The organism is Gammaproteobacteria bacterium, assembly GCA_016199745.1.
In the GTDB taxonomy this organism is placed as follows: Bacteria; Pseudomonadota; Gammaproteobacteria; order Acidiferrobacterales; family Sulfurifustaceae; genus JACQFZ01.
In genome coordinates, this window is sequence record JACQFZ010000004.1 from 1 (window position 1) to 57,671 (window position 57,671).

Consider the following 57,671-nt stretch of genomic DNA (forward strand, 5'->3'; position numbering starts at 1 on the left):
GATGGGACACGATGTGGCACGGCTGGTCTTGCTTACAAGAGCGGCTTAAAGGCTATCAAATGAGCAAGCGCGCACGTGCTGAATTGTGATCAAGAGACAGCGCTAGGGCGGGGGAGGGAATGGATCGGTGGCGGCGGGTGGAAGGCAACTAACGGCCTAGTCGTTTTTGCGTTTGCTTTTCATCCCCTCCCCTGCGCAGCGGGGGGTGAGGCGGGGTTTTCGCGAGTGTCCAGTGGACACTCGCGCCGGCGAACGGGCGCGCTGAAGTTCGCGCGCACTGGGCGGGAATGGTTAGGGGTAGTTGCAGTTGCGGTTGTGGTTGTGGTTGCCGTTAATCCCCCGGTGGCGCATGCCCAAGCCTCGTAGGGTCTAGGCATAAGCCCGAAGGGGAGCCAGCGGGACGGAGCATCCCGCAATTTCATTTATTACTTTGACCCGCATCGCCCCACAGGGGCGATGCAACCCCAGCTTGCTACACCCCCACCCACCGACTAGCTTTTCCCTATGGGGCGCACGCCATTCCAAAAGAAATTCGCGCACAACGCACCCCGCTCAGGCGCCTAGCATGACCGCACCCAAACCTGCGACCGTTACTAAGTCGAACGCGCAAGCGCTCGCGCCTGGATATCGTCTAGGCGAATACGTCGTCGTCTCGGTACTGGGCCAAGGCGGATTCGGCATCACTTACAAAGCGCGCGACACCAAGCTGAGCACCGACGTCGCCATCAAAGAATATTTCCCGCAGGCCTACTCCGCGCGCCACGACCGTTCGACCATTATTCCGCGCACCGGCATCGACCTCGAAAACTACAACTGGGGATTGTCCGAATTCTTAAAAGAGGCGCAAGCGCTCGCTAAGTTCAAGCACGCCCACATCGTGCGCGTGCTGCGCTTTCTGGAAGCGAATGGCACCGCCTACATGGTGATGGAATACGAGCAAGGCGAAACGCTCGCGACCTATCTGCGCAACCACGGCGGCACGATCGACGAGCCCAACTTGTTACGCATCTTTTTACCGATCCTCGGCGGGCTGCAGGCGGTACACGACGCCGGACTGCTGCACCTCGATATCAAACCGGAAAATATTTACCTGCGCACCGACGGCCAGCCGATGCTGATCGACTTCGGCTCATCGCGCCTGGCGCGCGGCGATGAAGGTGTACAAAAAGTGATGCTGACACCGGGTTACTGCGCCATCGAACAGTATCCGGGACATGGCGATGTCGGCGCTTGCAGCGATGTGTATTCGATCGGCGCGTCGATGTATCGCTGCATCAGCGGACAAATGCCGATCGATTCGCTGCAACGTTATGAAACGTTTGCCCGCAGCCATATCGACCCGCTGCGGCCGGCGTTGTCGATCGAGCGGCCGTTCTACGGCGTGCACATCCGCCGCTGTATCGATGCAGCGTTGAAACTATCGCCGGGCGAGCGGCCGGCAACCGCTTACGTCCTAGAGCAAGGCATCATGGGCAAGGACATGGCCCAGGTCGGCAAGCCGATGAAACAGAACGTATACCGCCCGGGTACCGGCTGGATCGGCGTCATCCCGGCGGCGCAGGAAGAAACGAAAAAGCGCAAGCCGCGCACGCCGCTCGAAAAATTTCTGGCAGTGCTCATTTTCGTCGCAACGTTCGCCATCATCACGCCGAAATATTTGATCGACACCGGGCGACTCACGCCGAACGAGCTGTACGATTGGATCGATACGCAGAAAACGTCGATCGCCAGCAACACCATCGCCTTCGGCGATTTCGTCAACGAGCAGATCTTCCACGAACATCGTCGCCCGACGCCGACCGAACAGCGACCGCCGACAGTGCAAGCCAAAGCAGCCGTCGAGCCGGTGTCGACAACACCAGCAGTGGACGCGACGCTAACGCCTTACGGCATCGATAAACAAAAGACGCTCGAAATACCGTTGACCGAAGATCTGCTGCCGCGCGCACTCGGATTTCTCAAGCACGGCACGATTCTGGTAATCGTGACCGACGACGGTCTGGTGCATTTGTGGGACGCAAAAACCGGCGAGCCGCGGCTGACACTGCCGACACACGTGCGCAACGCCGCCGCCATTGGGATATCGGCGAGCAGCCAATGGCTCGCCGCCGGCGATCGCGACGAAGCGATCGTCGTGTTCGATCCGTTCGGTAACCGCGAATCGACGTTGCGCAACGATCCGCCGCATCCCATCGTGGCATTAGCGTTGTCCGCCAACGGTCGGCTGTTGGCCGAAGCTAATACCGACAGCGCGGTCGCCGTTTGGGAGCCGTTTCAAAATCGGCGCGTGTATAACCTTTCCCATGGCGAGTCCGGTGTGCACGCGTTGGCATTCGCGCCGAATGAACAGTTGCTGGCGGCTGGCAGCACCGGCGGCGGTTTGAGTCTATGGGACATGACGAGCGGTAAATTACGATCGTATCGGCAAGCGCATGAGCACGGCGTAACGGCGCTGGCATTCTCGCCGGACGGCCGCTGGCTCGTCTCCGCCGGCGACGGCGGCGAGCTAAAGCGCTGGAGCGCCGGCGAAGAGGCTGAGCCGAAAACGTTAAACAATGCTCCGACCAGCGTACACAGCCTAGCGTTCAGTCCCGACGGTCACTGGTTGATTGCGGTCGGATCGGACACGACGATCGGCGTTTGGAACGTCGAGACCGGCGAGCAAGCGCAACGCTGGAGCGCACACGATCGCCCGATCATCGCCCTCGCCGCGACTAACGACGGTCGCCGTCTGGCTACCGTCGGCGGCGACCGCGTCGTACGTCTTTGGGAGTAACGATGTCATTCGCGTTTAACAATGGCGCGTTATCGTGCACTGCCCGTTAGAGAGATGACGCACAATAACCACCGGGTTTCATGTTGAAGGCACGGCGAACGCCGTGCCTTTTTTATTCACCGTTTCATCCGCGCTTCACCGCCATGTCATTCTCGCCGCGTACGGTAGTGGTCTCGTCCTCTACAATAAAGGAGATCACGTATGATCCGTACCCGGAGTTTCATCGCCGCTACCGCGGTAAGCCTGTTGAGCCTAGTGACTGTGACTAACGTCGTTCACGCACAAGATAAGACCCCGATCGTTATTGCCCATCGCGGCGCCAGCGGCTATTTGCCCGAGCACACGCTCGCCGCCTACAGCGTAGCGATCCTGCAAGGTGCCGATTTCGTCGAGCCGGATTTGGTCATGACCAAAGACGGCCAATTGATCGCCCGCCACGACAACGTGCTCGACCTGACGACCGATGTCGCCAGTCACACCGAGTTCGCCAACCGCAAGACCACCAAAGTCGTCGACGGCGTCAGCATCACCGGCTGGTTCAGCGAAGACTTCACGTTGGCCGAGATCAAGCAATTGCGCGCGATCGAACGCATCCCGAACGTGCGCCCGGCGAACGCGCGCTTCGACGGTCAGTTCGAAGTACCGACACTGCAGGAGATCATCGACCTCGTTAAAGCACAGCAACAAGCCAGCGGTCGCAAGATCGGCCTCTATCCCGAAACCAAACATCCGACTTACTTCGACGGCCTCGGCTTGTCGATGGAAGAACCGCTGGTACACATCCTCCACCGCAACGGCTACGACGGAAAACACGATCGCGTATATATCCAGTCGTTCGAGATCGGCAATCTCAAAGACTTGCGGCACATGACCCGGCTACCGTTAGTGCAGCTACTGTGGTCCGACGGCAAGCCGTATGACGTCGAGACCGCCGGCGGTACGCTGACTTACGACCAAATGGCGACCGCCGCCGGTCTGAAGGAAATCGCCAAGTATGCCGATGCCGTCGGTCCGGAAAAAAATCACTTCATCATTCCGCTCGACAGCGCCGGCAACTTAAACCCGGCAAACGCGACCCGCTTCGTCAACGACGCGCACGCCGCTGGATTGTTGGTGCACCCCTACACCTTCCGCGCCGAGAACACGTTCTTGCCGACTAACTATCGCTCGACCGGCAATGCGAACGCGTTCGGCGATCTCGCCGGCGAGATCAAAGCGTTTCTCGCGACCGGTATCGACGGATTCTTTAGCGATCAGAGCAATATCGGCGTGCAGGCGCGTGACACGTTTGTTGCTGGGCAATAATTAAAGCTCCTTAGTTCCCTCTCCCCCGAAAAACACGGGGGAGAGGGAACAACGGGGCGCGGATTAAACCGACGCAACCACCAATCGCGGCAGCTGCGCAGCAACAACCGGCATCGTCACTGCTTTTTCCAATAGCCGCTGTACCGCATACTCCGCCGACGTCAGGCAGCCTTCCATGTTGTGCCCCTCCAGATAATCGCCGGCCAGCTCCAGATTCGGCACACCGTGCAAGAATTCGAACATGCGCCGCTTGATGCTCGTGAAGTTCGGCGCATAGCCGCAAATTCCGTCGCGATGGCGCGCGACATGATAAGTCATGGCCTTGCCGGGCAACGGCAAATAACGCCGAAAATTTTGTTCCGCCAGCGCCAACAGCTCGGCGTCGGTAGCATCGATCAGCGCGCGTCCACGACGCCCGGCGATGGTGTAGCGCACGGAGTTCTTTTTGTATTGGCGATTAGCGGAACAATGGCCCAACGGGCTGCTGCTATCGAACATGATCGAGCTGATGTCGTCGGTAAACACATCACGTTCGTATACGGCGTTGATTAACGCCACCGGCGAATAGCGAATTTTACCGAGCTCACGATCGAGCGTCTCGCCGACATCCAACATGTGCCGCAAGGCATGCAACGGCGTTGCGCAAATCAACCCATCCGTCGGCTCAAATGATGCACCAGCGCTATCGACCAACTTCACACCGCGAACCATCGAGCGATCGACGACGATCTCGGTAACGCGGGTATTCCGTCTTATGTCTTTGCCGGCGGTCAGTTTGGCGAACAAGGCAGCGGTGGTGTCGGGCAACGAATGGCCGCTGCCTTTGTCGAACCCGTTCAACGCTAGGCACAGATTAGAATAATGCATCTCGTCGGGCTCGGCGCCACCCATGATGATGGAAAACATGCGCACCGGGCCCCAAGCAGCGCGCCGCGAAAAATGCGCACTGAGCGGTGCATGATCATAGCGCCGCTCGATTTCCTCGATCAGCCCGTTGCTGTGATTCAACTTGCCGTAATTGGCCGATACCGCGCCGAGAAATTGACGGAACTGGTACGCCCCACGCGGACCGAGCGCGCGCATCATTTTCCAACCGCTCTGCAGCACTTTCTTTTTATCGAATTGCCACAACTTACCGTCGATGACAATATTGAAGCTGCCGTGCTGCCGGTCGAAGCCGGAGAATCCAAACTCGTTCAACAACGCCATGAAGCGCGTCCAGTTCGAGCCGAAATTTTTGCCACCGATCTCGAAGCGCTCGCCGCCCTGCTCTACCCAACCGGCTTTGCCGCCGACTTGATCGGTCGCTTCGAGCACGGTCGAACCGATGCCCTGCTGTGCTAGGTAATGCGCGCACGCCAAGCCGCTAATACCGGCGCCGACGATGGTGACATGTTTCATGGCTGCCTCGCTAAAATGGGGTTCACTTCCGTGTTCGACTCTGGCGTCGCCGTGAGCAACACGCCATAATTTCGTTGGAGATAATCGCCGACGGCACGGGCGATGCGTGCCGGCGGTTGCGTTAACCGGGTCTCGATCTGTTTGACTAGCGCGCTGCCGATCACCGCCGCGTCGACGCCGGTACCGTAGATCAATTCCAATTCCTGCCGTCCTTTAATGCCGAAGCCGACGGCCAACGGCTTGCTGGTCTCGGCACGAATGCGCTTGATCTGCGCCAGCGTGTCGGCATCGAAGCTGAAATTACCGCCACTGCGGCCGTAATGCGCCACCAGATAAATCATGCCGCGACAGTGCTGGTAACTCCATTGCCGCCGTTGCTCGTCGGAATTGAGATAAAAGCTAACGATCCACTCCAAGCCACGCTCGTCCAAAATCAACCGCGCCCTTTCGCGCAACAGCGGCGGCAACGCATGCACGAACACACCTTCGACGCCGGCGGTCACACAATCATCGGCGAAACGCTCTAGCCCCAGCGGTCGCACGCTGTGGAAATAATCGGCCAGCAGCGCCACCGGCACGCGTCGGGCGACACCAATGGACGCAAGCATTTGCAACGTCGCGGCGACATCGGCGCCGGCGGCCAATCCGCGGCGATGCGATTCCAATAGGGTCGGCCCGTCGGTCGGCGAATTCGGGAACGGCACGCACAGCTCGATCAGATCGGCGCCGCCGAGTTCCAGCGTTTCGATCAGTTGCTCGGTCGCCGCCATGCTCGGATCGCCGACGGTGAGATACGCCACCAATCCCGGTTTGTTGCGCGCACGATTGCGATAGAAATGCTGCTCAATGGGACCCATGGTTCACCGTTGCTCCTAGTAGAGTCGCTTGTATCAACTGCGCCAGCCGTTGCCCGCAAATGCCGCCGTCGCTACGCGCGGCCGAATCGATGTCGACGCCGGCAAGTTCCGGCCAAAGTCGCCTGAGCTCGCCGATGCGTTCTGCATCGACACCGCCGGCGACCAACGTCCTATCCGGACCGAGCCGATCGAGCCAACGCTGCAACGCCGCCAACGGAATCTGCCTGCCGGTACTGCCGAGCTGTAGTCGCGAGACGAACGTATCGAGAATAAAAAGATCGACGCCGGCGCGCTGGTAGTGCTTCAGCAACGACGCCTCTAGGCAGTCGAGATCTTTCACGTGGATCACTTTGAATATCGTTACGTCATCGCCGAGCGCGGCGCGCACACGACTGATCACTGCCGGCAGCTGAAAGCCATGCAACTGCAAATGACGTGTGCCTGAGTTGCGTAGCACGTTAACCATCGCCGCGACATCCTGCGAAAATGTCACGCACACCGGCCGCACATTCGCCGTCAGCGACTCGGCCAGCTGTACAAATCGTGCCGTAGAAAGATTGTGTGCACCATCTGTCATGCCCCACCACAATCCGGCGTAGCTCACCGCGCTAGCGTTCAACAATGCGCACTCTTGCGGGTTCGACACGCCGCATATTTTTAGCGCAAAGCTCATAACACCGGCTCAACGACACGATAGTCGTCCAGCGCCCGCTGCAGATTGGGCGCCAACAACAGCGATGTACCGACCAGCACGCCGTCGAAACCGCGCTCGATCAGTAAGCGTGCCTGCTCGGCGCTGTCGATGGCGCTGGCGCTGATCACCCGCAGCGCCACACGCTTGGCCAAATCGAGCAATGCGAGGCTGTTGGCAATGGTGCCGTCGTCGGTTTCGCGCTGGCCGATATCGCGGTTGTTGATCGCCAACAACGCGCCGGCCGGCAGCGATAAGTCGCGTATCTCATTCTCGTCCGCGACCTCGACAAACGGCGTGAGTCCGATCTGGAGGGTGTAATCGAGTAACGTCTGGAAGTGATCGGCCGTCATCAGCTTTCGCGTCAACAACACGGCGCTGGCACCGAGTTCCGCCGAACGATCGACTTCGCGCGCACTGATGATGAAATCCTTGCGCAGGATCGGCTTATCGACCACTGCCGCGACTTGTCGCAGCAGATCGACATGACCTTTAAACCATTTGCCGGTAACAACCGACAGGCAACACGCCGGCGAGCGTTGGTAGCTGTCGGCGATATGCTCGACCGAGCGCCCGTGCAGTAAATCGCCGCGTACCGCCGAATGCGCTTTGACTTCGGCGATCAGTGGAATGGCACCGGCACGAGCGGCACACCATAGCGCCTCGTTGAATCGCAACATGATCGCTCCGCGCTATCTGGTCGCCGCTGCCGGCGCGTCCACCTGCGGAAACGCCCGCAGACGCAATAGATGCTGGTGCACATGACCGTCACGAATCAGCTCGATCATGCGGGCGATTTCGGCGCGCAATACGATCGACTCGCCGCTGGCGATCCAAGCCACAAACGCCGCATTGAGCGCGACCGTTTCAATCGCCGCACGCGGAGCCACGCCCACCAGCACCGCCTCGACCATGGCGCGACTGTCCGCCTTCGAGCCGACCAACAACGTTTCCAGCGCACCGCTGTGCAATCCCAATACCTGCGGTGATAACGGTTCGACCGTGCCTTTGTCGGAGTGAGTCGAAACCAATAAGGCATCGGCCACACTAGCGAGCTCGTCCATGCCGTTGCGACAGTGCGCGAACCAATACCGCTGCAACCCCAGCTCGCAAGCGGCCTCGCGCAACACCGCCATGTCGCGTTCGTTGCTAACGCCTGTCAGCTGCCCGCGCAACGCGAACGGACACAACAGCGGACCGATCTTGTTGATGAAACCACCGATAGTGCGCAGGCTAAGCGGAAAAATGGTCTTGGCAATTTTCAGCGGTAGCTTCGGATAAACACCGACACCGGTGAAAGCGATACCGACGGCGTTCAGCATCGCCTCAACCTCGGCCGGACTATCGACCGTGCGCAGGCCCAGTCCCTCGACGGCATCGAGCGCACCGGAGACGCTTTTATAAGCGCGCGAACCGCTCTTGATGACGCGCACACCGGCGGCGCTCGCCACCAGCGATGCCGTCGTGCTGATGTTGAACGTCGCCGGCCCGCCGCCGGTGCCGACAATGTTGACCGCCGGCGCGCCGCGCAGTACCAACGGCGCCTGCGTCGCGCGCAGGTAGCGCAAGAATTGCAACACGTCGTAGGTCTGCAACGGCTTAGTCGACAACGCCGTCAGGAACGCGACGATCTCCGCCGCCGAAACGCGCCCCTGCTCGATCTGCGCGAGATAGTCGGCGTAATCGTCCGGACCGACACGGGTCGAATCGTGTAACAGTTGGCGCAACAGTTTAGTTTCCATGGCGCAGCCTCGGATGATGTACCGCACGCCGGTTAGGCGACGCGGATAAATTCGTAAATCGCGGCGACCGACTTGAACCGCTCAGGTGTAATGTCTTCCACCGGCACCTCTTTCTTCAGCTCGTTCTCGATGTGCGACACGATCTTCAGCACGCCGAGCGAATCGATGATGCCGTTTCGAATCAAGTCGATGTTTTCGTCCAAGCTATCGAGGCTGCTATCCGGAATAAACTGGTCGATGATGTATTGCTTCACATCTTGCAACGTCTTCATGTTCGTTTTCCTGTTAACGACGGTTAAGAATAGGACTGCGCCAGCAACGTCCGGTTGGTCTTGCCGGTGACGGTTTTCGGTAACTGCTCTTGGACGAATTTAATTTCGTGCGGGATCGCGTACTTCGGTAGGCGCTCGGCCAAGTGGCACTTCACGTCGAGCGTCGTCAGTTTTTCGCCGTCGCGCGTGCGTACGTACGCCACCAGCTTGCTGCTGATCATATCGTCGGCAACGGCGATGACGGCGGCTTCGGCCACGCGCTGGTTAGCCTCCAACGCGCCTTCGATCTCCAGTAAATTCACCCGATAGCCCGAGGTCTTGACGATCGAATCGCTGCGGCCGAGGTAATGCAGCAACCCATCGGCGTCTTCGCGGACGATATCCTTGGTGTCGTAGTAGCCGGCGCCGTCGGTCGCCGCGTCGACCGCACCGACGTAAGCTTGCAGCTGCGTCGGTCCGCTCACCAACAGCCGGCCGGGCGTGTCTAGCTCGACCGGTTCGCCATACTCGTCGACGATTTGGTAATCGACGTAGGGCAACGGCCGGCCGATCGGCAACGGCTGCGCGACTTCGGCGAAGTTAGTCGGCAAACGGTAATAGAAGGTGTCGTTGGTCTCGGTGCAGCCGTAGATATTATTGAAGACCGCGTTCGGAAATTGGCGATAAGCACCGGCTAAGGTCTTCAGCGGCATGCGCTCGCCGGCGAACAGTACTTCGCGCATACCCGGCAGCACGGCATCTGCATCGGTATGCACCATCAGCGTCAGCGCCGACGGCACCGATTGCCAGACGGTAACGCCGCTGTCTCGAATTAGCCGCGTGAGTTGCTTGCCGTTGGCGGCCCAGGGCTCCGGCACCAACACCAAGGTGGCGCCGCTGGCAACAGCGGCATAGATGTCGAGCAACGACAGATCGAATTGCCACGGCGCATGACTGACGAGCACGTCTCGGTCGGTCAGCTTGAAAGCATCTACCACCCACTCGACAAAGCAACGGATCGCCGGATGACCGATCATGACGCCCTTCGGCACACCGGTGGAACCGGAGGTAAAGAAGATGACCGCGGTCGCGTCCGCGGCTATCGACGTGACGGCACTCGTGCTCGGTGTCGACTCGCTCAATTCCTGTAAGGTCCACGACGCTACCGTCCGCGTCAGCTCGGCGCTGTCGGCAAGCGGCGTCAACGTTGGCGGAACGCCGATGACACCGCGGATGTCGGCGCTACGACAAATCGATTCGATGCGGCTAACCGGACTACCGATGTCCAACGGCACGTAAGTGGCGCCCAGCTTCAACACACCGAAGATAGCTGCCAGCGCCAACGGCGATTTCGGTAGCAACAAACCGACGCGATCGCCGGCGTTGATGCCGCGTGTACCCAAGCTCAGCGCCACCGCATCGGCGACCCGTTCCAACTCGGCGTAGGTCAGTGAAGTTCCCTGAAATACGACCGCGGTCTTGTCCGGCGCACGTTGCGCCGCTTTTGCTAACAAATTCGCAATGTTCATCGTTATAACCCCAGCATGGCGGCGATGTAGTTCCGCTGCATTTCGTTAGTGCCTGTGTAAATCGTGCCGGCGACGGCGTCGCGCAATCCGCTCTCAATGCCGGACTCGACCATGTAACCGGCGCCGCCGAAGATGCGAATCGCCGATAACGCCGATTCGACGTTGAACTCGCTCGCCGCCACTTTGGCGATGGCGACTTCAGCCGTGATATTTTTTCCGCGCTGGAACATGGCGCCGGTGTGGTACAGCCAATTGCGCGCCAACTCCAAACCGATCTTCATATCGGCCAGCTTGTGCGATACCGCTTGATACTTGCCGATCGGCTGGCCGAAGGTTTTGCGCTGGCGCACGTAGTCGATGCAATCGTTCAACCGCCGATCCATTTCGCCGCAATTAATCACAAACGACAGCAGCACTTCCCACTTCATGACGTAATTGAAAATGGCGAAACCCAAACCGGCTCGGCCGATAATGTGATCGGCCGGTACGACGACATCGTCGAGAAATACCTCGGCGATCGGCCCGGTACGTTGGCCCATCTTCTTCAACGGATTGCCGACGCTGACGCCCGGTGTACGGCGATCCACCAGAAACGCCGTCAACGCATCCAGCGCCGTGCCGTCGGGATTAGTGATGGCGTATACCACCAGCAGATCGGCGATCGGCGCGTTACTGATGAAGGTCTTCGAGCCGTTGAGCACATAGCGGTCGTCCTTGAGCACGGCGCGCGTACGCATCGCCATGGCGTCCGAGCCGCTGTTCGGCTCAGTCATCGCGTGGGCACCGATCAAGCGGCCGTCGCAAACCGCCGGTAGGTAGCGCGCTTTGAGCGCATCGCTGCCGAAACGGTTGAGCGGCACTCCGGTGCTAACGAGATGCGTCGACACCGCTTGGTTGAAGCCACCATCACGACAACAGCGACCGAGCTCTTCCAGCACGTACATCGTCGTTAACACATCTTGCCCAAGACCGCCGTAGGCCTCGGGAAACGGCAGTCGGAACAAGCCCAGCTCTGCCAACTTCTGCCAACCGTCGCGCGGAAATTCGCCACGTTCGTCACGGGCGATACAGTCCTTATTAATAGAGTGCACGCATTTTTCGATCGGCTCGCGTAGCGCTTCTTGTTCCTCAGTCCAGGTAATCATTGCTCTCCCCATCGCCGCATGGCGCGACTTAGTAATCCAGAAACGATTGTGGCAACGCCGCTTCAGCCGGTCGTGCGAACAACAAGCTCACGTTGGTGCCGCCGAAGCCGAGCGAGTTCGACAATGCCACGCGCACGTTTCTTGCCACCGGTTTATCGAGAACGGTTTGAAAATGGGCACGCGGTTCGAGCTTGTTGACGGTCTTCATCGGCGGGATTTGCTGGCGCGCAATCACCAACGTCGTGATCAACGCTTCGATGGCACCGGCGGTGCCTAGCAGATGACCGGTGACCGACTTGGTCGAGGTCACATGCACGCCGGAAAGATGCTTGCCGAAGGTGCGATCGAGCGCATCGATCTCGGCGACATCGTTGAGCGGTGTACCGGTGCCGTGGCAGTTGACGTATTCGATGGCACCGACGTCGATCTTGGCGTCGGCGATCGCCATCGCCATGGCGCGCTCAATGCCACTCGGATCGGGCGCGGTCACATGGCTCGCGTCAGCGCTATAACCGGCGCCAACGAGCTCGGCATAAATACGGCAACCGCGCCGGCGCGCGCTGGCGCTGGATTCGAGCAATAAAAATGCGGCGCCGTCTGCCATTAGCACGCCCTTGCGGGCGACATCGAATGGCCGGCAGGTGTCGGGAGCAACGGCGCGAATCGCGTTGAAGCCGCCGAAGTCGGCCGGCCGCAGCACATCGCAGCCACCGACCAATGCTATGTCGAGCGCACCACTACGAATTTTTTCGTAAGCGAAAGCGATGGCGATGCCGCTGCTGGTGCAGGCCGAAGAAACGACGTGCGCCGGCTGGTCCAGAAAAAATTCGCTGGCGATCGCCGCCGCCGCGCTGTGTGCCTCGGCATAAGCGAGCGCATCGGCCGGTAACGCCATCGAGCCGTCGATGGCGGCGCCGACGCGATCGATCTCGCCGCCGCTGGTGGTGCCGACGAATAATTCCGCCGACGGCGGCAGACCCTCGAGTCGTGCGTCGAACACCGCCTGCCACGCCGCACGGATGCCGCGCTTGGCGCATTCGTGACGCTCGCTGCCGCCGCCCGCCATATCGTCAGTCGGTTGACTGATGGCCGCATGGCCGACGCGAAAACGTTGTCCGTCGGCCCACTCCGGTTGCCGCAATACCGGCTCGCCGTCGAGCAGGCCAGTCCAAAAGCGATCGACGCCGATACCAACGGCGCTGACCACGCCCAAACCGGTGATGGCGACGTCGTGTCGTTGTGCCATTACACCGCCTCCCGATACGGCGCGACGTCGTCATCGTCACCGATGTCCGGCAGCGCCAGCGTCAACGCGTATAAATCGGTAACACCGAGCATGTCGACATAACGCAATTCGTTATGGCGCCCATGAACTGCCACCGCCGGCGTCGCACCGATATCGGCAAGCACGCCGTAGTGACGCATGCCGCGGACCAGCGCCGCTTCGCGATGCTCGAGCAACACGCAGCAGCACGACTCGGCGACGGCGGTTGGCGTCGGCGAATGGGCACTGCGATCGGCGACCACCGCTTGCACCAACGGGCACAGCTCGTCGTAAGCAACCACCAGCATGCGCTCGGCCTTGGCCGATTCCAGCAGCAATGTGGCGAACGCCAGCGCGTCGCGGCCAGCATGATTGCCGGAGACGAACGCCGTCAACGGCCCACGCAGTCCGAAGTCGACCGATGCCAGACTGACCGGATAGTTGTGCGTCGCCTTAGAAAATTCTTGTGGGTCGATGTGTGCCGGCCCGCGCTGCTGCAAACAGCGACGGACGCCGTCGATGCAATCGACCGCACCGAATGCCGACGCGCCGACCAGGCCAGTGCGTTCGTTCAATGCAGTTCGTCCTTGCAGCTGCGCCCGCCGCAATACGTGCTCGACGACCGTCGAAACCAACAACGACAACCGCGTATGCTTGACCACTGCCGAGCCGCTGACCCGCTTGAACCAACTCGTCGGGATATATTCGAATCGATCGTCAGCGCGCGCATTCTTGGTCGGCGCGGTTGCGCCGTCCTGCGCCAATCCCAGGCTATTGCTCCACGGTGTCAAATAGCCGTACCCGCTCACTACCACTTGGCTTTGCATGACCACCCACCCCTCTGTTGCCACCAACCGCCCCGCCGATTCCCTTCGTCCACTGTCAGCGAAGGATTATGGCGAGACGGTCAGCGATGACGTCAGTAACTCGAACTGTCGTCGCCGTTCAAACGGTGCTTCTCGCTGCCGTTCAACGGCGGGTTGAATACACATACCAAACGCAAGTCGGTCTTAGCGTTGAGCACGTGCTTCTCGTGCTTGTCGAGCGCGTAGATCGTGCCCGGCGTAATGGCGTGGGTCTTTTGGGTCGTGTAGTCGACCACTTCGCCCTCACCCTCGACGCAATAACACGCCTCCAAATGATTTTTGTATTCGAGCAGCGACGAGCTGCCGGCCTTGACCAACGTATCGGTCACCGAAAAACCCATGCCGTCCCGCGCAATCAGGAAACGCCGGCTCTGGCCGTTGCCCCAGGCGATGTCGCGTTCGGTTCCGGAAATTTCCTCTAGCTTACGAATAATCATCTCCCACTCCTCACTGGTTGATTGAAAAGTCATCGTGAAATGGCGTAACGCACGCCGACAAAAAATCGATCGCTATCGCCGATGCCGTTGTAGTTGCTGTAAGTGCCGGAGCGATAATTCAACAGGCCGCCGTACAGCATGAACCGGTCACTGATTTCATAACTCGCGTCGGTACGGGTGTAGCCGCCGCCGTCGCCGTTAGGACCGAACGACGCATAATCGACATGCAACACCAACCGGCTTTGCAGCAAAGTAAAGCTGCTGCCGAGCAACCACTGATACTCATCCTCGAATCGGCGCGACACCGGGCTCAGCTGACCGATCCGCTCGTCGTAATCGTTGATGTGATAATTGCGGGCGGCGGCGGTTAGCTTGATGTCGCGGGTGATGCCGTACTCGGTTTCGAACATACTGTCGAAGCGACTGAACTCGGTATCGAGCGTGCCATAGCGCAAGCCCTGCAAGTACGCAAACTCGGTGATGAAAATCCAATCGCCGCTGGTGCGCGTTGCTCCCAGGCCGAACATCGACACTTTGTTGTGAAGCAACTCGATCGCGCCACCGACGCGCTGTTGATAGGTGGTGTCGTCGAAGTAATGCGCACCCATCAGCAAGAAGTCGGTCCCCAGCCCGCGCAACACCAGCTGCGCCGCAACACCGGTGTCGCTGAAGTCGTCCGGTATCACTTCGGTCGGCCGCGGCCCGGGCGCGATATAGAAATCGCTGCCATAAGCCGGATATTCGTCGAAGCGCCATTCGTGAATGCCGGCGACGCTGAAGCGAGTGTCGGCGGTGTGGTAATTGACCGTGCTCATGGTCGTCGCTCGCCGCAGATCGGCCGGCGAACGCACGAATTGCGGGATGCGATAGTCGTGCGGATTGAGCACGTCGAGCACGCTCAAATAATTACCGAATGTCCAGTTCAGTATTTGCCGGCCGAAGGCCAGATCGAGCCGGTCCGACGGGCGCCACACGAACGCCCCTTCGGAGACATCGAAGTCGCTTTTGTGTTGCGACTCGTACTCCGCGGGATAATCCGTGTTGGAATGAAACGCGAAGTTGAGGTCGTGCTCGGCGCGTATGCCCCATTTGAACTGCACGCGCTCGGACAAATCGTGATCGGCCGACAGCGTCAATATTTGTTTCCAATGACCCAATTCGCCGCGCGATAACAAGGTGCTGCCGCCGTCGTGCGTCCGATAAATCGCCACGCTATCGAACGCGCCGTTGACGATTTGCGGCTCCTTCCCCAACCACTGATCCTGCTTGGCGGCCGAGTCGCGCCAACCGTCGTCGCGTAGAACATCGTCGTACTCGCCGGCCGTCGCCAGTCGCGCGCAAACGATCAGCAGCAGCGCGACGCCGACACGCGCGGCCATTCCGCTATGAGTCATCGGTAGCAACACGATGATTATCCGGTAACGCGCGCGACGCATGTTCTCACCAGCGGTGCCAGCAGAATGACCAGCGGCACCGAAATCGGGAACGACACGGTAATCGCCCGCGCCCAGCGCAACAGAAACTGGTGGTCGAGGCCGGTGTTGATCCACAGGATCGCGCCGGACATGAAGATGGACATAAAAAATCCCATCATGGCGGCGAACAACAGGTTTTGATATTTGCTAGGTATTTTCATGAGGCACCAATTGCTTGTTGATAAGCCGTACGGTCTCGATCGAGAACCGACCGATCGTTATGCCAGCCGTCGTTAACGCCGCCTGCTCGACCAGCGCTTGCCCGCGCGCATGCTCGTCAAGTCGTACCGGCGAAAACGCCAGCTCGCAAAAAATACCGCGCGTTATCGGCCGGTCGATGCTGGCCGATAGCGAAGTAATGAGCGCACGCTCACCGGCCAGCGCCGCGCCGTTACGTTGATGCGCGCGATAACGCACACCTTGGCGAAACGCTTCCACCAGATAGCCCAACGGCAAATGGTCGGTCGGCGCTAGTTTCGCGAAGTGCGGCTGCTCGGTAAGCGGCACCAGCGCAAAGCGATCCGAATCGAGCGGTGCAATGAACACGTTGCGCGCGTCGCTCTTGTTGACGGTGTGTTTCGCCGCCGGTACGACGTCGTCGATAGCAGGTAGATCGCCGATAACGTCGTCTGCCGGCTGCAACATGATGTCGGCGGTGCACCGCACACGGTCGCCGACAATCACGCCGCTGTAGAAAAACCGTCTGGCCGGTGATTCGCCGCCGAAGCGTAGCTCGCGCGCGAACACTTCGTTCGGTGCATCCAGTCGGATCAACTCCTTGAAATCGATGTGAACCGATGTCGGTAACCAGGTTTGCGCGGTGGTCGATGGAATCTGTTGCAACAAGGCGAAGATCGACTCGGCCGCCTGAATACCGGACACGTGGTCGAGCGGGTGATCGAAGAAAAACGGATGCGTTTGATCGACGAACAACGGCGCGCGCCATTCGCCGGTCGGCAGTCTTTTTCCGGCGCCGACCAAACGCGCGCCGTGCGCAATCGTCGGTGCCGTTACCGCTGACACTGCGACGACGGTTCGGTCGGTCCGACCGTGTTCGATGAGTTCGGCAAAAGTACGTGCATTGACCAACGCATCGAGCGGCGCCTGCTTAGTGGCATAGCGACCGACCCACTCGGCGGCAATCTCGGTGCGATCTATCGAATCGATGTCCAATTCGTCGATCGGTGTATGAAAGTCGTCAGTCGTTATTTCGCGATTAGTAACGCGGCGGACGATGTCGATGACGACCGATGCCCAATCGACCGCAGCAACTATCGGCGCAATCGTCGCGCCGCCCTCGGTCAACAGCCGCGCGATGGCGGCAATACTCGCGCTGTCTTCCAGCTGATCGAGCGTCACTGTCAAGGCGGGCAAACGCGCCAGCAGATCGTGCGCAATTTCCGTACGCGTCACCGAGTCGATGCCAGCGTCGTCGAACGTGGTTTCGTCGGTAAATTTTTCGTCGTCTAATTGCGCGACTGCCTTTACCCGCTGCCGGACGAGCGTCAACAAATCGCCGGGGTCGGTTGGCACTGGTGTCGGCGCGGCAATCGATTGGACGCTATCTTGCGTAATGGTCACATGCTCGTGGCGGAACAACTTGCCGAGTAGCGGTGCTAACGGCGCGGCGACAATCCGTGCATCGGCAAAACCTAACAACGGCGCGACGTCGACGCTGCCACCGCGCAGATAAAAAAGTACGCACAAGGTCGCGACCGCCTGTTGCGGATCGGCGAGGGTAACGACCGGTATGGATTCGACCGGCGTAGCACCGATGCCGATGCGTACACGGCGGTCGACAGCGTTGATGCTCAATCTGGCGATCGCGTCGCGCAGCGGCACACCTTCGAGGTCGCTCAACAAAATGCCATTCAACGTCGCGGCTTTCGGCATGGCATTGGGTCGCGTGCACGATATCTGCTCGGGCGTTATCAACGCCAATCCGCTCAACAGCAACGGCAAACACTCGACCGAGCATTCGTAACGATCACCGTAGATGCCGGCATCGGCCAACGCCGCCAGCAAAGCGACTGCTGTCATTTCTGTTGTCGCGGATCGGCCAGCACTCAGCGCATCGTAGGTTCGGCGCCAAGGACGGCACGACGCCGGTAGTGCATCGACAGCAACATCGAATGCCAGCTCGACGACGCGCGTCGGTGCTGACTCGCCGGCGTAATACATTTCCGGCAGATGCGATTCGACAGCCGCGGCTTCGGCGAAGCGGGTGAACGCCGTCCGCGCTGCCGTCGCGTTGACCGCAACGACACCAAGTCGATAACCCATCGGCTCACGCGCCTGCCAAGCGGTACGCATCAGATCCGCCGCATCAGCGCCTGCATCAAGACGTGCGGCCCACTTCCCGGCCAGCACTTGCAACTGTGCCGGTGTGCGCGTGGAAATCACCAATGCCAGCGGGCGCTCGGGGTCGGCGACCGTTGCCGGGGTAGCGTCGGCTTCCGTCACAATCGCGTGCGCATTGGTGCCGGACATACCGAACGAGCTGATGGCGGCATAACGCGGGACCGCTTGCCGCGGCCACGGTATGTTGCGATCGCACACACGTAGATCGGTGTTGGTTAAATTGATGAAGCGATTGAGCCGGCGAAAATGCAAATTGGCCGGTATCGTTTCGTGCTGTAGCGCGAGTGCGATCTTGATGAGACCGGCGATACCAGCGGCCGGCTCCAAATGGCCGATGGCGCTCTTGACGCTGCCGAGCACGCAACTACGTCCCTGCCGGTCATCGCCGACAAAAACATTCTTCAACGCCTTGGCCTCGATCGGATCGCCGAGCGCAGTACCGGTGCCGTGCGCTTCGATGTAGTCGATAGCACGCGCCGGTAACTCAGCATCCTTCAGCGCTTGGCGGATGACGGCTTCTTGCGCCTCGCTCGACGGCGACGACAAGTTCGCCGCCTTGCCGGTGTGATTGACGGAGGTGCCGAGGATTTGCGCGTAGATCCGTCGGTGATCGTTGCGCGCGTCGACTACCCGCTGCAACACCAATACACCGGCACCCTCGCCTGGGACAAAACCGTCGGCGTCAGCGTCAAACGACCGGCAGCGGCCGGTCTTCGATAGCGCCCGGAATTGGCTCAAGGCGATGTAATGCTCCGGCCACAACATCTGCACCGCGCCGACCAACGCCGTATCGCACACGCCGCTGCGCAGATCCCGCACTGCCATGTTCAGCGCGACTAACGACGACGAACAGAAGGTGTTGGTGTAAACCGATGGCCCGACCAGATTGAACAAATGCGAGATGCGATTGGCCAATACCGTGTTGTTGTTGCCGAGTAGGCCGAACGGCGTAATGCGTTGCGCGCTCGGCAGTCCGTGCGCGTAGTAATCCCAACCGCCGGCGACATAAACGCCGGTGCGACTGCCGCTGATACGTGCACGCGTGTAGCCCGCGTCCTGCAGTGCCAAGAATGCCTCTTCCAACAAGATGCGCTGTTTCGGATCGATAACCTCTGCTTCCCGCTCGGAGATGCCGAACAACTCGTTGTCGAATGCGAATGGCGCGGTCATGAAACCGCCTTGGTCGCAATACGCCTTGAGCGGCGCCTGCGCATCGGCGCTGTAGATGCGCTGATGCTCCCAACGATCGGCCGGCACCGCCGTCACGCAATCGCGCTGGCTCATCAAGTTTTGCCAAAACTCGTCGAGATTCGACGCCTGCGGAAAGCGGCCCGACATACCGACGATGGCAATGCGATTGTCTCTAGCGACGTTCATGTCCCTACTCCTCGACGCGCAGTTGAACGATCAGCTATTCGGCTGCAATGCCACTCCTTTGCTCTGCAGGAAATCGATGATCTCGTTCAAGCTGTTCAACTTTTCGTATTCCTCGTCCTTCACTTCGACGCCGTATTCGTTCTCGATCGCGCTGATCAGCGATAGGTGATTCACCGAATCGGCTTTAAGCTCACGAAAGAAATGCGTGTCGAGACCGATCTCGATCACATCCAAGCTCAGCTTCTCGCGTACTACCTTGACCAAACTGTCCAATCGGCTCATGGCTCACCTCCTCCTGACTCGTTGTTAGCAGCCAAAAATCCATCGATAGTGCCGCCACCGGCTGCCGACGATGGCGATGTTTGCGTTTCTTCGGGTCGAGCGCGACCGCACGAAAGTTTCGACGAACTTTCGCGATGCCGTGATCGGCATGAAGAAATTTCTTGGTGGAACTAGTTTCCGGCTTGCGACGGAATTACGGACGGATGTGCATTCCTAACTACCCCCTCTTGCCGCTCCCTAATCGTTTCACTTTAAATAGTGGATCAACCGCTATACCTGGCTAATTTACGTTACACGTTAAACCACCATCGGCGACGATCACCTGCCCGGTCACATACGACGCTGCCGGACTACAGAGAAAACAAACCAGATGCGCCGTATCTTCCGCCTGCCCCAAACGCCCCATCGGTATGCGCTTGCTGATCGCCTGAAATTTCTCCTCCGGCATACCGGCGGTCATTTCCGTCTTTACCAATCCAGGCGTCACGCAATTGACCGTGACCCCAGCGCGTCCGAGCTCGTTCGCCAAGCAATGCGTCATACCGATCAACCCGGCCTTCGACGCCGCATAGTTCGCCTGCCCGGGCGACCCTTTATGCGCGCTGATCGAGGTGATGTTGATGATCCGGCCATTGCCGGCCTTGAGCATGGACGTCACGCTGTGACGGATGCAGTAGAACGCGCCGTTGAGGTTGGTAGCGATAACGCGGTTCCACTCGTCGGCACTCATGCGGAACACCGCCTTGTCGACGCCGATGCCGGCGTTGTTGACGAGCACGGATATCGAACCGAGCTGCTGTTTAATCGTCTGCATCATGGCAACGACCTGCTGCTCGTCGGCAACATCGGCCCGCACGACGACACCGTCGCCGCCCGCTGCCTTGATGTCGTGCAACACGGCATTGGCACCGTCGAGCGAACGGTTGTAATTGATAGCGACGGCGTAACCGTCGCTTGCCAGTGCTTTCGCCACCGCCGCACCGATGCCTTTGGAGGCGCCGGTCACTAACGCTACCGGTTTACCGCTCGACTTCATTGACCTCTCCCAGTACGGTCTCCGTTTTTTTTACATCCGGCTCTTTGACGTAAATTTGCAGCGAACCCGACGCCACTTTTTCACCCTCGACCGACAAGATGGTGTCGGCGAAGATCACGTTACGGCGCCGACTCTTTTGCCGTACCTCGATCTCGAGCAAGCAACCCGGTTCCACCGCCTTCTGAAACTGAAACCGTTCGACGCCGACGATACGCGCCATACAATCGCCGCCGATGTCGACCAAAAAGCCGGCAACCTGCGATGCCGCTTCGATCATGACGACCGCCGGCAAAATAGGTCCATCGGAAAAATGTCCCGGAAAGTACGATTCGTTGTAGCTCACTGCTTTAACGCCTTTGACATATTCCCCTAGTACGCGCTCGATAATCCTGTCAACGAACACAAACGGGTGTGAATGAGGCAGTGCCGACAAAATACTCTTGGTCGTTAACATTTCCATTAGCTATTAGTACTAGTTCCAACATCACTCGGTTCAATGCAAGACGCCGCTACTAAGGCATCAACCTTCCAAGGCAGTTGCGCGGAAATCGTCCGGGCGCAAATGCTGGTTGTACTTCAAACCGATCGCGCGCACGTTCGTGCGACTGACGATTTCATCGCCGCGCTTGGTCATGAACGAATACTCGAGCTGCGTCCAAATGCCGTCGACCTTCGCCAGCTTGTACACGTCGAAGTATTTGAGCAGGTCGGTATCTTTGACCCAGAAGACGCTGCGGATCGCCGTGTTGCTCTCTTTGTCGATCCACAAAAGCGCCTTGGTGTAACCGAACTTGTCGACCTCTTGCGGCGTCTTCGGAATCATCTCGATCACCCAAGCGTTGCGGCCGTTGACCGCCGCGTGCTTGATGAATTTGAAGTTGTAATTACGCACCTTGCGCTCGGTGAGATCGGCGAAAGTAATATCGGATCCCATGAAGCTCGCGGTCTTGTCGGTGCTGGCGATGCGTTTCACCTTCTTCAAATCGTTCAGATAAATCCACTGCAGATCGTCGGCATCGGGCTCGTCGAAGTCGTAGCTCAAAATACGTGTGCCTTGCAGCGACTGCGGGTAGTCGACATTGATGAACGTGTATCGATCCGATCCACTCTTGCCGAAGTCCTTTTGCTTCACGTGCATCTTGCGCCGGCGCTCGCTACCGGTGCGATCGATCAACAGCATCTCCAGCTCATACGTCACGTCGTCACCGTCGTCTAAGTTCTCGACCCGCAGCATGACGTCTTCGACTTCTTTCGGTGTCAACGGCGCCAACTCGTCGGCGCTCCGCGCCACCGTCATGCAAGCGACGATACCGAGCAAAACTGCCGCCAGTTGTTGTGATGCCTTTTTCATATTCTTCCTACTCCTGCCGATTTTTTAGCTCGCTCGCGACGTCGCCGGCGCCGCGCCGGGCGCAACGTCAGTAACGACGACATTTTTGCGTTTTTCGGAAATTGCCAACAACGCCGGTGACAACACTAAATCGAGGAACAGCGCGACCATCGTCGTGGTCGCCATGAGAATCCCGAAATTGCGGATGTTGTTCATCGATGACATGCAGTAAAACAAGAAGCCCAAGGCGATCACCAAGGCGGTGATGACGATCGGGCGTCCGGTTAAACCGATCGTCCGCGCCAACGCGTCTTCGAACGAGATGTTGCGCTCGCGCAGCTGGCGGAACGTCGCGAACAAGTGCACGGTATCGTCCACATACAGACCGAGCGCGATACTGCCGATTAGAATGGTGAATGTGTCCATCGGAATAGACAGCAAGGCCATAACGCCCATCGCTGCCACCACCGGCAGTTGATTGGGAATCATACTGAGCAGACCGAGCTTAATTCCGCCAAGTACCACCATCATCATCAACGCAATCATCACGAACGAGCCGATATAGCTGTCGCGCATACTATTAAGCATTTCCACCGAGGTGCGCGACAACAACGCCATGATGCCGGTGAGCTCGACCTTGGCCATGTCGCCGATACGCTCATCGGCGATTTTCTTGATCGACTCCATCAGCGACGTGTAATAGGCCGCATCCATCCACGAGACGCGCACGGTAAGTCGAGCCTTGGAGTAATCCGGATCGGTGAAGTCGGACATGTCGTCCGAACCGCTGCTCTCGAACAGGAACAAGGCGCCGCCGATACCATCCGCCGACGGCAATCGATATTCCTGCTTTGTGCCGTCGTGCAGCGCCGAATTGATTTCCTTCAGGAGATCGGTGATCGCCAAGGTCTTGCCGACGGCGACCGGCTGCGCCGGCAATGCCAGAATGTCGCTGGCGGTCTGATCGATACGTTTTAACAACTCGACATTCTTGAGCCCGTTTTCCTTACCGGTATCGATCAACATTTCCAAGTTGACCGTGCCCTTCATCGCGGCATCGATGTACTGCGTGTCGACTCGTGCCGGGTGATCGGCCGGCAACCACGTGAGCGCGTTGTGCGCAAACTTCACTTGGGTCGCCAATATAAAGAGTGGAATGAACAACGCCGCCGTCAAAATCATTACCGCCTTGGCGTGACGAGCGGAGAACAATCCAAGCGTCATCAGCTGCGTATCGATCCAGCGATCGAGCCCGGTCGTCAAGTTGCCGCCGTGCGACCGCAGCCGGAACAACCGCAGAATGACCGGCACGAGCGTGAACGACAGTACCATGATGATCAGCACCGACAACGAGCCGAACACGCCAAGCTCGGCAATCGGCGCGAGCCGCGAGCTACCGAAAGAGATCATGCCGGCGACCGTTGTCAGATTGGTGAAAATAATAGCGACGCTGCAATCGCTGATAGCATGGTGCAGCGCCTCGTGTTTGCTCTTGCCCTCGTCGAGACTGTTGAAGAATGTAGTCAGCAAGTGCATGGTCGAGCAAATGCCGGAGACGATGATGACCGACAACAGCACTTGGGTCGGCGGCTTGATCGACACGCCAGCAGCCGCCATCGCGCCGAAAGTGGCGAGCAACGTGACGACGACGATCAATCCGGGCACGACCAAAAACGTGAAGCGCCGGGTGAACACCAGCAGCAACACGGCGATCGCCAACAAGCTAAGGCGCGTGTATTGCGGCATGTCGGCCGCCATCTGACCGACGATGGTGGTGCTTACCACCGGCGAGCCCGATACGTGAATCCGAAAATCCGGCGTATCGTACTGGCGCGCGAGCGCGACCAGCGCCTTGCTCATCTCCATCAACGCCTGCGGCTTCAAGAATTCATGGCTGCTACCTAGCGATTGGGTAAATTGATCACCGGCGACGAACTGCGACTCCGGATCGGTCACCGGCCGCGGCTGATAGCGACTCGGTTTGATGCTGATATTGGTGTGTTTGCCGTCTTCCGACACCAATAAGTTTTTGTAGACCGGATGCGTCAGCACATAGCGCCGCAATTCCGCCATTGCCGCGGCATCTTTGGGCATGGTGTACAGCAGATCGTTGACGCTGAATTCGCCGTCGGCATTACCGTGCACGCGGCGGGCGTTGTAGAGGCTGGTGATGTCCTCGACGTGCGGCACTTTGCCGACGATGTCCTTGTGAAAGCGGATCAGTTTCGTCAGGAACTCCGGCGTGAACACGTTTTCCGAGTGGACGTTGACGATGATTTCACCGTCCTGCCCGAACTGACGTTTAAAGTTGTTATACAGCACCATTTCCGGGTCATCGGGTTTGAAAAATCCCTCGATCGAACCATCGACAGTGATTTTGGATAGGCTGGCGATCGGCACCGCCAATATCGCCAATAACAACAACGACGAGACCAGCGGGCGCGAAAAGCAAAAATTAGAAACCGCGGTGGCCTGCCGTTCGACCCAAGCCATAACTTTCTTGACGCTCATAAGCTCCCTGACTCTAATCTCGGCGGCCAACGATGCTGGCGGACGCTCGTTTAAATCTCATGACGAAAAGATGACAACAGATCGCTCGCGCTGAACGGCCGGTACCGATGAGCGTCATCGTGCGGAACTCGCATTCAATTTTTTGTTTGCTATTTTTCTAATTATTATTCGATAGGTCATTCGCTAATTAAATGGATGATTCAATACGTTGCAAATCTTCCATCAATGCTTACAAAAATAAAATATAGCGTTACATCTTGTTACAACTTGTTTCAATGTTTAAACACATTTCGCGTAGTGCTTCGGTAACCTGCATTCGCTCTTAACGTCGCATTTGACCAAGACGTGGCCATTCACAATGATGAAATCGACTAATACCTATGTTCTGTCGTTGGATCCTCATCACAACGACCAACCCGTCACCGTTGCAAGGTACGAAAAAGTGAACAGTCATGTCGCTACGCTGACCGACGTCGGCAAAAAATATCCAATGGGTGAGGTGCAAGTGCGCGCATTGGAAAACATTGATCTTTGTATATACCGCGGACGATTTAACTTCGTTGTCGGCCCTTCCGGCAGCGGTAAGACGACGCTGCTCAATCTGTTGGGATGCATCGACAAATCCGACAGCGGCAACATCCATCTGCTCGATCACGATATAGCCACACTCAACGACAATGCGCTCTCCGACTTTCGTAGTAACCATATCGGCTACATCTTTCAGCACTTCAATTTGATCCCGGTGTTGAGCGCTTACGAGAACATCGAGTATCCGTTATTGCTGACCGGCATGGCGCCGGCGAAACGAAAACAGCGAGTGACGGAGGTGCTGGCCGCGGTCGGACTCGACGGTCTGACGCAGCATCGGCCGAATCAGCTCAGTGGCGGGCAGCGGCAACGCGTCGCCATTGCCCGCGCATTGGTCAAGGCGCCGGCGTTGGTGCTCGCCGACGAGCCGACGGCCAACCTCGACACTCAAACCAGCCTGGAAGTCATCGAGCTGATGAAGCATATGCAACGGCAATATGACACGACGTTCGTATTCTCGACCCACGACGTCGAGCTGATGCCGTTCGCCGACGTCATCATCCGCTTACGCGACGGTCGTTTGGAGAATGTCGAAACGAAGGGTGCGCGGCAACAACAGCGAGGCCATCAATGAATTCGCTCAACATCGCCGCGCGCAATGTGTGGCGAAACCCGCGACGGTCGCTGATGACGACGTTAGCAATCGTTATCGGCACATTAGCGATATTGTTGTTCGGCGGTTACGTCGCCGCCATTTTTGCCGGCATGCAAACTAATATCGTCCGCGCCGCCGGTCACCTCCATGTTCATAAGAATGGCTTCTTCGATTTCGGCGCCGGCAATCCGACGGCGTATGACATTGCCGACTACGAATCGGTCGTGCAGGCAATCGCCGACGACACGGTGCTGCGGAAATATCTGGCGGTCGTGACCCCTACCCTGCAGTTGGTCGGCATCGCCAGCCAATACGATAAAAACACCTCTACGACTTTCGTCGGTCAAGGCGTCATTCCGGCGGACCAGCAGCGTCTGCGGCAATGGGACGGTTTCGCTCTCGGTCTGCCGGTAGAACCGTATCCGCTGACCGGTACGCCGAGCGGCGCCGGCGTTATCGGTGTCGGTCTGGCGCGCATCTTGGAGCTATGCGGATCGCTGCCGATCTCGGGCTGCCGTCAACGGCCGAGTACCAGCGTCGATAACACCACGGTCGACGCAAAGTTCGCCGCCGATATTCAGCAACTCGTGGAATCGCCGGCGACGACAACTACCGGCGGCGCGACCCTGGATCTGTTATCGGCAACAACGAACGGCGCGCCGAATGTGGTGTCGCTGACCATCGCCAAAACCGAGCAACAAGGCATGAAGGAGCTCGACGATCGTTATGTCGCCATGCACCTGCAACAGGCGCAAAAGCTGCTCTACGGACGCGCGCCGGGCCGCGCCAACACATTGATCCTGCAACTGACCGAAACGACGGCGTTAGCCACCGTCGTCGATCGATTGCAACAGCTGTTCAAGGAGAAACAGCTGGATCTGGAAATAAAAACCTTCGACGAATTCGTGCCGCTCTATAAGCGCGTGAATGGATTGTTCTTCGGCATCTTCGCCTTCATCGCCCTCGTCATCGGCCTGGTAGTGCTATTCACGGTGATTAACACCATGACGATGTGCGTCATGGAGCGCTTCAACGAGATCGGTACGCTGCGCGCGCTCGGTTTGCGGCGTAGCGGCATTCGTACGTACTTCGTGCTCGAAGGCTCGATTATCGGCATCGTCGGCGCCACCGCCGGCTTATTACTGGCGCTACTCGCGGCTTACGCGATCAACCATGCCGGACTCAGCTGGCAACCGCCAAGCAGCAGCACTGCCCAACCGCTGCAAGTCCGCCTCGCCAATACGCCGGCGCTCATCGTCGGCTGCTGGCTGATTCTGGTCGCGATCGCATCGGTGTCATCGATGTTACCGGCCAACAAGGCAGCAAAAATGACCGTCGTCGACGCCCTACGCCACGTTTAATCATGAAAAAAATTTACGCCCTAATGCTGGTGCTGGCATGCCTGATCGCCGGACCGATCGCCGCCGCCGAGCTGCAACCGCAGGAGATCGTCGCCAAAACCGACGAGCTGCGTAATCCCGGCCACGCCTTCTCGGTCACGGCCAAGCTGACCGAGTACGATCAAGGCAAAGCGCGCGACAGCCTGATCGTTCAGGTGTATTCGAAACGGCAAACGCACGGCGGCCAATATCGCAGTCTGGTGCGATTCCATGAACCGACTAAAGATCGCGGCAAACTCATGCTGCGCAACGGCACTAGCTTGTGGTTCTACGATCCATCAGCCAGCACTAGCGTACGCATTTCGCCGCAGCAACGTCTATTAGGGCAAGCCGCCAACGGCGATGTGATGACGGTCGATTTGGCGCTCGATTATCGCGCCAACAACGCCGTGCGCGAATCGATCGAAGACGGCAATCGGCAACCGCGCGATTGTTATCGCATCGATCTCACGGCGCAGGCCGACGGCGTCACCTATCAACGGATCGAGTATTGGATCGACCGGAATAACTATCAGCCGGTGAAGGGAAAGTTCTACGCCGATAGCGGCCGGCTGCTGAAGATCGCTTACTACCGCAACTATCGCTCGCAACTCAATGCCATGCGGCCGACCGAGGTCATCATCATCGATGGCGTCAATCCGAACAAAGTGACGCGCCTGCAATTTTCCAACTACCAATACGTCGAGATCCCGGAAGCCTGGTTGCAACGGGAATTCTTGCCGCAGTTCAAAACGTCGTAACACCTGTCGCTTGTGACCACGGAGCATCGCTCTTGGGGGTTATCGTGCGCAACCTAGTCGCCGTGTCGTTGATGCTCATCGCCGGCGAGCGGGCATGTGCCGCCGGACAAGACAGCGATCTCGATAGCATTCCGGACGCGCTGCTGTCGCCGACGGCGAACGATACGCCGACTGAAACCCCTACTTTGCCGGCGGTCCGTTGGACGTTGCGCAATACAGTGCAGTACAACGCACCCCGTTCGGTCGACTTCGCGCCAGCCGGCGCGAACGACGACGCGCTATGGGCCGGCGCGGTACGCGTCACTGCGCACGCCGAACAAACGGTTTCGCCGAACTGGCGCATCGTTACTGACGGCTTCGTGCGCGCCGACATGATCGAAGCGCGTTCACCGCTAATGTCGGAAAATCTCGTGTGCCAGCTGCGCGAAACCTACGTCGACGACACCCTGTCGTTCGCGCGCTTTTTCAGCCTGGGCCGACTTAACGTTAAGAACGGCGTTGCCCAAGGCTTCAACCCGACCGACTACCTGCGCCGTAATACGTCGACCGATACGACCGCGCGGGATGCGCGCGAACGCCAGAACGAGCGGTTAGGCTCGCTGATGGTGCGCTACAAATCCCTGTGGGACGACGGTGCCTTTAGCATTGCGCTGCTGCCGCGAATTAACGCGCGCGCCGGCCACTGGTGGACCGACGCCGATGTCTACGGCCAACAGTTCGATCGTACGAATCCGGACAACGCGCTGCTACTGACGGTCAGCCGGCGCGTCGGTGCCGACGGCGAGGCGCAGCCGGTGTTGTTCTACGAGGACGACACGTTACACCTCGGCTTCAACTACAGCGCCACTATCGGCAACAGCGACATTGCCTATGTCGAATGGAGCGGCGCGCGCCGTGCGGCCTGGCATCGGCAAGCATTGACCGCATACTGCGACAGCACGACAACGCCGCCGGCGGCACTGCAATCGCTTTGTACGTCCGGTGAACGCCGCTTTCGCTCGCAACTGGCGGCCGGTATCGCCCATTCCACGGCCAGCGATATCACCACACACATCGAGTATCACTACAACGAGCTCGGCCTGACCGACGATCAATGGGACGCTTGGGTAACAGCAGCAGAAACCGCATCGATGCAAAACGATAGCGCCATGCTCGGCGCGTTATGGAGCATGCGGCGCACCATTCAAGACAACCAAGACACACTGCCACGGCACTCGCTGTTTATCCGTACGCATGCCAACGATTTTCTAACCGCCGACCTCGGGTTGACGCTGATCGGCCGCTTGAATCTACAGGATCGCAGCCGAATGCTGCAGCTCGGTTTGGATTATGTGCACACGCCGTCGACCACCAGCGAGATCACGATCGCTATTTTTACCGGCGATCGGCGCAGCGAATTCGGCAGCGTTACCGACGATTTCACGCTGACCTACCGGCTCAATCACCATTTTTAACTTTAACGATTGAAGAAATATTACTGTCAAGGGAAACACTTATGACTTCCAGGACTACAACGGCACTGCTCGCACCGGTTCTACTATTATCGTTCGGCGGCACAATACACGCCGCCGACGATTCAGCGAGTCGTCCTAATCTGATCGGCGGTGGTATCAAATATCAGCAATCGATATTTCGCGGCGGCGACGATGAAGTACGGCCGAGCGTAGTGGTGGAATACGGCAATTTCTTCGTTCACGGACCACAAGTCGGATATCGCTTCTACTCGACCGATCGTTGGGAGTTCAACACCGGTATTGCGCTGTCGTCATTCGGCACCGATCGTGGCGAAGGTGTCGAGCCGATCGATCATTGGGTCGATGCCTTCGTCGGCACGGCCTTTACCTCTGGTATGCACCAATGGCGTCTGCGCGTTAATACTGATACCAGCGATAAGCACGACGGCCAATCGATCCATACCGAGTATGGCCTGCGATTCCCAGGGGAACGGCTGCAGGTGACTCCTTATGTAGGGGTTAGCTGGTGGAGCAAGAAGCTAACCGACTATGTGGTCGGCGTAGACGGCGGCGCTAACGATTATCAGGCGGACGCTACGGTCAATAGCCATATCGGCGTTCGCGTCAATTGGGCGCTGACGCGGCAACACCTGCTTCAGTTCGATCTGCAGGGCACAAAGTACGGCAACGAAGTTACCGACAGTCCACTGGTGGACAAAGATCGATCGAGTCATCTGTTGCTCAATTATGTGTATCGGTTCACTTCGCCATGAACGAATACATACTATCGTACGGTCGACCGTGGCGAGTCGAACACGGTAATATTCGCGCCCATCGAATACGCCCCGGGATGCCAATGGCCTCAGTACTACTGATCGATGATGACGAACAGCTGGGAGAAGCGCTGGGAATGTATCTATCCCAGTTCAATTACGATCTCACTTGTGTCACTAAGCCATCGGCCGCCTTTCGCAATCTGGAACAGCGCTTACCCGACATTATCCTGCTCGACATCATGCTACCGGAGCAAAGCGGCTTTGCCGTCTGCCAAGCACTGCGCCGCAGCCACAACAGCATCAACATTCCCGTGATCATGCTAACCGCACGGTCGGACATCAACGATCGCATCGTCGGTCTCGAGATCGGTGCCGATGACTATTTGGCGAAGCCGTTCGAGCCGCGCGAGCTGCTGGCGCGGATGAATTGCATGCTGCGCCGACGCCAACCGCCGGCGCCGCCGCAAACACCGGCGAACGGCCACGGTATCGTCATCGACAGTAAGCGGCGCGAAGCTTGGCTCGGTAAAAAATTGCTTGAGCTGTCGTGCATGGAATACGAATTACTCTTGTTGTTTCTGAATTACGTCGGTAAATGCTGGACCCGCGATGAGCTGCTGTCCGAGCTGCGCGGGACTGACGCGCAGCTCTATACCCGCTCCGTCGATATCCTCGTCAGTCGGTTGCGCAAGAAGCTCGGGGATCTCCACAAGGAACCACGCTTCATCAAGACGGTTTGGAGAAAGGGTTACATCTTTCTGCATTCGTAAAATCGGCGGCGCGCTTCTCGGCTCGCACGCGACCAACCGCTGGTGTTTGTCGGTATGCGCTCGCAGCGAGTCGCGATTAGCACTTGCATTACGACCCGCACGGACGAATAAGACTGTGACAATCAAGCTGCCACTCCCGTATCGGCTCGCGGCCATCTTTGCGCTTACGTTGGCGGCGCTGACGGTAATCGCGTTTACCACTTTTCGTATCACCGCGCAGGAACAGCCACACAGCCAAGCGGCGGTACGACTGTTCAACCGCATCGCCGCCAGCATCGGCGCGCCGCCGCGAACGGAACGGGCCGCCGAGTTGGCGCGGATACTCGACATCGGCGTCGTCATCCGCGGTGCCGGAACTTACTGGAGCAGCGACCCTAACCTGCCCGATTTGCGCCATATCGGCGTCGCCGATGGCGGTCAGAGCGGTATCGCATTCGCCAACGTGCACGGCACTAAAGTCATGGCACTGCACAACGGCGCTTACGACACATTTATTTTCGGTCTCAACGATCCGTACTTGAGCGCCGGCGGTGTGCTCCGGCTCGTGGTCGGCATCTTTTTGTCGTTGCTGGTGCTGGTCTTCAATTATCTAGCGCTACGTCGATTGTTCGCGCCGATGCGTACGCTGCATCTAGGCATCGATCGCATGCGCGGCGGCGATCTGAACTACCGCGTCAAAGTCACGCGCCAAGACGAGCTCGGCGAGCTGATTCGTGACGTCAACGAAATGGCGAATTGGATCCAGCAGAAACTGCAATCGCAACACCACTTACTGCTCGCCATCGGCCACGAGCTGCACACGCCGCTGACCCGAGCGAAGGTACTACTGGAAATGGTCGAGCCCGGGCAAATCAAAGAAAAGATCAACGACAATCTGGACAAGTTGAACGGTTTGATAAACGCCCTGCTCGAAGCCGAACAGCTCGACTTACACGCCAAGATTCTCAACCTAACGACGTTCGATTTGTTGCCGTTTTTAAAAACCATTATCGATGGCTTTGCCGACGCCGACGTAGTTCGCTTCAGCCACAGTGGCACCACTACGCCGGTACAAGCCGACGAGCTGCGGTTCAGCTTACTAATCCACAATTTGCTGGCCAATGCGATGAAGTACCGCGACGGCAAGCCCATACGCGTTCATGTAAGCTACGAGAAAGATTTTTACTCGATCGACGTCGAGGATCAGGGCTTGGGAATCGACAAGGAACATCTCGAACACATTACTGAGCCGTTCTATCGGACCGATTCGTCGCGCAACCGCGCGACCGGCGGTTTCGGTCTCGGGCTCTATCTCGCCGCTGCCATCGTCAAGGCGCACAAGGGCGAGATGATTATCAACAGCACGCCCGGACAAGGAACACGCGTCACCGTCCGGTTTGCACCCACCGTGCAGTAACGACGCTGTCCATGAGTCATTCCATTCGCTTGATTAGCGATACGTTTCCCAACGACGCGCTCGATCGGTTGCAGCTGCCGGCCGATGAAGTGCATGTCTGGCAAACCGATCTCGAACCCGCCGAATCCGAGGTAACGATACTGCAGGAGCTGCTGTCGACCGATGAGCAGGAGCGTGCGCAGCGATTTCTGCGCGCGCAACATCGCCAATACTTCACGGTCGCGCGCGCTACGTTGCGACGTCTATTGGGGTTCTACCTTGGCATCGATCCGCGGCACGTCCGCTTCTCCTACAACGCCTTCGGCAAACCAGCGCTCGCCGAATCGACCGACTTACAGTTCAGCGTTTCGCATTCGAGCAAGGTGGCGGTCTACGCCTTTACTCGCGGTCGCGAGGTCGGTATCGACGTCGAACGCGTTCGTGCCGACTTTCAGTGCGAACCCATCGCGCAACGATTCTTCGCCGCCGCCGAGTATCAGGCGCTGTGCAACGTTGCACCCGCATTGCGGCCGCAGGCGTTTTTCGCCGGCTGGACCCGCAAAGAAGCGTTCATTAAAGCGGTCGGTCAGGGCTTGTCCTATCCGCTCGATCAATTCGAGGTGTCGTTAACGCCCGGCGCGCCGGCACAACTACTGCGCATTGGCGCCGATCCGAATGCCGCAAAAGACTGGTCACTGTGGTCCATTGCACCGGCGCCGGGCTATATCGGCGCGGTCGTTATCGCACCACCCGTACCGCTCGACTAACAGATCCAGACCGGCGTCCCCGTATTCGCATTCGCTTTCTACCCCAGCTAATGCACCGATTCGCTGATCCGCTATCCGCAAGCTAAGATCGAGCCACCATCATCAGCGCGATCGCCAGTGCCCAACCGTCACGTACCCACTTCGCCCGGCAAGTTATCATCACCCTGGACACCCCTGCGCCAACCGCTATTCCGAGCGCTATGTATCGCCGCGTTCGCCTCGAACATGGGGACATGGATGCATGACGTCAGCGCCGCCTGGCTCATGACGACATTGGCGCCATCGCCGGCGATGGTCGCACTGGTGCGCAGTGCCAGCACCATACCGATGTTTCTATTCGCACTGCCGGCCGGGGCATTGGCCGATGTGGTCGATCGCCGACGACTGTTACTGTTCACTCAGTCACTGATGCTCGCGGCCGCCGGCACACTGGCGATCCTGACGCTGCTCGATGTCACGACACCGCTGCTGTTGCTGGCCCTCACTTTCGCCTTGGGCCTCGGCACCGCGTTGAACGCGCCGGCGTGGCAATCGATCCTGGTCGAGCTGGTGCCGCGGTCGCAGATCGCCGCCGCGATTGGTATCAACAGCGCTTCGATCAATCTGGCGCGCTCGATCGGTCCGGCGATCGGTGGATTACTGATTGCCGCCCTTGGCCCGGCGGCCAACTTCGCGGTCAACGCCGTCTCGTTCTGCGGCGTGATGGTCGTACTCTATCGCTGGCGCCGGCAACCGGTCGAAAGCGTACTGCCGGCCGAGCGCATTGTCGGCGCCATGCGCACCGGCTTGCGTTATGTGCGCCACGAACCGGCGGTGCTAGCAGTGCTGGCACGTTCGAGCACTTTCACGATTTTCGCCAGCGCGTTGCTAGCGCTATTGCCGGCGCTCGCGCGCTTCGAGCTGGGTCGCGGTCCGGCCGGCTATGGTGTGCTGCTCGGATTCTTCGGCATCGGCGCTGTCATCACCGCCACCCAACTGCCACGATGGCGCGAACACTTGCCGGCCGAGCGCATCGTCGCCTTTACCACATTGCCGTTCGCCGGCAGCATGCTGGTATTGGCATGGACGCCGTACCCGGCGCTGGTGGATACGGCAGTGTTTGTCGCCGGCGGCTGTTGGCTGACGCTGGTATCGACGTTCAACACCAGCATCCAAGCGGTAGTTCCGAGTTGGGTCCGTGGACGCGTGCTGGCCGTATCGATCCTGGTGTTCTTCGGCGGCATGGCCAGCGGCAGCGCGCTGTGGGGTTTCGTCGCCGCTGCCTTCAACTTATCGACCGCGTTCGTTGCCGCCGCCATCGGCCTACTCGTCAGCCTCTACGCGACCCATCGCCTCCGCATCGCCCGCGGCGAAGCGCTCGACTTGTCGCCGTCGGCACATTGGCCGGCGCCGAACGTCATCAAAGCATTGGCCCACGATCGCGGGCCGGTAGTCGTTACCGTCGATTACCGCATCGATCCGCAAAAACTCCGGCACTTCCGGCGCGTCATGCAACGCGTGCGCCGTATCCGCCGGCGCGACGGCGCGATCAACTGGGGATTATTGGCCGATGTCGCCGATGCGGCACATTTCAGCGAGACCTTCGTCGTCGAATCCTGGTTGGAACATCTACGTCAACACGAACGCGTCACTGTCGCCGATCGCGCGGTGTTGGACAAAGCGCGTTCGTTCCATGTCGGCGACGATCCGATACCAGTGACGCACTACATTGTCGAACCGCTTTCGTGATCGATGTTATTCTAGCGCCATGACAACTCGGAAACCGGCAATGGCGAAGAAACGCCTCTACAAAGTTATTTTCATGAACCAAGGAATTGTGTACGAGTTGTACGCGCGCCACGTCGGCCAGAGCGACCTCTACGGTTTTATCGAGATCGAGCAAATCGTGTTCGGCGAAAAATCCGCGGTCGTCATCGACCCCACCGAGGAGCGGCTGCGCTTAGAGTTCGATGGGGTCAACGTTTCCTATATTCCGATGCACGCGGTCGTGCGTATCGACGAAGTTGAAAAACAAGGCGCGGCGAAAATCGTTTCGCTGACCGGCAAAGGCGACGATTCGGTGACGCCGTTTCCGTTTCTAGCCGGTGGTCCGGGACCCAAGAAGAGCGGGCGCGATTGATACGTCGGCGGTCGTCGCGAACTGCTGCAGTTGTGGGAAAAATTCGAAGAAATGCGCCTGTAGCGGCGCGTAATTCCGTTGTAGCTCCTCCACCGCCGTCGCCAACGGTGCGGCACGCTCGCGGTAGCGGCAACGACGCGCCAAACCGTTGAGGGCAGCGTCGATCGACTCGATCTCGGCGTACGCGCTCAGCCAGTCGTCGTTGGCCATGCGCGGCAAAACATACTGCAAGCGCTCCGGAAAATTCGCCAACTGCGGCAACAGCACGCGATAGACAGCCTGCGTGAATACGATCAATGGTCGCGCGCTGTAACGCGACCAATATCGCGCCAGAAAATGATCGTAAAAAATATCGACCAACACACCGGCGAAGCGGCGACGCTCGGCGCTGATCAACCCACAGCTCGCCCGCACCAACGGGTGTCGGTCGGTATACCGATCGATCGCGCGGTGCAAAAGAATCGCCGTCCGCACTTCTGGGCCCCACTGCTCCAACGCACGGCCTTTCACGAAGTCGCCTAACAACGCGCCGGTCAATGCCTGCGGCGTCTGCTGCGACAGGAAGACATGCGCCAGATAATTCATCGTTATTTTTTCTCTTCTTCGGGAAACAAATTCAATTCGCCGGAGCAATAGGCGAGCGCGCCGTCGATGAGGCGCGCCGCCGACGTGTAACGATGCGGCTGCGTACGCTGCGCGTCCATGATGTGGAACACCTCGACATTGCGTACCTTCAAATAATCGGCGATCAACGACCGATGGCACCGCCACCATACCGCCTCGGCGCACAGCAACGCTGCGCGCTCGTCCATGGCGATCACCGCGACTTGCTCGATCGCCTGCTGGAAATCGGCTGTCTCCATATAATCAGCGTAGCCGCGAAACGACAGATCGCGCCAACCGATGTTGCGCGAGTCCGGACGCGGCAGCCGCCGGCCGCCGAGCTCGGGCATGGCGTGATAACGAATAGTCGCGGCGGCGAGATCGACCGCCAGCGGCTCGCGATTGAAATGCGGGTGACGACGCGACGCCGGAAAGCGGCGCACGTCGATCAGCGTCTGAATATGATGCGCTTGCAACAACGCCAGGAACTCATCGAAGCTACGCGTCGAATGGCCGACGGTCCAAATTATGAAGCCCATCGGCGGTTACCTTTACATGCGATCCTGCATGCCCTCCACGCCACCAACCTCGGCGCAGTGCGCGCAACAGTAAAACGCACCGCCGTGCTCCGTGCCGTGGCCGACAATACGGCAGCCACAATGCGCACAGCGCGGCGCCAAGGCGTGAATCGCACACTCCAACGAATCGAAGGTGTGACAGTCACCATCGACCATTAGCACCTGAAACGCCTTGTCGTAATCGTTGCCGCAGACTTCGCATTGGGCCATTTCTGCCTCCTTGGCATCAACGACGGCGCAAAGACACTGCGATGCACACCGTCGCCGCCCATCCTAAAGTGCGCCAGAGGTTAGCACGGCACATTCCAACGAAAACAGATGAGGGACATTAGGGTGAACGGTGGCGCATGCCGGCAGTTTTTGAAACACCTCAGCGATCGTGCTCGATGACATTGGCGCTCTAGCTGTTTCCGCCGATTACACCACGGACCAGTCAACAAATGGTTTGCGCAGTGTGAGGTGCCCTATTAAGGTAGTGTTGACTGAGATCGACAACATCAAGAAGGCCGATAGGGTCAAGTTGGAAACAGAATCCAAGATCAAATGTCTGATGGAAGGGGCAAATAAGGCACGCGACGCCGCCTATAGCCAGCGCCACGACATTGGGCGACCTAATGACAGCGGAGAACGAAATCGAACTGGCGGATTCTTGCGCTAGGTAAAGTCAAGGAACTTCTACCCAAAGGAGGTCAGACATGAGCGAACCTAACATACAGCTAATTTTGGCTGTTTTGCAGGTCAGCCTGCGGACATCGAATGAACTGACTGTGATGTTGGAGCGCGCTCAGATGGAGAAGCGAGACATTACCGATCAAGAGATCGATGACCTTAAGAACGGCAATGATATCTTGAGCGAAGACCTGATCAGACGGTTGCGGTCCACTCCGCCGGCTGACTGAAAAGGCACCTTTGTCGATTATCAGCCAGTAGCAAAGCATGAGCGCAACCGGGCAAAATAACCGATCACAATAACGGGGACCCGCTCGATGATAGCGACCACCGCTGGTTTGATGCCGTAAAGCACACCGGCGACTGCCGGCACATCACCGACGGCGAGGTAAATCCAACTGAGTGCGATCAAAATGAAAAGCGACGGCAACACGAACAACGCGCCGGCGACGATGCCGCCCCAGGCGCCATGCATCAACCAACCGATATACGTCGCCAGCTGCTGCGCCTCCGGCCCAGGCAGCACCATGCAGTAGTTGAGTGCATGCCGGAAACGCTGTTCGGAGATCCAACGCCGGCGCTCGACCAATTCTTGATGCATGAGCGCAATCTGCCCGGCTGGACCGCCGAAACTGATAAAACCGAGCTTCAGCCAGTAACGCAGTGCCTCGCCGAACGATATATGGCGTGGTTCGGCAACGACAACAGTGGATGCCAACGACACAATCCCCCAAACAGAGCGAGCGCGAATACGCCGTGCGCGCGTTATGGCAGGGGCCGCTGACAGCAGAAAGACGAATCGCTTATTACCTAATATGAAACCGCGAGCGCACCGGTTTACCGCTGCTCATCTCGATCTTGCGCCAGCCGCCGTCGTCGTTCATCGTCACCCAGCGTCGCTCTTCCTAGCGATAGAACCAGTCCTTGTCCATCTCGTAGTACAACGCGTGCACGATCCGCTCGGCCGTCGCCTCCTCGCCGACGTGATAAGCCCAGATATTTTTGCACCGCATCACCGAACTAAAACTGATTTACAGCAGATGCAATCGCCCTATTCCTACGGGCGGGCCGACGCCGAGTGGTGACTAAACGGTCGGCTTGCGCTTGACGACAATGATGGGATTGGTGAAGAGCACCGAGTTCGGAATGAGCACGCGACTGACGTCGTTGTCGAGCGTGGTATAGCGCAGATCGATGGCGATCACCATGCCTTCTTGGCCGGTGACATTGACGCAGTCATTGATGTCGAACGGTCGGTAGATCAGCAACAACACGCCGGCCAGCACGTTGGAAATCGTATCGCGCAACGCGAAGCCGAGCGCAAAGCCGGTGAGGCCGAGGCCAGCGACCAATGCCGAGATATTGATACCGAGGGTACCGATAGCGGTGACAATGCCGAACGTCACCAACACGATGTGGACGGAACGCGAGCACAGCGACACTACCAGCGCATTCATCCGCAAGCGCCCCACTACCCGTCCCAACGCCCGGTCCGACAGGCGCGCCGCTAACCAGAAGATCAGGAAGATCAGCACCGCAACCAGGACGCGCGGGCCCCAGGTAAGCAGCAACTCCAGTGCGCGTTCACTGGTGGCATGAAAAAAATCGTTCATTGAGTCACGCACGACGGATCCATTCCCTAATTTGAGTTGTGGTTTTGGTAATGCCACTGACGGAGGGATTGTGCAGTACATCGTCGAACCGCGGAAGCGGCAAGATCCGCATTCCGCAGACTAAAAATCCCCGTCAACAAAGGGCCTTATGTCTATCACCAGCGTCGGTACGTAGGAAGAGTTAGATGCGGGTAAAAAATAACGGCACTCGATACTACCCCCACCCTAACCCTCCCCCGCGCCGTTGCGGGGGAGGGTTAGGGTGGGGGTATTTTTTAAGGCAGCTCTTAAAAATTCTACAAATCTACGTTCGCTTGCGGCGATCAGCGCCCGCTGGTTTGCGGCGAGTTGTCGATGAGTTATTGCGCCCTCTAATCGGTGCGGCTGATCGGACACGCGAAGACGACTTCTTCGGCGCCGTCGGTGGGCGCAGATCGACGCTGCGATAAAGCTCGTCCATGACTTCCTTATCGAGATCGTCGAACCGCCCCGGCCGCACCAGTCGCGGCAAGGTCGCGACGCCGTAACGTACGCGGATCAATCGACTCACGGTCGCGCCGACCGCTTCCCACATGCGTCGTACTTCGCGGTTGCGCCCTTCGCGAATGACCACGTGATACCAATGATTCGCACCGGTGCCGCCGGCATCGGCGACGCTCTCGAAACGCGCCGGACCGTCTTCGAGCGTTACGCCTTCGGTCAGCTGCTTGATCATCTCCGGCGTCACTGCGCCCAACACGCGCACGGCATATTCGCGCTCGATCTCGGCCGACGGATGCATGAGGCGATGCGCTAGATCACCGTCGGTGGTGAACAGCATCAATCCGGAGGAATTCATATCGAGCCGACCGATAGCGATCCAGCGGCTATTGCGGAGCGTCGGTAAATTGTCGAACACCGTCGGCCGACCTTCAGGATCGTTGCGCGTCGTCACTTCGCCCTCGGGCTTGTGATAAACGAGCACGCGCGGCTTCGGCGTAAACGTCGGCTTCGGCAGCACCCGACCGTCGATGCGCAGGATTTGCTCCGGACCGACGCGATCGCCGAGCTTAGCCGGGCGGCCATCGATGGTGACGCGACCTTGCTCGATCCAACGTTCCATCTCGCGGCGCGAGCCGGCGCCAGCGCGCGCTAATACTTTTTGCAGTTTCTCGCCGGCGGGAGCGTCAGCGGCGGGCGGGCGATTTTTGAAAGTCATGATGATCTCTGCGCAGGCATAGACAAGTCGGTCGGACCGAGCACAACGAATCTAAAAAACGTTAATGGATAGTGTATCGGCCTGCCGCAGGGAGCCACGAATGTTGCGACTAAAGGAACAGTCGTTCGGCCCTACCTGCCCCCGCGCGAACGCGCTAGTTCTACTCGTCGGTCGAGCTGGCGGAATGCACCAACTCTGGCGTCGGTTCGGCCTCGGCGGTTTCATCGCTCGCCGATGCATAGGTCGGCGATTCGTTGGCGGTATTGCCGTCGCCGGTCGATTCGTTATCAGCCGTGGACGCCTCGCCTCGAGCCACTGCCTCGCCGGCAGCAGCGCGGGCATCGAGCTCGGCACCGATAAGGGCGATGTCGCGCAACTCGGCCAGCGGCGGCAACTCATCGAGCTTGCCTAAGCTGAAATATTCCAGAAACTCGCGGGTTGTACCGTAAAGCGCCGGCCGGCCAGGAACTTCTTTGCGGCCGACTTCGCGAATCCAATCGCGTTGCATCAACGTCTTGATGATCTCGGTGCTGACACCGACGCCGCGGATGTCTTCGATATCGCCGCGCGTCACCGGCTGGCGATAAGCAATGATGGCAAGCGTCTCGAGCAACGCCCGCGAGTAGCGCGCCGGCCGCTCTTCCACCAACCGCGCCAACCACGACGAATACTTCTCGCGCGTCTGCAGGCGATAAGCTTTTTCAATCTGCTTAAGCTCGATGCCACGCTCGGCGTATTCCTGTTCCAGTTGCTGCAGCACGTCGCGAATCTCGTCGCGCGTCGGCCGCGAATCTTCCGGAAACATTGCCGCCATGCGATCCAGCGTCAACGGTTGGCCGGCAACCAGCAACGCCGCTTCGACGATGTTCTTCACTTCGGGATTGACGGCGCTCGCGCTCGTCTCGGGAGGGGTTTCAATCTCACTCATCGATATGACTCACCTAGGCAGCCGCCTTCACGTGAATGGGCGCATACGGTTCTTGTTGGATCGCGACGATCAGCGATTCTTTAAGTAATTCGAGTATAGCTATGAAAGTCACGACCAAACCCAATCTTCCTTCGTGCGGTTCGAACAGCGACTGGAAGCTCAAGAATTCTTGCGCCTGTACCCGCGCCAGGATTTCGGTCATGCGCTCGCGCACCGACAACGGTTCGAGTTTTACTCGATGGTGCCGATGCAACGCCGCCCGCTCCATCACCTGCCGGAACGCCTCGACCAGATCGTCCAATGCCACGTTCGGCGGCGTCTTGGTCCGCGGGATGTGATCTGGATCGGTGACGACTAAGTGGATATCGCGGCCAACGCGCGGCAACTGATCGATGCCTTCGGCCGCCTGGCGGTAACGCTCGTATTCCTGCAACCGGCGCACGAGCTCAGCGCGCGGATCGGTCTCTTCGGCCGCGACCGCCTGCGGCCGCGGTAACAGCATGCGCGATTTGATCTCGGCCAACATCGCCGCCATCAGCAGGTATTCCGCGGCGAGCTCGATCTTCAGCACCACCATGAGGTCGATATAGCGCATGTACTGACGCGTTACCTCGGCGATCGGAATGTCGAGGATGTCGAGATTTTCTTTGCGGATCAGATACAGCAACAGGTCGAGCGGGCCTTCGAAGGTCTCCTCGAGGAACACCTCGAGCGCGTTCGGCGGGATATACAGATCTTGCGGTAACTCGGTATAGGCATCGCCGCGTACGAGCGCAATGCGGGTCGCTAACGGTGCTTCGATCGGCGTATCGGTCATGCGTATCCTAGCCCCATCACGTTGCGCACTTCGGATAATGTTTCTTCGGCGATGTCGCGCGCGCGCCGGCAACCGTCGGCGACGATGCTGCGCACGCCGGCGGCATCGCGTGCGAATTCGGCGGCGCGCTCTTGGATCGGCTGCAGCTCCTTGAGCACGGCATCGATCACCGGTTTCTTACATTCTAGGCAACCAATGCCGGCAGTGGTGCAACCTTCACGCACCCAGGCTTTGGTTTTCTCGTCGGAATAGACCGTGTGGAATTCCCAGACTGGGCACTTTTCCGGATTACCCGGGTCGGTGCGACGCACGCGCGCCGGATCGGTCGGCATGGTCTTGAGCTTGGTTTCGACTTCCTGCGGCTCGTCGCGCAGCGAGATGACGTTGTTGTACGACTTCGACATCTTGCGACCGTCGAGGCCCGGCATCTTCGAGGATTCGGTCAATAGCGGTTGCGGTTCCGGCAGGATGATCTTGCCGCCACCTTCGAGGTAACCGTAGAGTCGTTCTTTATCGCCGAGGGCAATGTTCTTCTGCCGTTCGAGCAACGCATGCGCCCGGCCGATGGCGTCTTGCTCGCCCCGCTCCAGATACGCGGCACGTAAATCGCGATAGAGCTTGGCGTTCTTCTTGCCCATCTTTTGGATCGCCTCTTCCGCGCGCGCCTCGTAACCGGGCTCGCGGCCATACAAATGATTGAAGCGACGCGCGATTTCGCGCGTGAGCTCGACGTGCGGCACTTGGTCTTCGCCGACCGGCACGTAAGACGAACGGTAAATGAGAATATCAGCGCTTTGCAGCAGCGGATAGCCAAGAAATCCGTAGGTCGATAGGTCTTTTTCCTTAAGCTGCGCCTGCTGATCTTTATAGGTCGGCACCCGCTCGAGCCATGACAACGGCGTGATCATCGATAGCAGTGTGTGCAGCTCGGCGTGCTGCGGCACGCGCGATTGGATAAAGAGCGTGGCGGTATTCGGATCGACACCGGCGGCGAGCCAATCGGTGACCATGTCCCAGACGCTGTCGGCGATGACGTGCGGCTCTTCGTAATGCGTGGTCAGCGCGTGCCAGTCGGCAATGAAGAAATAACATTCGTATTCGTTCTGCAGCCGAACCCAATTCTTGAGCACGCCGTGGTAGTGGCCGAGATGCAGCCGACCGGTCGGGCGCATGCCCGATAGCACGCGTGGGGTCTGGGCGGTCAGGACGGCGCTCATTGCAAGAGACTCACCAGCGAAAAAATCGTGTGTTGCACAAACGCTATCGGCGGACCGAGGATCGTCCCCAAAATGTGAAAGGAGTTCTCGGTAACGAACAACGCCAACAAAACGAAGAAGCCATAGGGCTCGACCTGACTCAACTGCCAAGAAAGACGGCCGGGCAATAGGCCGACGGCAATACGTCCGCCATCCAGCGGCGGCAATGGCAACAAGTTGAGCATCATCAAAACAGCGTTAATCTCGACGCCTTTGACACCCATGTAAACTAACGCCGCCCCCGCCGATCCAAAACCTTCCGGAATGCTTGTACCCAGCACAGCTGCCAAACCCCAGAAAGCCGCCATCAGCAAATTGGCGAACGGACCGGCCGCAGCGACGTACACCATATCTCGTTTTGGGTGCCGTAAATTTTCGGCGGTCACGGGAATCGGCTTGGCCCAGCCGAAGGCACCGCCGCCGGCCAACAGCAGCAGCAGCGGCACCAGCACGGTACCAATCGGGTCGATGTGCTTGAACGGATTGAGCGTCAACCGGCCGAGACGCTGCGCTGTTGCGTCACCCAGGCGTTTCGCCATCCAACCGTGAGCCACTTCGTGAACGGTGATGGCGAACAACATGGGGATTATCGCAACGGCGATGGACTGAGGGAGTGTTAAATCTTGCATCGGCCGGCGAGTATATCAGGGCCGGCGGTCGCGGCGCAGTAGCCCTGCGGGGGCTGGGATCGATCCCTCAGGCTTCTGCTGGTAGTGAGCCTAATCCTTTCGTGTCGCCTCGCCCCTGCCGGGCTATTTCGACAACGCCGTCGCCCAGCACGATAACCGTCGTCGGCTCGAGTCCGCAATTGCCACCATCGATGATGAGGTCCACGTGATGCTCCAAGCGATCGCGGATGATCTCAGGATCGTTTAACGGCAACGTCTCGTCCGGCAAAATCAACGTCGAGCTCATCAACGGCTCGCGCAGCTCGGCTAACAGTGCTTGGGCAATAATATGATCGGGAACCCGCAGACCGATGGTCTTGCGCCGAGGATTTTGCAGTCGCCGCGGCACTTCGCGCGTAGCCGGCAATATAAAGGTGTAAGGCCCCGGTGTGTAAGCACGCAAGATGCGGTAATCGGCGTTACTGAGTCGGGCGTATAAGGCGACGTCAGACAGGTCGCGGCAGACCAGCGTGAAGTTGTGCCGATCGTTAACCGCGCGAATGCGGCGGATACGCTCCATCGCTGCCTTGTCGCCAATATGACAACCGATGGCATAGCTCGAGTCAGTCGGATAAACGACGACGCCGCCGTCGTGCACAATCTCGACCGCGCGTTTGATCAAGCGCGATTGCGGATTGTCCGGATGGATTTGGAAATACTGCGCCATGGAGTTAGCTCTTTATGCGTGCGCCCGACTTACTAAAAAGTCAGGCGTTGACGGTACCTTCGAATGCACTCCACACCGGCGTCACCGCTGCCGGCAACATTGCGAGCCTACCTAGATCCGCCCATGATTTTTCCGGTCCGTGATAATCGGATCCGACCGAGCCTAGCAATCCGTACTCACAGGCGATTTGCGCAAACCGCTCGGTATCTGCCGGTCCGTGGCTTCCCGATATCACTTCAATCGCCCGCCCGCCGCAATCGATAAATTCTCGTAGCAGTTTTTTAAGTTTGCCGCTGCTGACCCGATAACGGGCCGGATGTGCCAAAACCGCGATGCCACCGGCGCCGCAAATCCAGCCAACTGCCTCGTCAAGCCGCGCCCATTGTCCCGACACATGCGCCGGGCGTCCTTGGCCGAGGTATTGTTTAAAGGCCTGCTTGCTATCCCTAACGAAGCCATGTGTTACCAAAAATTGCGCAAAATGGGTACGCGATAGAATCGCGCCCCGAGCGAGCTGCCGTACGTAGTCGTACGCCCCTTCGATATTTTTCTTACGTAACCGCCGATCGATTTCTTGCGCACGCCAATTGCGCTGTTCGCGTATCCCCGCCAATCCTTGCTGCAAGGCCGCATTCGCCGGATCGATCGCCAAACCGACGATATGCAAGGTCTCGCGTTCCCATGTCACCGAAATTTCCACCCCCGGCAGCAGCCGCAATCCCAATTTCTCACCGGCGACCTGGGCCTCCGCTAAACCGTCGGTAACGTCATGATCGGTCAGCGCCAGCGTCGTCACGCCGTTGGCATGTGCTCGCGTCACCAACTCGGTTGGCGTCAGCGTACCGTCAGAATGCAGGGAATGGGCGTGCAAATCGTACGCGGGGGGCATGAGTTTCGACTGACCTTCGTCACCTAAAAGACCGGCTATCCTTATGGGTATGAACCTTGCAACGAATCTGCCCATGGACAGCGTGACCGTAAGTCTCGCCGATGCAGAACGCCGCTACAAGCAGGCAGCGGAAAGCATTCTGGACGCCTATAAGGCCCGCGGGCCGGCGCAGGCCGATCCGGTCACCCCTTGCCAACTCAACGCCGCCATCGAACAGTTCCTCGCGTCCGGTATTCAGCTGGAACGCGCCAACGGTGACAATCCGTGGATGGGCGGCGACAAAATCAGCGAGCTCGGCGACTATGGTATCTCGCTGCTAATGGATTTAAGCGTTTGGGCGCAGCAACTCGGCCTGGACGAAGCTGACAGCGAATTCGAAGAGATCGCGCTGTCGTTTGCCGATTGGGTCATGCGCCATGGCGGCGAGATTCGCACGCTCGAACCGATCGTCGATGCACTGGCGCGCTTTGCCAACCGAGCGCGCGATACCGAATCATTAGTAACGCTGACAGACTTGATGACACGGGTGGTTCACGCCACCGCGCCGGCGGCGCGGCTCGACCTCACACGGAGTTATGCCAACCCCGCGTGGCGCTTGTTAAACCTTAATCGAGCGATTGTCGCTACCCGCACGCATGACCTCGTGCTCATGGAGCAGGTATTTGACGAACTGGTCGATTACCTCCCTGACGCCGCATCGCGGTTTTTTGCCGAAGGCATGCAGCAGATGGACCGGTTCGATTATCCGGTACCGGTGCGTGAAGTCATGGGACGTTACTTCGACCGCTGGACGCGGCGAACGATGCACTGACCCAAGCTATCCCTGGGTGAGTCCCCCTCTCCCCATCCCTCTCCCGCGAGGGGCGAGGGAGATCATGTTCGCTACGCGTTGAATGATCGACCGCTGGACACGCCGGACGTTGCACTGACATAGCCCTTCTTCCCCCTCCTTATTGCCTTGCTTTGGTTGCGACCCGCGGCGCACTGATGCGAGAATAGCCGCCTTTCCTGGCGTCTAAATCCCATGAAATTCCTGTACGACCTGTTTCCGTTGCTGCTGTTTTTTGCCGCCTTCAAGGCGTATGACATCTATACGGCATCGGCCGTGGCGATCGTGGCATCGTTCGTTCAGGTCGGCGGCTACTGGCTCAAGCATCGACGCTTCGAAACGATGCATTTAATCACGCTCGCCATCATCGTCGTTTTCGGCGGCCTTACAATCGCGTTGCACGACGACACCTTCATTAAATGGAAACCGACTCTGGTTTACTGGGTGCTCGGCGGGCTGGTCCTCGGCAGCCAATGGTTTGGAAAAAAAACCGCGGTCGAACGGATGTTGGGCAATCAACTGACCCTACCGGCGGCGGTCTGGGCGCGGCAAAACATTAGCTGGGGCCTGTTCTTTCTCGTGCTCGGCACGCTCAATCTATACGTCGCGTTTTACTTCCGGCTCGATCTCGACGCCGAAACGCGACAAAACATTTGGGTCAATTTCAAGGTGTTTGGCCTACTCGGGCTGACCTTCATCTTCATGCTCGCCCAAGGAATGCTGCTGGCGCGCCATCTTCCCGATAAACCCGGAAAACAAACCGATCGGACGTCATAACGTTTATGTATTACGTCATCAAAGGGACAGACCGTGCCGATAGCTTGGCACAGCGGCTGGCGGTACGACCGGCGCACGTAGAACGGCTGAAAGCGTTGCAACAGCAAGGCCGGCTGTTGCTCGCCGGCCCGTTGCCGGCGATCGACAGCGAAGATCCCGGCCCAGCCGGATTCGTCGGCAGCTTGATCGTCGCTGAGTTCGAATCGCTCGACGAGGCTAACCGCTGGGCGCAGGCCGATCCGTACATCGCTGCCGGTGTTTACACCGCTGTCACCGTCGAACCGTTTCGCAAGGTCTTTCCGTAAATGGACCGCGTCACCGTTATTGAGGCCCGGCTGCGGGCGGCGCTGATGCCGGAACATATCGAAATCACCGATGAGAGCGCCGCCCATGCCGGTCACGCCGGTGCCCGCGGCGGCGCCGGGCACTATGCACTGACGATCGTGTCGCCACAGTTTAAAGGCCAAACGGCAATCGCCCGCCATCGAATGATTTATCAGGCGCTAGGCGAGTTGATGCACCATGAAATTCATGCACTACGCATCAATGCGTTAACACCGGAAGAACAGTAAAACCTATAACACCACCACCGAAGAGGACGCCTTTCATGAACCCCTATCGTATTTCCGTTATCGCGCTGCTAATCGCCGGCGGTGTGGCCTTGAGCGCTTGCGGCGACAAGAAGCAGCCGGCAGCGCAGCAAGACGACGGCAAAGTATTAGCGACCGTCAACGGTCAAAACATCACCGACAAAGAGCTGACGCATTATCAGCAACTACGGCCGTCGCGTGACCCGAACGCCGATCCGGCGAAAGAAAAGAAGGCGGTGCTCGACGAGATGGTCGACCGCTCGCTGTTAACGCAACGCGCTGAATCGACCGGTGTCGACAAGGACCCGGAGGTGCAATACCTGCTAAAACGCTGGCGCGAAAATATTCTCGTGCAGGCGATGGTCCGGCAGATGCTGAAGGACAATCCGATCACCGACGACGAGCTCAAGGCCCGCTTCCAGAAAGAAGTCGATGCCACGCACAAAACCGAGTACCGCGTGCGTCACATCCTGGTGAAAAACGAGGACGAAGCGAAAGACGTCATCAAGGAGCTGAAGTCAAACAAGAAGGCTGACTTCGCCGCGCTCGCCAAGAAACACTCGATCGACGTGCAGTCCGGTAAAAACGGCGGCCAGCTCGGCGGCTGGGTCAACCAAGGCATGGTCGTGCCAGAATTCTTCACCGCGGTAACGCATCTGAAAAAAGGCGAGATTTCGAGCGAGCCGGTGAAGTCCGATTTCGGCTGGCACGTCATCAAGGTCGACGACACGCGGCCGGCGCAGATTCCGACGTTCGAAGAATTCATGGCCAACCCACAGACCAAGAACAACTTCTACAGCAAGCTGCGCGATGAAAAGATGGAGCAGATGCTGAAGGATCTGCGCGCCAAGGCCAAGATCGAGCTGAAAGAACTACCGGTCGACACGCAACAGACGACCGAAGCGCAGCCGGCGCAAAGCCAAGAAACGACGGAAACCAAACAACAGTAATCCTCGCGCCTGCGCTCGGATGCGACCGGCAGTTAAACCGGCGGTGCAGCGCGCGACTGCGAGGTCTCGCGCTCTACCGCTGGTCTTCAGTTTCCTGTTAGTCAGCGGCGTGGCGGCAGCGCCGCCCGCCGTCTCGCTCAATGCCAAACCGGTACCGCTGGCCGACAATATCGCCGTTGGCGATATTGTCCAGCGTATTCGCTTCCTCGGCATGCTCGTTATCCCTAACGCTACCGTCGGCGGTCAGCGTATGGGGCAACTGTCCGATATCGCTTGGGATGAGGCGACCGGCGTGCTCTATGCCGTCAGCGATAAGGGCTCGCTATTTCATCTGCAACCGACCATCCGCGACAACATGCTAACGGACGTGCAGCTGCTGCAAGCGGTGCCGTTGCGTGAGCTAGCGACCGATAAGCCGCTTAAAGGCAAGCGTGCCGACGCCGAAGGCATGGACATCGTTCATCGCGCCGATGGGCAAACCGAGCTCATCATCAGCTTCGAGCGCTATCCGCGCATCATGCGTTATCAGCCGGACGGCCATCCGATCGGCGAATACCAACTGCCACCGCCGCTTAGCAATCCGAAAAATTACCAAGATGAAAACGCGATGCTCGAATCGGTATGCTCGGATACACGTTACGGCGTACTGACGATGCCGGAGGAACCGCTCGAGCGTGAAGCCGCCGGCTACAACCGGCTCTACAGCTTGTCCGGCCGCTCGTGGCGCTATCCCAGCGAAGATAACAACAACGTCGTTTCATTGGCCTGCCTCAACAACAACCAGGTGCTGGTGCTGGAACGAGACTTCGGCCGGCTATGGAATTTCCGCACGACGCTGAAACGCATCACGTTAGCACCCTACACCGAAGACGCGCCGTTACGCCCGGAGACGCTGGTCACGCTCGATACCGTCAAAGGATTTCAAATCGACAACTTCGAAGGTATCACTCACCATCGCGGCAAGCGTTTCTTTCTTGTCAGTGACGACAACGATTTCTTTTTAGAACGAACGCTACTGCTCTATATCGAGCTCATTGACTAGCGCTTGGTTCGCCGCCGCTGATGCGACGAATTAATAGGCCTGACGTCGATACTCGCACTTCCAACGTCTGCGGCTGCTCCGCGGAGAGATACGTCGCCGAGCCGTACTCGGCGTCGACCAGCGGCGCCAATAGCGCGTAACGCTGGCGCCATTCGAATAAATCGATCACGCGACTATCGGCCAGCGAGCTTACCGTTCGCGGCAACTGCTGCTCGTCGGTCAATTTGCGATAGCGCCCGGCGACGCGGTCGAGCTCGTACGCCGTGTGTAGTCCAAAGACGTTTGCCAGCGGCGTCCATTTGAGCACGCGCGCATCGATATAAAGCTCATCGCCGGCCAGCGTGTACGTCTGCGCGCGGCCGTCGGCGAAGCGAAAGCGCGCCTGAAAGCGCTGCGGCGACAACGGTTGCGTTTCAACGACCGCTGCCACTTCCTCGCGTGTAAGCGCACGATAACCTTGGATTCCAAACGAAAGCAAACCGAACAAGGCGGCCATACTCAGGAGCACCAAGGCCAACAACAACCGAGTCATGTGCCGAATAACTCGACCGTGCCGCAAGGCGCGCAATGCCGCCCAAAATAAAAACACGCCGAGCAGCCCGCAGGCCAACATTATCCACGCACCAGCCCCGGGCATGGTTTCCTCCAAAATGAACCCTCGAATTCAACATAGCACACGCTGCACCAGCGACATTGCTACTCTTTCGAAACTACCCCCTAAGGTCCTGACCCGTGCAACCACCGCTTGCCTAGCGGTGGCTTCGCTTCTAGCATGAACAGTGGGTGCAATTAGGGAGGGGTTGCTAGATGGAACTGAGACCAGCAACACACCAGCGGTTCTCAACATTCGCTTGCACTCCTCGCAGTATCGACCCGAACACGGCGCCTGCTCACCCTACTTATTACTCCCAACTCATTTCTTACTTTTTTTTATTTTTGAATGGCCGACGGTGTAACCACCGTCGCGCATCACACTTCCTCGCGGTTACTCCAGCAACATGCGTCGTGATCGGAACTGAAAACGTCTGGCTCTATATCACGCGTGTTCCACGGAGGATTGTATGAGCGTACCTTGCGAAAAAATGCTTCCCTTTACCTTGCCGACGTATAACCAACTCCTTTGTGATTATGATTCTGAACGATATGCCGTATGGCATTATCTCAATTCGACACCACGCCCTTGCTTCACCCCCGTCTTACTAAAAGAAATGGCCGACGTTCAGAATCAGGTACGACAACATCGCAATCAGTCACATGAGGCGTCGAACAGCATCCGTTATCTCGTCCTCGCCTCGGCAACCCGTTCCGTCTTTAGCTTAGGTGGTGACCTCGATCTATTCGCTCGCTTGATAAACAACCAGGACCACGAAGGACTGCGTAAATACGCTCATCTCTGTATCGATTGCGTGCACGGATATAACTCACACCTCGAACAATCCGGCATGACGACTATCGCGCTCGTTCAGGGGAAAGCGCTTGGCGGCGGTTTCGAAGCAGCAATTTCGTGCAACGTCTTGGTTGCAGAACGCGGCACACAACTCGGATTTCCGGAAATCCTCTTCAACCTATTTCCAGGAATGGGCGCCTACAGTTTTCTAGTGCGGCGCCTCAACCCTATCCAGGTAGAGCGCTTACTTCGTGAGGGCGATCAATACAGCGCTGAAAAGCTCTACGAAATGGGAATTGTGGATGTTCTGGCTGAGCCAGGCGAAGGGGTTCGCGCGGTAAACGATTACATCCGGCGACACGAGCGGGTACGAAACGGACTGCAAGCAATACAGCAGCTACGTGAGTGGAACAGTCCAGTAACCCGCCAAGAGTTGCTTCGCATTGCCGACATGTGGGTCGACAGCGCTATGCAAATCACCTCGCGCGATCTGCGCACTATCGGTCGGCTGGTTTCGGCGCAATCGCGGCTCAACGAATCGACACAGGACACGATGCAAATGGCTCCGGAACGCCGACAAGCACGCGATGTGAGGCGATCGCTAGTTGCGGTATAGACGATGAACCATCGGATCGGCTGCCGGTTGTGGTGGCCGATCCGCCTATGGATGGAAGAAGAAAGACGGAGAACTCACGGGCGATCAGAAATCTCGTCTCTATCCTGAGATGCCCCCACCCGAACTAACCTTCGCAATGCCGACAGGGACTCATCGAAAGCGAGCTGCATGCGTTCGAGCTGATGATCGTGTGCACGCCTGAATTCAAGAACGCCGGCGGTTTCAGCATCACAACACATCTGCATCAGTTTGACGGCACCTACATTCGCGGCGTTCCCTTTGAATGCATGCACCCAATCGCAAAAGACGGCGTAATTGTGTGCGGCACAGGCTTCGGTGATTTTTTCCAGCAGCGTCGTACCTTCGACGGCGTACTCCTCGATAATACGGCTCAACTCACGCGGATCATGGTACAAACGATCCAGCTCTGCCAACACTTCCTTTTGCAGCACGACCGCTTCTGCTGCCTCGCTCGCCTCGTCGGCCAAAGGCAGTTGTTGAATTTCGTTTTCATTGAGGAGCCGCTCAACCAAATTCAGCAGATCGGCCATCGCCACTGGCTTGGACAGATAGGCATCCGCTCCTGCATCCGCCGATTGTTGCTGCGCTTCCAGGGTTGCATTTGCTGTAAGAATAATCACCGGCACGCGCGACCGTCCGCGGAGCAACCGGTAACGACGCAACACACCGAGCCCATCGAGCACCGGCATATGCATATCGAGAATCGCCAGACGATAAGCGTTAGTCGCCAATGCGTCGAGCGCCTCCTCGCCTGTCTGTTTAGTGTCAACCTGGTAACCCGCTTGCTCCAACATCCGGCTAACAATCGTTAAATTTATTCGATTGTCGTCAACTGCAAGAATACGCGGACGCGCGCCGTCACGTTGGTTCCACAGCCAAGGCGCAACACTCACCACACTATTGCTGGCAACGGCGATGCTTGGTACCGGCGATGCATGCAACGCTGCATAGATAAGTCGTCGTTCGGCAAGGCACGGTAGGACCGCCGCGTATCCCCACTCACGTTGCCGTACTTCTGGCACGACAACATTACTGACAAGAATGGCGGGGACATTGGCGAGCTGCGCCTTCACGCACAACTCCTCGAATCGATTGGCGCCCGCAATTTGCAAGGCGAGTGAGGCATCGACAAAAATAGCCTGCACCCGATTGCCCAGATGTATTGCTCGCGTAAGCGCGGTAATCGCGCCCTCGCCCGTCGTCACCCGGACGAGCTGTCCTTGCAGTGACTCCACTGATTCCGAGAAATGTTTGATGACGAGCGAATCCACAGAAAGCAACAGCGCCCTAGTGCCAGGCAACGTCGGTTCCTCGGCCACGGCTGGTTGCTGCTCAAAGGGAATTTCGAACCAGAATAGCGTGCCCTGATCCTTTACGCTCTGCACACCGATGCGACCACCCATTAATTCCACCAACTGCTTGGCAATCGTGGTGCCTAAGCCAGTTCCACCATGTTTGCGCGTGGTGCTGCTGTCCTCCTGAGTGAAATCGAGGAAGATGCGTTCCAATGCCTGCGGCGAAATACCGATGCCGGTGTCGCGCACCTCAAAACGTACAGTCGCTCGTTCAGACGCCGTGGCTTGGCTGCTGCTGACCTCCAGACTGACATAGCCGTGTTCGGTAAATTTAACGGCATTGGATAACAGATTGAGCAGAATATCGCGCAGTCGATGGGCGTCACCGTTTAATTGGAACGGCGTGGTCGGTGCGATACGCACGAGCAGACGCAATTCTTTCTGAATCGCTGACGGTCGCACCATGTCGGCGGCAGCTCGCAGCACTTCGTGTAAATCGAAAGTGGCGCGCTCTAGCACGAGCTTCCCGGCTTCGATCTTAGAAAAATCGAGCACATCGCCGATCTGCCGCAACGACACATGCGCCGAATCACGAATCATACCCAACAGCGACCGTTCTTCAGGAGTCAAACGCCGGTTTGCTTCTAATAATTCAGTTGCGCCCAAAATGCCATTGAGCGGCGTACGTAGCTCGTGGCTCATGCGGGCGAGAAATTGGCTCTTGGTAGCGCTTGCCTCTTCCGCACGCATGCGCGCCTGATGCAGTTGCCGAATCAAGTGCGCGGCATAACCGGGAAGAAGCACAAGACCGCCGAAAATGCCGGCCGCAAGCGGGCCCTGCCCCTGCCATAGATGCGATACGACGACCACTACTGAAAAGCCGGCGATGCTGAGCAAGGTGCTGACCAGCATTGCCGTTAATCCGAAGCGAAAGCCGTTGCCAAGGGTGACCCAAAGATAGAGCACAAACAGCGGAACACCGGCTTCACCGGTAGAGATCATCAGGTAGCTAATCGTGCCAATGTCGCCGATGTTAGTGGCGGTACGGCGAGGGATGGAGGTGGTTACGTCACGGAATGCGAACACCATCATTACCACTGACAGAATAAAAAATCCGGCGAGCCATGCGAGCCATCCAGGCAGGCCGGCGGCGAAGCTGACTGGATAGTGAGTAGCCGTCAAATAAATGATCAGGCATACCAGAATAACCGTTCGCACTATCGCCTGCCCTTGTTCGCGCCCCAACTCATCGTGGCGCGTGAGCTTGATAGACCCAACAAACCTAGAGGAATACCGATGCAAAAAGATCTTGAACAAACGGACTTTGCCGATGGCACCGTCGTAGGATTTCCGTCTATCGTCCACCTGCGAATCTGTAGTAGTGCGGTGATGCAGAAGATGCACTAGGTAAAGCGGCAGCAAAACGAGTGACATCATGACCGAAGCCGTCATTATCATCGGCATACGGTCCCACTCGTGCGAAAATCCTAAAACGACAGCGAAACCGAGCAAGCTCAATACGGTGCTCAAGATCATCGCTTTCACGCCAAACCGCATCCCGTTGCCGAGCGTTACCCATAAATAAATAATAAACAGTGGTATGCCAACACTCCCTGTGGCGATCATCAAATAGCTTAGCTGACAGCGACAATATCCGCCACATTCATCGCCACACGGCGAAAAACTGAAGAGTGGGTGGCGCGGGAAACCAGTGCTATAACAGCAACCGAAAGTCCAATGAAGCCAATTACAAAAAGTAGCCAATGCGGTAGTACCCCTGCCCCAACTTCGCTCGGATAGCGGCATACCATCAAGTACACCGATACTACGAACGAAATTAACAAGCGAATTACCGCCTGCCCATGCTCGCGACCCAGCTCATCCTGCCCCTGGATTCTAAAATGCCGCAAAAACGCCCACCCGCTAGTGGGACTTCCATGTTGGGTTGATGGATTCATAGCTCTATATATAGCGCCTCGCAGAAGATGCGTATCGTTACCGACGTTAGCTGTTCTCCCAAAGCACTTACATTTCTCGGGAGATCTTCATAACAACTCAGCTGTAGAAAAGCGATACTAGGGGTAGCCGACGTAAGATACTAGACTTTCGGACAGTCGCTGTTGCCAGACATTGACCGGAAAAGGTAACCTCCGCTCCGCATCGTCGACATATTCGGCGAGGGGCATGGCCTACTACACATACACAGGCCACCATAGGGACCACTACTGACGTGCCAACAATAGGGAGGGAGATATGTTGATTTTGACGCGCCGTATCGGCGAAAGCGTTAACATCGGCGACAACATTCAGCTGACGATCTTGGGCGTGAACGGTAACCAAGTACGAATCGGCGTTAATGCCCCCAAGGATGTGCCAGTTCATCGCGAAGAAATATACGAGCGGATCAAGCGCGAGAAAGAAACCGGCATCGTTAACATCAAAGATGACGTGAAACGCAATCGCTGATCTGACTTTCCACTGTCATCCGCGCACCCCAAGCCCACCGTAGAGAGAAACAAGGGGTGCGCTCGGATGAATCGAACAAGCTAATCGATTAAACGAGTCTCTTTAAATCAGGCTGACGAGCACGCGGCCGGTTTGTCCACCTTTGAGAATACGGTCGATCTGCGGGCTTAACGCTTCGAGCGCACACTCCTGTGCCAATTCGTTCAACCACGGTATTTTCCATTCGCTAGCCAACTTCGACCAGAGGGTTCGCCGCAGCGACGCTTCGGTATTGGCCGAATCAAGACCGATTAATGTCGCCCCACGCAGAATAAAAGGAAAAATGCTGGCATGTAGTTCTGGCGACACAACCATTCCGCAGCAAGTGGCGACACCACGTACCTTCAACGAACGCAATACGGTCGACAATATATTCCCGCCCACCGTATCGACGGCGGCCGCCCAACGTCCGGCAAGCAACGGTCGATCGCTGGTATCGTCCACTTCCGCACGCGCGATAATTTCCGCGGCGCCAAGCTTCGTTAGAAATTCTCGCTCTTGGGGTTTACCGGTCGCGGCGACCACGCGATAACCCGCATGCGCGAGGATAGCGACAGCAACGCTGCCAACACCGCCGGTAGCGCCGGTCACTAACACGTCACCGTGCTCCGGCTTGACCCCTTGGTATTGCAAGCGATACACCGCCAGCGCTGCGGTAAAACCGGCCGTACCATAGATCATGCTGTCCCGCAACGACAGGCTATTTGGCCGCGGCACCACCCACTCAGCCGGTACCCGAATGTATTGGCCAAAGCCGCCGGCGGTGTTCATGCCGAGATCGTAGCCGGTGCAAATGACTTCATCGCCCGGGCGAAACGCTGGGCTCGCGCTTTCCTCGACTACGCCGGCGGCATCGACGCCGGGTGTATGCGGATATCGCCGGGTGATACCGCGATGGCCGGTCGCCGAAAGCGCATCTTTGTAGTTCAGCGACGAATAATGCACGCGGATCAGTACCGCACCGGCAGGCAACTCATCGATCGTACGGCGATGGACACCGCGAACGATGCTACCGTCAGCGGCTTCGCTCACGACCAGCGCGTTAAACGTCTTCGTCATCGTAACTCCACTAACTGGATAGCTTTGGATAAAGCGTTTCCCGAATCTTCTCGATATGACTCAAGCCATCGTCGGTAATCGGTACCTTCGCCTTCAACCCGTGCACGAGATTGACCGGACGATAGCTGTTAGTCGGATGTTGCAGGCGATTCAGCACGCTTTTATGGATATGTTCGTTCAGCGTATTGCCGCGAGCAAGCTTGCGTTTAAACGTCGGCAATAATTTATAAATACCGAGCACCGAATTACGCAGCTCGCCGTAACAATTGGGATCGACACGCATGGCCAAATAACGCTCCTGCAGCGTAAGGCCGGCACTCATCGCCTTGACCGCCATCCACATGAACGCATGATCGGAAAGCCCGGCATCGATATAACCACCGCCGACATTGGTGTGCACCCCGGCAAACCAAACCTGTTCGACGTTAAGCCGTAGCGTACCGTCGCTTTTCCACAGACTTGGTTCATAAGGACCGCGGCGCTCGTCGATTCCCAGCGCTTGATACGCGTATAACACGTGTCGGCCGAGAGTCTCGTCATGGAAACCATGAGCGTACTTCGAACCCTCGATCAAGCGCCGAAAGATTTTGCGCAGTAGCCCATAGCGCGATAGTGCCGGCACACCGAGCGAGCCGACCGTATCCCAGACGCCAATAAAGTGCACCGACGGCTGACGCTGCTTCGCTTTGAACTCAGCCGCCTTGGCTTTGCCCTTCGCATTGGTCGACTGCCGATAAAGATCGTAGGCACGCTTCACCGCTTTCGTATCTTTCGCCGGCGGCAATCCGCAACGTCCGATCAAGCCGGATAACGAACGCACGGTGTAGGCGCCGCGACTAAACCCAAACAAGAACAATCGATCGCCGTCTTGGTAGTGATTGGCGATCCAACAGTAGGCGTCGTGAATGTTCGCGGTAAGGCCGATTCCGAATAAGCCGCCAGTGTAGTGGTCCCAACCCTTACCGGTACCCAAACCCGTGTCGTAATAAATCAGTTGCTGGTCAGACGACTCAACCGCCCGTGCCATTTTGACAACGTTAGTCGGGACCACTAAACCGCGATCCGTTTGGGTCGGCGTATTCCACGTTCCGTCGCACGCCACCACTAAATTTCGCCCCATCGTTTGTTCCCCGTTCTCGATCCGTGCAGGTTAACAAAACCTCTCTAAGATAGTGCATAAACGTCGAACGGTACCGCTTGGCTGGCAATAACATGAAGGACTACGACGAGGGTACTACACCGACCCGTTCCCGAAGAGCAGGGCCGGTTTGAAACGCGTCAACAATGAAGTCAGCCGTTGACTGTCATGAGGAGACCCTCCGAGTCCAGCAAGGGTTTACCCGCCTTAGTGGGATCGGCCTGACCGAATTGCTCGTTATAAAGCTGGGCATAGAGGCCGCCGCGGGCGAGAAGCTCGGCATGCTTACCAACTTCGGAAACGCGGCCACTATCGAGCACGACGATCTGGTCGGCGCGCAATACGGTGGACAGTCG

Annotated in this window: 57 protein-coding genes and 1 pseudogene (1 of these 58 running past the window's edge); 22 read left to right on the forward strand and 36 right to left on the reverse strand. The window is 58.1% G+C overall.

Annotated elements, in window-relative coordinates; genetic code table 11:
• Positions 1-565 precede the first annotated feature (565 nt).
• Positions 566-2,776: a serine/threonine protein kinase gene (locus HY308_00610; protein MBI3896778.1), complete on the forward strand. Its 2,211-nt coding sequence runs from the start codon at positions 566-568 to the stop codon at positions 2,774-2,776.
• Between the two features lie 201 nt (positions 2,777-2,977).
• Entirely contained in the window at positions 2,978-4,081 is a 1,104-nt protein-coding gene (locus HY308_00615; protein ID MBI3896779.1) for a glycerophosphodiester phosphodiesterase, read from the forward strand.
• A gap of 63 nt (positions 4,082-4,144) precedes the next feature.
• Here HY308_00615 and HY308_00620 read toward each other — a convergent pair whose 3' ends face one another.
• The 19 genes from HY308_00620 to HY308_00710 form a co-directional block, all read right to left on the reverse strand.
• The gene (locus tag HY308_00620; GenBank protein MBI3896780.1) at positions 4,145-5,482 is read right to left on the reverse strand and encodes an FAD-dependent oxidoreductase; all 1,338 of its coding nucleotides are present in this window, start codon (positions 5,480-5,482) and stop codon (positions 4,145-4,147) included.
• On the reverse strand, positions 5,479-6,339 hold the full coding sequence (trpA, locus tag HY308_00625; protein ID MBI3896781.1) for a tryptophan synthase subunit alpha: 861 nt from the start codon (positions 6,337-6,339) through the stop codon (positions 5,479-5,481). The genes HY308_00620 and trpA overlap by 4 nt, the downstream gene beginning before the upstream one ends.
• Positions 6,326-7,012 carry a hypothetical protein gene (locus HY308_00630; GenBank protein MBI3896782.1) on the reverse strand — a complete coding sequence of 229 codons (687 nt, stop codon included), beginning with the start codon at positions 7,010-7,012 and terminating at the stop codon, positions 6,326-6,328. Before HY308_00630 ends, trpA begins: the two co-directional genes overlap by 14 nt.
• Positions 7,009-7,710, reverse strand: a complete 702-nt coding sequence (locus tag HY308_00635; GenBank protein ID MBI3896783.1) for an indole-3-glycerol-phosphate synthase — start codon at positions 7,708-7,710, stop codon at positions 7,009-7,011. Before HY308_00635 ends, HY308_00630 begins: the two co-directional genes overlap by 4 nt.
• 12 nt (positions 7,711-7,722) lie before the next feature.
• Entirely contained in the window at positions 7,723-8,772 is a 1,050-nt protein-coding gene (locus HY308_00640; protein ID MBI3896784.1) for a hypothetical protein, read from the reverse strand.
• 32 nt (positions 8,773-8,804) lie between these two features.
• A complete protein-coding gene (locus HY308_00645) occupies positions 8,805-9,044 on the reverse strand; it encodes a hypothetical protein (protein MBI3896785.1) in 240 nt (79 codons plus the stop codon).
• 23 nt (positions 9,045-9,067) lie between these two features.
• Positions 9,068-10,552 carry an AMP-binding protein gene (locus HY308_00650; protein MBI3896786.1) on the reverse strand — a complete coding sequence of 495 codons (1,485 nt, stop codon included), beginning with the start codon at positions 10,550-10,552 and terminating at the stop codon, positions 9,068-9,070.
• A gap of 2 nt (positions 10,553-10,554) precedes the next feature.
• Positions 10,555-11,697 carry an acyl-CoA dehydrogenase family protein gene (locus HY308_00655; protein MBI3896787.1) on the reverse strand — a complete coding sequence of 381 codons (1,143 nt, stop codon included), beginning with the start codon at positions 11,695-11,697 and terminating at the stop codon, positions 10,555-10,557.
• Between the two features lie 28 nt (positions 11,698-11,725).
• Positions 11,726-12,943, reverse strand: coding sequence for a beta-ketoacyl-[acyl-carrier-protein] synthase family protein (locus tag HY308_00660; protein ID MBI3896788.1), 1,218 nt, complete (start codon positions 12,941-12,943; stop codon positions 11,726-11,728).
• Positions 12,943-13,788, reverse strand: a complete 846-nt coding sequence (locus tag HY308_00665) for a hypothetical protein (protein MBI3896789.1) — start codon at positions 13,786-13,788, stop codon at positions 12,943-12,945. The genes HY308_00660 and HY308_00665 overlap by 1 nt, the downstream gene beginning before the upstream one ends.
• A 92-nt stretch (positions 13,789-13,880) precedes the next feature.
• Positions 13,881-14,264 carry an ectoine synthase gene (locus HY308_00670; protein MBI3896790.1) on the reverse strand — a complete coding sequence of 128 codons (384 nt, stop codon included), beginning with the start codon at positions 14,262-14,264 and terminating at the stop codon, positions 13,881-13,883.
• A gap of 29 nt (positions 14,265-14,293) precedes the next feature.
• Positions 14,294-15,700, reverse strand: a complete 1,407-nt coding sequence (locus tag HY308_00675; GenBank protein ID MBI3896791.1) for a hypothetical protein — start codon at positions 15,698-15,700, stop codon at positions 14,294-14,296.
• The gene (locus HY308_00680) at positions 15,676-15,900 is read right to left on the reverse strand and encodes a DUF2798 domain-containing protein (GenBank protein ID MBI3896792.1); all 225 of its coding nucleotides are present in this window, start codon (positions 15,898-15,900) and stop codon (positions 15,676-15,678) included. The genes HY308_00675 and HY308_00680 overlap by 25 nt, the downstream gene beginning before the upstream one ends.
• Positions 15,887-19,477 (reverse strand): hypothetical protein, encoded by a 3,591-nt coding sequence (locus HY308_00685; protein ID MBI3896793.1) that lies wholly within the window; start codon positions 19,475-19,477, stop codon positions 15,887-15,889. The genes HY308_00680 and HY308_00685 overlap by 14 nt, the downstream gene beginning before the upstream one ends.
• Positions 19,478-19,507: 30 nt before the next feature.
• Positions 19,508-19,759 carry an acyl carrier protein gene (locus tag HY308_00690; protein MBI3896794.1) on the reverse strand — a complete coding sequence of 84 codons (252 nt, stop codon included), beginning with the start codon at positions 19,757-19,759 and terminating at the stop codon, positions 19,508-19,510.
• A 280-nt stretch (positions 19,760-20,039) separates the two neighbouring features.
• On the reverse strand, positions 20,040-20,795 hold the full coding sequence (locus HY308_00695) for a 3-oxoacyl-ACP reductase FabG (protein MBI3896795.1): 756 nt from the start codon (positions 20,793-20,795) through the stop codon (positions 20,040-20,042).
• Positions 20,779-21,255, reverse strand: coding sequence for a beta-hydroxyacyl-ACP dehydratase (locus HY308_00700; GenBank protein ID MBI3896796.1), 477 nt, complete (start codon positions 21,253-21,255; stop codon positions 20,779-20,781). The genes HY308_00695 and HY308_00700 overlap by 17 nt, the downstream gene beginning before the upstream one ends.
• A 60-nt stretch (positions 21,256-21,315) precedes the next feature.
• Positions 21,316-22,146: an outer membrane lipoprotein-sorting protein gene (locus HY308_00705; GenBank protein ID MBI3896797.1), complete on the reverse strand. Its 831-nt coding sequence runs from the start codon at positions 22,144-22,146 to the stop codon at positions 21,316-21,318.
• Between the two features lie 24 nt (positions 22,147-22,170).
• Positions 22,171-24,636: an MMPL family transporter gene (locus HY308_00710; protein ID MBI3896798.1), complete on the reverse strand. Its 2,466-nt coding sequence runs from the start codon at positions 24,634-24,636 to the stop codon at positions 22,171-22,173.
• A 361-nt stretch (positions 24,637-24,997) separates the two neighbouring features.
• Here HY308_00710 and HY308_00715 point away from each other — a divergent pair, with 361 nt between their 5' ends.
• The 10 genes from HY308_00715 to HY308_00760 all read left to right on the forward strand — a co-directional run bounded on the left by HY308_00715 (position 24,998) and on the right by HY308_00760 (position 35,220).
• On the forward strand, positions 24,998-25,798 hold the full coding sequence (locus HY308_00715) for an ABC transporter ATP-binding protein (GenBank protein MBI3896799.1): 801 nt from the start codon (positions 24,998-25,000) through the stop codon (positions 25,796-25,798).
• Complete coding sequence (locus tag HY308_00720) at positions 25,795-27,180, forward strand: ABC transporter permease (protein MBI3896800.1); 1,386 nt, start codon at positions 25,795-25,797, stop codon at positions 27,178-27,180. Before HY308_00715 ends, HY308_00720 begins: the two co-directional genes overlap by 4 nt.
• Before the next feature lie 2 nt (positions 27,181-27,182).
• Positions 27,183-27,959 carry an outer membrane lipoprotein-sorting protein gene (locus tag HY308_00725; protein ID MBI3896801.1) on the forward strand — a complete coding sequence of 259 codons (777 nt, stop codon included), beginning with the start codon at positions 27,183-27,185 and terminating at the stop codon, positions 27,957-27,959.
• A 32-nt stretch (positions 27,960-27,991) separates the two neighbouring features.
• Positions 27,992-29,413, forward strand: coding sequence for a hypothetical protein (locus HY308_00730; GenBank protein ID MBI3896802.1), 1,422 nt, complete (start codon positions 27,992-27,994; stop codon positions 29,411-29,413).
• A gap of 41 nt (positions 29,414-29,454) precedes the next feature.
• A complete protein-coding gene (locus HY308_00735; GenBank protein ID MBI3896803.1) occupies positions 29,455-30,186 on the forward strand; it encodes a MipA/OmpV family protein in 732 nt (243 codons plus the stop codon).
• 83 nt (positions 30,187-30,269) lie between these two features.
• Positions 30,270-30,959 (forward strand): response regulator transcription factor, encoded by a 690-nt coding sequence (locus HY308_00740; protein MBI3896804.1) that lies wholly within the window; start codon positions 30,270-30,272, stop codon positions 30,957-30,959.
• A 115-nt stretch (positions 30,960-31,074) separates the two neighbouring features.
• Positions 31,075-32,355: a HAMP domain-containing histidine kinase gene (locus tag HY308_00745; protein ID MBI3896805.1), complete on the forward strand. Its 1,281-nt coding sequence runs from the start codon at positions 31,075-31,077 to the stop codon at positions 32,353-32,355.
• Positions 32,356-32,366: 11 nt separating this feature from the next.
• Complete coding sequence (locus tag HY308_00750; protein MBI3896806.1) at positions 32,367-33,101, forward strand: 4'-phosphopantetheinyl transferase superfamily protein; 735 nt, start codon at positions 32,367-32,369, stop codon at positions 33,099-33,101.
• 117 nt (positions 33,102-33,218) lie between these two features.
• Entirely contained in the window at positions 33,219-34,829 is a 1,611-nt protein-coding gene (locus tag HY308_00755) for an MFS transporter (protein ID MBI3896807.1), read from the forward strand.
• Between the two features lie 40 nt (positions 34,830-34,869).
• The gene (locus tag HY308_00760) at positions 34,870-35,220 is read left to right on the forward strand and encodes a DUF1820 family protein (protein ID MBI3896808.1); all 351 of its coding nucleotides are present in this window, start codon (positions 34,870-34,872) and stop codon (positions 35,218-35,220) included.
• Here HY308_00760 and HY308_00765 read toward each other — a convergent pair.
• From HY308_00765 to HY308_00775, 3 genes are read right to left on the reverse strand one after another with little or no spacing between them, the layout of a single operon-like run.
• Positions 35,179-35,805, reverse strand: a complete 627-nt coding sequence (locus HY308_00765; protein MBI3896809.1) for a DUF479 domain-containing protein — start codon at positions 35,803-35,805, stop codon at positions 35,179-35,181. The genes HY308_00760 and HY308_00765 overlap by 42 nt on opposite strands.
• A 2-nt stretch (positions 35,806-35,807) precedes the next feature.
• Positions 35,808-36,362: a DUF488 domain-containing protein gene (locus tag HY308_00770; GenBank protein MBI3896810.1), complete on the reverse strand. Its 555-nt coding sequence runs from the start codon at positions 36,360-36,362 to the stop codon at positions 35,808-35,810.
• A gap of 12 nt (positions 36,363-36,374) precedes the next feature.
• Positions 36,375-36,611: a hypothetical protein gene (locus HY308_00775; protein ID MBI3896811.1), complete on the reverse strand. Its 237-nt coding sequence runs from the start codon at positions 36,609-36,611 to the stop codon at positions 36,375-36,377.
• Positions 36,612-37,096: 485 nt separating this feature from the next.
• Here HY308_00775 and HY308_00780 point away from each other — a divergent pair, with 485 nt between their 5' ends.
• On the forward strand, positions 37,097-37,300 hold the full coding sequence (locus tag HY308_00780; protein ID MBI3896812.1) for a hypothetical protein: 204 nt from the start codon (positions 37,097-37,099) through the stop codon (positions 37,298-37,300).
• 86 nt (positions 37,301-37,386) lie between these two features.
• Here HY308_00780 and HY308_00785 read toward each other — a convergent pair.
• From HY308_00785 to HY308_00825, 9 genes and pseudogenes are all read right to left on the reverse strand, one after another.
• Positions 37,387-37,788: pseudogene (locus HY308_00785) on the reverse strand (chromate transporter).
• A gap of 367 nt (positions 37,789-38,155) precedes the next feature.
• The gene (locus HY308_00790; GenBank protein MBI3896813.1) at positions 38,156-38,695 is read right to left on the reverse strand and encodes a mechanosensitive ion channel; all 540 of its coding nucleotides are present in this window, start codon (positions 38,693-38,695) and stop codon (positions 38,156-38,158) included.
• 292 nt (positions 38,696-38,987) lie between these two features.
• Positions 38,988-39,881 (reverse strand): 23S rRNA pseudouridine(2605) synthase RluB, encoded by an 894-nt coding sequence (gene rluB / locus HY308_00795; protein ID MBI3896814.1) that lies wholly within the window; start codon positions 39,879-39,881, stop codon positions 38,988-38,990.
• A gap of 160 nt (positions 39,882-40,041) precedes the next feature.
• Positions 40,042-40,809 carry an SMC-Scp complex subunit ScpB gene (gene scpB, locus HY308_00800; GenBank protein MBI3896815.1) on the reverse strand — a complete coding sequence of 256 codons (768 nt, stop codon included), beginning with the start codon at positions 40,807-40,809 and terminating at the stop codon, positions 40,042-40,044.
• Positions 40,810-40,822: 13 nt separating this feature from the next.
• Positions 40,823-41,626: a segregation/condensation protein A gene (locus HY308_00805; GenBank protein ID MBI3896816.1), complete on the reverse strand. Its 804-nt coding sequence runs from the start codon at positions 41,624-41,626 to the stop codon at positions 40,823-40,825.
• Positions 41,623-42,843: a tryptophan--tRNA ligase gene (locus tag HY308_00810; GenBank protein ID MBI3896817.1), complete on the reverse strand. Its 1,221-nt coding sequence runs from the start codon at positions 42,841-42,843 to the stop codon at positions 41,623-41,625. The genes HY308_00805 and HY308_00810 overlap by 4 nt, the downstream gene beginning before the upstream one ends.
• Positions 42,840-43,511 carry a site-2 protease family protein gene (locus HY308_00815; GenBank protein MBI3896818.1) on the reverse strand — a complete coding sequence of 224 codons (672 nt, stop codon included), beginning with the start codon at positions 43,509-43,511 and terminating at the stop codon, positions 42,840-42,842. Before HY308_00815 ends, HY308_00810 begins: the two co-directional genes overlap by 4 nt.
• Positions 43,512-43,578: 67 nt before the next feature.
• Positions 43,579-44,217, reverse strand: coding sequence for a threonylcarbamoyl-AMP synthase (locus HY308_00820; protein MBI3896819.1), 639 nt, complete (start codon positions 44,215-44,217; stop codon positions 43,579-43,581).
• A gap of 40 nt (positions 44,218-44,257) precedes the next feature.
• On the reverse strand, positions 44,258-45,106 hold the full coding sequence (locus HY308_00825; GenBank protein ID MBI3896820.1) for a PHP domain-containing protein: 849 nt from the start codon (positions 45,104-45,106) through the stop codon (positions 44,258-44,260).
• A 73-nt stretch (positions 45,107-45,179) separates the two neighbouring features.
• Between HY308_00825 and HY308_00830 the strand changes: the two genes are divergently transcribed.
• The 6 genes from HY308_00830 to HY308_00855 all read left to right on the forward strand — a co-directional run bounded on the left by HY308_00830 (position 45,180) and on the right by HY308_00855 (position 49,294).
• Positions 45,180-45,917, forward strand: a complete 738-nt coding sequence (locus tag HY308_00830) for a hypothetical protein (protein ID MBI3896821.1) — start codon at positions 45,180-45,182, stop codon at positions 45,915-45,917.
• Positions 45,918-46,130: 213 nt separating this feature from the next.
• Entirely contained in the window at positions 46,131-46,712 is a 582-nt protein-coding gene (locus HY308_00835; protein MBI3896822.1) for a septation protein A, read from the forward strand.
• 5 nt (positions 46,713-46,717) lie between these two features.
• The gene (locus tag HY308_00840; protein ID MBI3896823.1) at positions 46,718-47,017 is read left to right on the forward strand and encodes a YciI family protein; all 300 of its coding nucleotides are present in this window, start codon (positions 46,718-46,720) and stop codon (positions 47,015-47,017) included.
• A complete protein-coding gene (locus tag HY308_00845) occupies positions 47,018-47,284 on the forward strand; it encodes a BolA family transcriptional regulator (protein MBI3896824.1) in 267 nt (88 codons plus the stop codon).
• A gap of 35 nt (positions 47,285-47,319) precedes the next feature.
• Positions 47,320-48,252: a peptidylprolyl isomerase gene (locus HY308_00850; protein MBI3896825.1), complete on the forward strand. Its 933-nt coding sequence runs from the start codon at positions 47,320-47,322 to the stop codon at positions 48,250-48,252.
• A gap of 19 nt (positions 48,253-48,271) precedes the next feature.
• Complete coding sequence (locus tag HY308_00855; protein ID MBI3896826.1) at positions 48,272-49,294, forward strand: esterase-like activity of phytase family protein; 1,023 nt, start codon at positions 48,272-48,274, stop codon at positions 49,292-49,294.
• Here HY308_00855 and HY308_00860 read toward each other — a convergent pair.
• Positions 49,284-49,931 (reverse strand): hypothetical protein, encoded by a 648-nt coding sequence (locus HY308_00860; GenBank protein MBI3896827.1) that lies wholly within the window; start codon positions 49,929-49,931, stop codon positions 49,284-49,286. The two genes, HY308_00855 and HY308_00860, sit on opposite strands and share 11 nt — an antisense overlap.
• A 424-nt stretch (positions 49,932-50,355) precedes the next feature.
• On the opposite strand from HY308_00860, the gene HY308_00865 reads away from it, so the two are divergent.
• Positions 50,356-51,297, forward strand: a complete 942-nt coding sequence (locus HY308_00865) for a crotonase/enoyl-CoA hydratase family protein (GenBank protein ID MBI3896828.1) — start codon at positions 50,356-50,358, stop codon at positions 51,295-51,297.
• Between the two features lie 74 nt (positions 51,298-51,371).
• On the opposite strand, the gene HY308_00870 is transcribed toward HY308_00865, so the two are convergent.
• Positions 51,372-54,050, reverse strand: a complete 2,679-nt coding sequence (locus HY308_00870) for a response regulator (GenBank protein MBI3896829.1) — start codon at positions 54,048-54,050, stop codon at positions 51,372-51,374.
• On the opposite strand from HY308_00870, the gene HY308_00875 reads away from it, so the two are divergent.
• A complete protein-coding gene (locus HY308_00875) occupies positions 54,049-54,198 on the forward strand; it encodes a hypothetical protein (GenBank protein ID MBI3896830.1) in 150 nt (49 codons plus the stop codon). The genes HY308_00870 and HY308_00875 overlap by 2 nt on opposite strands.
• Before the next feature lie 668 nt (positions 54,199-54,866).
• Entirely contained in the window at positions 54,867-55,079 is a 213-nt protein-coding gene (gene csrA / locus HY308_00880; GenBank protein MBI3896831.1) for a carbon storage regulator CsrA, read from the forward strand.
• Positions 55,080-55,181: 102 nt separating this feature from the next.
• Here the strand turns inward: csrA and HY308_00885 are convergent, their stop codons facing one another.
• From HY308_00885 to HY308_00895, 3 genes are all read right to left on the reverse strand, one after another.
• Positions 55,182-56,177, reverse strand: a complete 996-nt coding sequence (locus tag HY308_00885; protein ID MBI3896832.1) for a YhdH/YhfP family quinone oxidoreductase — start codon at positions 56,175-56,177, stop codon at positions 55,182-55,184.
• A 10-nt stretch (positions 56,178-56,187) separates the two neighbouring features.
• Entirely contained in the window at positions 56,188-57,297 is a 1,110-nt protein-coding gene (locus HY308_00890) for a DUF2235 domain-containing protein (GenBank protein ID MBI3896833.1), read from the reverse strand.
• A 170-nt stretch (positions 57,298-57,467) separates the two neighbouring features.
• A protein-coding gene (locus HY308_00895) for an ABC transporter ATP-binding protein (GenBank protein ID MBI3896834.1) crosses the window boundary here: on the reverse strand, positions 57,468-57,671 show its 3' end. Its footprint extends 2,028 nt past the window's final position; only the last 204 of its 2,232 coding nucleotides appear in the window; the start codon falls outside the window, past its right edge; it ends in the stop codon at positions 57,468-57,470.

Excerpts from the sequence above, each read along its gene's own strand:
- HY308_00670 (MBI3896790.1), bottom strand. The coding sequence starts at position 14,264 with ATGATTATTCGTAAGCTAGAGGAAATTTCCGGAACCGAACGCGACATC.
- HY308_00620 (MBI3896780.1), bottom strand. The coding sequence starts at position 5,482 with ATGAAACATGTCACCATCGTCGGCGCCGGTATTAGCGGCTTGGCGTGC.
- HY308_00875 (MBI3896830.1), top strand. The coding sequence starts at position 54,049 with ATGACCGAAGCCGTCATTATCATCGGCATACGGTCCCACTCGTGCGAA.
- HY308_00635 (MBI3896783.1), bottom strand. The coding sequence starts at position 7,710 with ATGTTGCGATTCAACGAGGCGCTATGGTGTGCCGCTCGTGCCGGTGCC.
- HY308_00855 (MBI3896826.1), top strand. The coding sequence starts at position 48,272 with ATGCGACCGGCAGTTAAACCGGCGGTGCAGCGCGCGACTGCGAGGTCT.
- HY308_00870 (MBI3896829.1), bottom strand. The coding sequence starts at position 54,050 with ATGATGTCACTCGTTTTGCTGCCGCTTTACCTAGTGCATCTTCTGCAT.
- HY308_00650 (MBI3896786.1), bottom strand. The coding sequence starts at position 10,552 with ATGAACATTGCGAATTTGTTAGCAAAAGCGGCGCAACGTGCGCCGGAC.
- HY308_00735 (MBI3896803.1), top strand. The coding sequence starts at position 29,455 with ATGACTTCCAGGACTACAACGGCACTGCTCGCACCGGTTCTACTATTA.
- csrA (MBI3896831.1), top strand. The coding sequence starts at position 54,867 with ATGTTGATTTTGACGCGCCGTATCGGCGAAAGCGTTAACATCGGCGAC.
- HY308_00780 (MBI3896812.1), top strand. The coding sequence starts at position 37,097 with ATGAGCGAACCTAACATACAGCTAATTTTGGCTGTTTTGCAGGTCAGC.
- HY308_00865 (MBI3896828.1), top strand. The coding sequence starts at position 50,356 with ATGAGCGTACCTTGCGAAAAAATGCTTCCCTTTACCTTGCCGACGTAT.
- HY308_00845 (MBI3896824.1), top strand. The coding sequence starts at position 47,018 with ATGGACCGCGTCACCGTTATTGAGGCCCGGCTGCGGGCGGCGCTGATG.
- HY308_00825 (MBI3896820.1), bottom strand. The coding sequence starts at position 45,106 with ATGCCCCCCGCGTACGATTTGCACGCCCATTCCCTGCATTCTGACGGT.
- HY308_00890 (MBI3896833.1), bottom strand. The coding sequence starts at position 57,297 with ATGGGGCGAAATTTAGTGGTGGCGTGCGACGGAACGTGGAATACGCCG.
- HY308_00860 (MBI3896827.1), bottom strand. The coding sequence starts at position 49,931 with ATGCCCGGGGCTGGTGCGTGGATAATGTTGGCCTGCGGGCTGCTCGGC.
- HY308_00660 (MBI3896788.1), bottom strand. The coding sequence starts at position 12,943 with ATGGCACAACGACACGACGTCGCCATCACCGGTTTGGGCGTGGTCAGC.
- HY308_00805 (MBI3896816.1), bottom strand. The coding sequence starts at position 41,626 with ATGACCGATACGCCGATCGAAGCACCGTTAGCGACCCGCATTGCGCTC.
- HY308_00835 (MBI3896822.1), top strand. The coding sequence starts at position 46,131 with ATGAAATTCCTGTACGACCTGTTTCCGTTGCTGCTGTTTTTTGCCGCC.
- trpA (MBI3896781.1), bottom strand. The coding sequence starts at position 6,339 with ATGGGTCCCATTGAGCAGCATTTCTATCGCAATCGTGCGCGCAACAAA.
- HY308_00815 (MBI3896818.1), bottom strand. The coding sequence starts at position 43,511 with ATGCAAGATTTAACACTCCCTCAGTCCATCGCCGTTGCGATAATCCCC.
- HY308_00640 (MBI3896784.1), bottom strand. The coding sequence starts at position 8,772 with ATGGAAACTAAACTGTTGCGCCAACTGTTACACGATTCGACCCGTGTC.
- HY308_00630 (MBI3896782.1), bottom strand. The coding sequence starts at position 7,012 with ATGAGCTTTGCGCTAAAAATATGCGGCGTGTCGAACCCGCAAGAGTGC.
- HY308_00610 (MBI3896778.1), top strand. The coding sequence starts at position 566 with ATGACCGCACCCAAACCTGCGACCGTTACTAAGTCGAACGCGCAAGCG.
- HY308_00715 (MBI3896799.1), top strand. The coding sequence starts at position 24,998 with ATGAAATCGACTAATACCTATGTTCTGTCGTTGGATCCTCATCACAAC.
- HY308_00765 (MBI3896809.1), bottom strand. The coding sequence starts at position 35,805 with ATGAATTATCTGGCGCATGTCTTCCTGTCGCAGCAGACGCCGCAGGCA.
- HY308_00850 (MBI3896825.1), top strand. The coding sequence starts at position 47,320 with ATGAACCCCTATCGTATTTCCGTTATCGCGCTGCTAATCGCCGGCGGT.
- HY308_00885 (MBI3896832.1), bottom strand. The coding sequence starts at position 56,177 with ATGACGAAGACGTTTAACGCGCTGGTCGTGAGCGAAGCCGCTGACGGT.
- HY308_00820 (MBI3896819.1), bottom strand. The coding sequence starts at position 44,217 with ATGGCGCAGTATTTCCAAATCCATCCGGACAATCCGCAATCGCGCTTG.
- HY308_00830 (MBI3896821.1), top strand. The coding sequence starts at position 45,180 with ATGGACAGCGTGACCGTAAGTCTCGCCGATGCAGAACGCCGCTACAAG.
- HY308_00810 (MBI3896817.1), bottom strand. The coding sequence starts at position 42,843 with ATGAGCGCCGTCCTGACCGCCCAGACCCCACGCGTGCTATCGGGCATG.
- HY308_00615 (MBI3896779.1), top strand. The coding sequence starts at position 2,978 with ATGATCCGTACCCGGAGTTTCATCGCCGCTACCGCGGTAAGCCTGTTG.
- scpB (MBI3896815.1), bottom strand. The coding sequence starts at position 40,809 with ATGAGTGAGATTGAAACCCCTCCCGAGACGAGCGCGAGCGCCGTCAAT.
- HY308_00725 (MBI3896801.1), top strand. The coding sequence starts at position 27,183 with ATGAAAAAAATTTACGCCCTAATGCTGGTGCTGGCATGCCTGATCGCC.
- HY308_00675 (MBI3896791.1), bottom strand. The coding sequence starts at position 15,700 with ATGCGTCGCGCGCGTTACCGGATAATCATCGTGTTGCTACCGATGACT.
- HY308_00775 (MBI3896811.1), bottom strand. The coding sequence starts at position 36,611 with ATGGCCCAATGCGAAGTCTGCGGCAACGATTACGACAAGGCGTTTCAG.
- rluB (MBI3896814.1), bottom strand. The coding sequence starts at position 39,881 with ATGACTTTCAAAAATCGCCCGCCCGCCGCTGACGCTCCCGCCGGCGAG.
- HY308_00700 (MBI3896796.1), bottom strand. The coding sequence starts at position 21,255 with ATGGAAATGTTAACGACCAAGAGTATTTTGTCGGCACTGCCTCATTCA.
- HY308_00695 (MBI3896795.1), bottom strand. The coding sequence starts at position 20,795 with ATGAAGTCGAGCGGTAAACCGGTAGCGTTAGTGACCGGCGCCTCCAAA.
- HY308_00720 (MBI3896800.1), top strand. The coding sequence starts at position 25,795 with ATGAATTCGCTCAACATCGCCGCGCGCAATGTGTGGCGAAACCCGCGA.
- HY308_00840 (MBI3896823.1), top strand. The coding sequence starts at position 46,718 with ATGTATTACGTCATCAAAGGGACAGACCGTGCCGATAGCTTGGCACAG.
- HY308_00740 (MBI3896804.1), top strand. The coding sequence starts at position 30,270 with ATGGCCTCAGTACTACTGATCGATGATGACGAACAGCTGGGAGAAGCG.
- HY308_00690 (MBI3896794.1), bottom strand. The coding sequence starts at position 19,759 with ATGAGCCGATTGGACAGTTTGGTCAAGGTAGTACGCGAGAAGCTGAGC.
- HY308_00655 (MBI3896787.1), bottom strand. The coding sequence starts at position 11,697 with ATGATTACCTGGACTGAGGAACAAGAAGCGCTACGCGAGCCGATCGAA.
- HY308_00705 (MBI3896797.1), bottom strand. The coding sequence starts at position 22,146 with ATGAAAAAGGCATCACAACAACTGGCGGCAGTTTTGCTCGGTATCGTC.
- HY308_00760 (MBI3896808.1), top strand. The coding sequence starts at position 34,870 with ATGGCGAAGAAACGCCTCTACAAAGTTATTTTCATGAACCAAGGAATT.
- HY308_00645 (MBI3896785.1), bottom strand. The coding sequence starts at position 9,044 with ATGAAGACGTTGCAAGATGTGAAGCAATACATCATCGACCAGTTTATT.
- HY308_00710 (MBI3896798.1), bottom strand. The coding sequence starts at position 24,636 with ATGAGCGTCAAGAAAGTTATGGCTTGGGTCGAACGGCAGGCCACCGCG.
- HY308_00680 (MBI3896792.1), bottom strand. The coding sequence starts at position 15,900 with ATGAAAATACCTAGCAAATATCAAAACCTGTTGTTCGCCGCCATGATG.
- HY308_00770 (MBI3896810.1), bottom strand. The coding sequence starts at position 36,362 with ATGGGCTTCATAATTTGGACCGTCGGCCATTCGACGCGTAGCTTCGAT.
- HY308_00665 (MBI3896789.1), bottom strand. The coding sequence starts at position 13,788 with ATGCAAAGCCAAGTGGTAGTGAGCGGGTACGGCTATTTGACACCGTGG.
- HY308_00750 (MBI3896806.1), top strand. The coding sequence starts at position 32,367 with ATGAGTCATTCCATTCGCTTGATTAGCGATACGTTTCCCAACGACGCG.
- HY308_00685 (MBI3896793.1), bottom strand. The coding sequence starts at position 19,477 with ATGAACGTCGCTAGAGACAATCGCATTGCCATCGTCGGTATGTCGGGC.